Origin of the sequence: Streptomyces asiaticus (genome assembly GCF_018138715.1) — a bacterium.
Lineage (GTDB): Bacteria > Actinomycetota > Actinomycetes > Streptomycetales > Streptomycetaceae > Streptomyces > Streptomyces asiaticus.
On sequence record NZ_JAGSHX010000006.1, the window covers coordinates 8399899 to 8457569 of the forward strand.

A 57671-nucleotide genomic window follows, 5' to 3' on the forward strand; every position below is an offset into this window, starting at 1 on the left:
GTAGGCCTTGAGGCCCAGCCCCGAGAAGTCGTCGAGCAGCGGTCCCTTCGTCTCCACCCGATGCCGGATGATCTTCATGTCGTAGTCGGCGGGCAGGGTGATCCGGTACTGCATGGCGAGCATCGGTGAACTCCTGTCGGTGGGGCGTGTGTTCGCATGCGGTCGTTCTCGCCCCTTGATCGTACACACTAGTAGGTACAGAGCGGCCGGGCCGGTGCGCGTACTCCCCGGGAGGTAACGGAACTGTCGTCGGCCGTACGACGACCACGGCGCCGTAAGGGAGTGATCCTCGGGAGTGGCCACGTGAATGAGGGCCATGGAAACCCCACTCCCGAGGAGCGCGATCACCATGAACACCCTGGCGCACGGCTTCGCCGACGGCGATGGCCCCGGACCCTGGATTCTGCTCTTCCCGCTGATGTGGGCGCTGGTCGTCGGCGGCGCGGTCTTCGTGCTGCGGCGCGCCGGATGGCGCGGACGCGCCCCCTGGCGGCACGGTCCCGGCCCCGTGGACTTCGGCGAGCGATCGCCGATCGCGGTGCTGGGCCGTCGCTTCGCGGCCGGTGAGATCGACGAGGACGAGTACTGGCGCCGACTGTCCGTCCTGGACGAGCAGTTCGGCCGTCATGCGACGAAGGGCGGGGCCCTCTGACGGCGACGGCGGAGGCCGGGGCGGTACGGGCCGCCGGGCGTTATCCGGGCTGTCCCGCCTCGCTGGAGGCGGGACGCTCGCATGCTCAGCGGGCGGCTGCCGACCGGGCGGCCGCGGGGGCCCGCTCGCGCACCGCGGGCGCCGGAGCGGCGGCAACGGCCGGTGCCGGGGCCGGAGCGGCGGCGGCAACGGGGGCCGATGCCGCGGCGACGGGCTCGGGGGCGACGGGTGCGGGCGTTGCCGGTGCCGGTGCAACGGGCGCCGGGGCGACAGGCGCCGGAGCCGGGGTGGTGGCGGGCGCGGGTGCGGACGCGGGGCCGGCGAGGGGCGCCGGTGCCGGACGGGAGGCGTCCGTGCGAAGGGGCGGTGCGGTGCGGCCCGTTCCATGCGAGGCGAAGGGCGGCTTGGCGGTGGCGGTGGGCCGCGGCACGGCCAGCGTGAACCAGACGACCTTCCCGCTGCCGTCGTCCCGCGCGTGCATCCCCCAGCTCTGGCTGACGGCCGCGACCAACGCGAGCCCCCTGCCATGGGTGGCGAAGGGATCGCACACCTGAACGCGAGGCAGTCGCGGATCCTGGTCGCGGACCGAAACGGTCAGCCGGTCCAGCATGAGAGCGATCTCCACCGTGCACTGCTTGTCCGGCTCGGCGTGCCGATGGACATTGGTGAGCAGTTCGGTGACGCCGAGCGCCGCCGGGTCGATGAGCGGATCCAGATGCCAGTAGCGCAACTGCGCCGACACGATTCTGCGGACCTGTCCGATCCGCGACGGCAGGGCCTGGAGCTCCACCGTGCAATGCCTGCTAGGACGACTGATCACGGCTGCGACTCCCTGAAGACGTGGGGCTAGCCTGATTCAGATGCGGGCGACGAACACGTTCAGCAGTGGTGGCTGCTGGGCGCGACCGGTGGGACGGTTCTCAGCGTCACCGCTTGTTGACCCTCAGTGATACTGATACTCGTCCAGGGTCGGTCCCACCGCGCGCATGCGCAACTCGGCCGCCTCACCTCTTCGAGGCATGCCTCCGGGCGGACCGGACGGCGTCGAGGAAGCGGCTGGCGGCGCCCGAGCCGGACTTGGCCGAGGCCGACTTGGCGTCCTGCGAGCCGAGGGTGAGGCGGTAACGGGTGCCGTTCACGGTGGCCATGGCCTGGTCCCCGTCCACGAACCAGGGCTTGCTCGCACGCACCGACTGCACGGGCGCGCTGTCGATCTCGCTGCCGTAGCTGGTCAGCAACTGGAGCCGGCCGTCCTTGATCATGACCTGTCCGGCGCGGGTGACCGAGCGCAGGAATCGCTCGATCCGCACTCCTCTGGCGTTGAACTCCGTATCGGCCATCACACAACCGCCTCCCCGATGGCTCCGACTGGCACTGTGCCGCCGCCTCTCATTTTCCCTGTTGCGCAGTGTGCCCGTGACCGGCCCCGGACACCAGGGCGCACTGGGGGACAATGAGGATCGAAACGGCATGAGTATGCCACCTGGGCTGGGCGTGGGGCACAAGCAGGAGGAGTGGGCGTTGGACGGCACGGCGCACGGGAGTACCGAGACGATCGACGTGGATCGCAGCGACCACGGCTACCGCGAGTGGCTGAAGGAAGCCGTCCGTAAGGTGCAGGCCGACGCCCAGCGGTCCGCGGACACCCACCTGCTGAGCTTCCCGCTGCCCGAGCGCTGGGGGATCGACCTCTACCTCAAGGACGAGTCCACCCACCCCACGGGAAGCCTCAAGCACCGCCTGGCACGCTCGCTGTTCCTCTATGGGCTGTGCAACGGCTGGATCCGGCCGGGCAAACCCGTGATCGAGGCGTCCAGTGGCTCGACCGCCGTATCCGAGGCGTACTTCGCCAAGCTGATCGGGGTGCCCTTCATCGCGGTGATGCCCCGCACGACCAGCCGGGAGAAGTGCCGCCTGATCGAATTCCATGGCGGCCAGTGCCATTTCGTGGACGACCCGCGGACGATGTACGAGGAGTCCGCAACCCTCGCGGCGGAATCCGGGGGCCACTACATGGACCAGTTCACCTACGCCGAGCGGGCCACGGACTGGCGCGGCAACAACAACATCGCCGAGTCGATCTATCAGCAGCTGCGTCTGGAGCGCTATCCCGAACCGGCGTGGGTCGTGGCCACGGCGGGCACCGGTGGCACGTCGGCGACCCTCGCCCGCTATGTCCACTACATGCAGTACGACACCCGGGTGTGCGTCGCCGACCCGGAGAACTCCTGCTTCTTCGACGGCTGGGTGCACCATGACGCCCACGCCTCCAGCGACCACGGCTCACGCATCGAGGGCATCGGCCGCCCCCGGATGGAGCCCAGCTTCGTACCGGGCGCGATCGACCGGATGATGAAGGTCCCGGACGCGGCGAGCGTCGCCGCCGTGCGCGCCCTGGAGCGGGCCATCGGCCGTAAGGCGGGCGGCTCCACCGGGACGGGGCTGTGGAGCGCGCTGCGGATCGTCGCGGAGATGGTGGCCGCGGGGCGGACCGGGAGCGTGGTGACGCTGCTGTGCGATCCGGGGGAGCGGTATTTGGACAAGTACTACTCGGACGCGTGGCTCGAGGAGCAGGGGCTGGACATCGAGCCGTATGTGAAGACGCTCGACATCTTCCTCACCACGGGTAACTGGACGGACTGACCTCCGCCCTTACGGCCACCGCCACGCCCTTACGTCCACCGCCACGCGCGTACGGTCGCCGTCATGCCCTTACGGTCGCCGCCTCGCCCTTACGGCCGTCGTCAGGCCGCCGCCACCATCCGGTCCAGGTTCCGCACCGCCTGGTGGAACGCGCGCCGCAGACCCGGCCGCATCGCCCGTACGGCACCGCGCAGCACCGCCGTGCCGTCCACCGCGAAGACATAGCGCACCACGGTACCGCCGTCCGACGGCCGCAGTGTCCACTCCTCCAGCAGGGCCCGCAGCCCCGGTACGTTGGTCTCGTCGACGCGGTAGGCGTAGCGCTCGTGCGGATCCGCCGCCATGACCGTCTCGCGGAAGCGGGTGCCGCCCATGAGGCGGATCTCCCTGCCCTTGCCGCCGTCCGTGGAGCGGGCGTCCTTCACCTGCCGGAACCACCGCGGCCAGCCCTCGACGTCGGTGAACGCCTCGAACACCGCCTCCGGAGCGGCCGAGACCTTGGCGACGAAGACGAGCCGCACCGGGGCGGTCTCGGCGTACTCCAGTCCGACGGAACGCAACCGGTGTGTCATGGACACACGATAACTGTCGGGGTGTCAGATGTCTGCGGTGCGGACCGGCTCGCCCGCCACCACCAGCTCCGGCAGATACTCGGAGATCTCCGCCCGCGCCTCCTCCGGCAGCCCCGGGTCCGTGACCAGCGCGTCCACCTGGTCCAGCGAGGCGAAGGAACTCAGCCCCACCGTGCCCCACTTGGTGTGGTCCGCGACCACCACCACCCGGCGCGCGGCCCTGACGAAGTGGCGGTTGGTCTCCGCCTCCGCGAGATTCGGCGTCGACAGACCCGCCTCCACCGATATGCCGTGCACCCCGAGGAAGAGCACATCGAAGTGGAGCGAGCGCACCGCCGCGTCCGCGACCGGCCCCACCAGCGTGTCCGACGGCGTCCGCACCCCGCCGGTGAGCACGACGGTGGCCGCGCCCGGGCGCGGGCCCACCCCGCCGAGCGCCGCCGACCGCTGGGCGTTGTAGAACACATCGGCCACCCGGACCGAGTTCGTGACCACGGTCAGATCCGGCACCTCCAGCAGCTGCTGGGCCAGTGCGAAGGCCGTGGTGCCCCCGGCCAGGGCGATCGCGGTGCCCGGCGTGGCCATCGCGGCCGCCGCCTTGGCGATGTCCTCCTTGGCGCTCAGCTCGAGGCCCGACTTGGCCTCGAACCCGGGCTCGTACGTGCTCGCCTCGGCCACCGGCACGGCCCCGCCGTGCACCTTCTCCACGACGCCCAGCCTGGCCAGCGCGTCGAGATCGCGACGAACCGTCATGTCCGAGACATTGAGCTTGCGCGTCAGCTCGTTCACCCGGACCCCGCCGCGCCGCCTGACCTCATCGAGAATCAGGGCACGCCGCTGCTCCGCGAGCAGGTTCTGGTTGTCGCTCACCCTGCCACGTCTCCCTCCGGTCGGCCCTCGTCGCCCGCGCGTTCATCTTCGCATGAGGCGAAGACAGCGGAGTGCCGGTGCACCCAGGGTTACGATTTCGGCACGCCCGCCGTGTCAGGGTCGGGGAAGGTGGCCGATGGGCACAATCCTGGAGCCAGAACGACCGCACCACACCGGATCGGGGGACACGGTGCCATCGACCATGCGTACGGACACACCGGCCGACGCGTCGGAACACGCGAAAACAGCCCGCAAGGGCGGGGCGCCACCACCCGATCTGGAACTCCTCGTGCACGGAGTGGGCGGCACCACCCCCGCGGAGATGCTGGGCGATCCGCGCACCGGCCTGGTCACCGGCGACGAGACCGCGGCGGTCTACCGCAGGGCGGACGACATCGACGCCGAGCAGCGCCCGCCGGAGGACCGCGAGGGCCCGGACCGTGACGGCCCGATCCGCGAGGCGTACGTCTGGTGCAACCTCACCTCGGGCAACAGCTCCCGGGCCCTGTGGCTGCTCTTACTGCCGTTCATGGTCGCCAACCTCGCCCACTGGATGCGGCCCCCGGCCGACCGGCGCGAGCGGACCGTGCGCACCTACGGCCTGCTCGTCCGGCTCGTGGCGCTCACCCTGACCGTGCTGCTGATCGCCGGGGCCTGCGAGGTGGCCCTGGACCTGGTCGCCTGGCAGTGCGCCGGTTCGGCCGACTGCGCCGGGGGGAAGTCCTGGCTCGGCTTCCTGTCCCCGGAGAACCACGGCTGGTGGAGCCAGCCCGGCCGCAGGCTCGCGCTCGCCGCGGTGCTGCCCGGCGCGCTCACCGGACTGCTGTGGTACCTGTCCAACCGCACCTGGAGCGCGTACGAGGCCTCCCCGCCGCTGGAGCGCCCCGTCGACGAGTCCGCGCCCGAGGCGGGCAACCGCCCCGCGCTGTGCCTGCCCGGCTTCTGGTACGGCCGCAGGATCGTCGCCCGGCTGCGCGCCGCGCACACCGCTGCGGGCTTCCTCACCATCGCGGCGGGCCTGATCCTGCCCACCACCACCTATGACCGCGAGCCGGGCGGCGGCGGGCTTCAGGACACCGCGGGCTGGGCGCTGCTGACGCTGCTCTGCGCGGGCGCGGTCACGGTGGTGGCCGTGGTGTGCCACCGCGGCCGCAGCGAGTCCAAGGTCGACGGGGAGCTGGACCGCCTCACCATCACCGCGCTGCCCGGCGCCGCCCTCGCGGTGCTGGCGCTCTCCGTCCTGTACGCCGGCTGGTCCCGCCCCGGCTGGGCCTCCACCGACCAGCTGCCGGGCAACAAGGCGTTCTGCGCCATCGCCATCGGGGAGGGCGCGCTGATCGTGACCATGGCGGTGTGCGCCCTGGTCCTGCACCGGGCGGCGCCCGGCCGCACCCCGCTGTACGGGCTCGCCGGGCCCGCCGTCGCCGTGCTCGCCTGCGGGCTCGGGGCGGTGCTCGCGGGCGGTGTCGCCCAGCGCTTCGCCGACTGGCTGGACGGCGGCGGCACCCCGGGTGAGGGGCCCGGGATAGCGCCTCCGGTGCTGCTGACCTGGCTGGCCACCGCCATCCCCGCCCTGCTGCTGGTCCTGGTCGTCCTGTTGGTGATCTTCACCGTAAGGGTGTGGCGGGTGCGCAACCGGCTGCTGCCGACCATCATGGACGGCTATCCGGGGGAGCGGCCCGACGCCGTACGCACCCGGCGGATCGCGGCCACGATCGCCCGCGCGGGCCTCACCGACTCCGCCCCCTGGATCGTCGGCCCGGTCGCGCTGCTGACCCTGCTGTTCGGCGCCCTGGCCGTCACCGCGGCCTGGGTCACCGACGAGGTGCCGGGGCGGGCCGCCGACGGCGCGCCCGGGGCCGTGGACGCCGCCGCCCAGACGGCGCAGGCGCTGGGCTCCTGGCTGATGGGGCTGGCCTTCCTGATGCTGGTCACATTTGCCCGTCGCGCCTACCGCAGCCCCTCGGCCCGCCGCACCATCGGCATCCTGTGGGACGTGGGCACCTTCTGGCCGCGCGCCGCCCACCCCTTCGCGCCGCCGTGCTACGCCGAGCGGGCGGTGCCCGACCTGACCTGGCGGATGGAGACCTGGACCCGCCGGCACGGCGGCCGGCTGGTCATCTCCGGCCACTCCCAGGGCAGTGTGCTGGCCGCCGCGGCGGTCTGGCAGGTGGACCACCGCACCCGCGGCCAGGTCGCGCTGCTCACCTACGGCTCACCGCTGGAGCGGCTCTACGGGCGCTGGTTCCCCGCCTACTTCGGGCCCACCCAGCTGCTCTCGCTCCACGGTGAGGTGCGCTGCTGGCGCAATCTGTGGCGCTACACCGACCCGATCGGCGGCCCCATCAAGCTGCCCGACGGCAGCGGGCCCGAGGTCGACTGCGACGCGTTCAAGGACCCGCTGGCCTACGGCCGTACGACCGAACACCCGCTGCCCGCGCCGATCCTGGGACACGGCGACTACCAGGCCGACCCCGCCTTCGACCGGGAGCGGGCCGGGCTGCTGGCCCGGCTCCCGGAGCAGACGCCGCCACCCGCGGAGGAGGCCGCCGGTCAGATGAGCTCCGGCAGGTCCTCGGGATAGAGCAGTGTGAGGTCGTCCGTGGTCGGGTCGCTCAGCTGGGCGACCCGGCCCGCGTGCCGCTCCACCATCGCCTCGAAGGTCTGCCGTGCGGTGCGGCCGTTCCCGAACGCCGGGCCCTTGGGAAGCGCCGTGAAGTACTTCAGCAGCCCCTCCGACGCCCCCTCGCCGATCCGGTACTCATGCTCCTCGGCCTGCTGCTCCACGATCCGCAGCAGCTCCTCCGGGCTGTAGTCGCCGAAGGTGATGGTGCGCGAGAAACGGGAGGCCACACCGGGGTTGACGGACAGGAAGCGCTCCATCTCCGCCGTGTACCCCGCGACGATGACCACCACCGAGTCCCGGTGGTCCTCCATCAGCTTGACCAGGGTGTCTATGGCCTCCCGGCCGAAGTCCCGGCCGGAGTCCTCCGGGGAGAGGGCGTACGCCTCGTCGATGAACAGCACCCCGCCGCGCGCCCGGTCGAACGCCTCCTGGGTGCGGATGGCCGTGGAGCCGATGTGCTCACCGACCAGGTCCACCCGGGAGACCTCCACCAGATGGCCGCGCTCCAGCACCCCGAGGGAGGCCAGGATCTCCCCGTAGAGCCGGGCGACCGTCGTCTTACCGGTGCCGGGGGAGCCGGTGAAGACCAGATGGCGGCGGACGGAGGCGGCCTTGAGCCCGGCCTCCTGACGCCGCCGGCCCACCTCGATCATGTCGGTGAGGGCCCGCACCTCGCGCTTGACGCTCTCCAGCCCGACCAGCGCGTCCAGTTCGCCCAGCACCGCCGTGGACGGGCGGACGGCGACCGGGGGCTCGGCGGCGGGCGCGGAGGTCTGGGCGGCTCGCTGCGCCGGGACGCCGCCCAGCAGCCCGCCCGTCGAGGCGGTCTCCACGGCGGGGGCGGTGATCTGGGGCTGGCCGGGCGCGCCCGGGGAGCCCAGCGCCGTGGTGGCGCTCTCGTCGCTGGTGCAGTCCTCGACGACCGGCCCCGCCTCGGAGAACTCGTAGCCCCCGCGCGCACACCGCTCCGTACGGCACCGGGTCAGGGTGGTGCGGCAGCCGTCGATGATGTGGAAGCCATACCCCCCGCTGCCGGTCACCCGGCAGCCGGTGAAGGTGCCCCGGCCCTCGGCGGAGACATAGAACCCGGCCTCCGTCGGCCCGGAGACCGTGGTGCGCTCGACCGTCGGATCGGCGCCCTTGGTGACGATCACTCCGGTGGCGGCACCGTCTATGGTGCAGTTGGCGAGCGTGCCGCCGCTGCCGTGGTCACGGAACCACGCCCCGGTGGCCGCCTCCCGGATGCGGCAGTCGTCCAGCTGGACGATGGCCCCGTCGCTGACCGAGACCGCGGTGGAGCGCACCTGGGACAGATCGCTGTCGACCACATCGACCCGCGACCCCCGGTCCAGGACGAACAGGGCGTCCGGCACCTCGCGCACCCGGCACGAGTCGAGCACCGCGGTCGCCCCGTCGCTCACCCACACCGCCGGATAGTCGCCGGTGCTCTCGTGCAGCTCGCACTGGTTGGCGTCCACCCGGGTGCCCGGATCCCACACCGACAGGCCGTTGCGCCCGAACCGGCGCACCGTGGAGCGGGTCAGCGTCAGCACCGAACGCGACCTCAGGTCGATCGCGTTCTCCGGGATGTCATGGATCTCGCAGTCGGCGAGCGTGAGCACCGCGTCCGTGTCCAGGTTGACCCCGTCCCCCGTCGTACGGTGCACCCGGCAGTCGGTCAGAATCCCGGTCGCGCGCCCGGAGACCTGCACCCCGGCGCCCCGGATCTCGTACACCTCACAGCCGACGGCCTCCAGCGACGAGCCCTCGCCGGTCAGCGAGAACCCCGCCCCGGAGGCGTGGTGCACCCGGCAGCGGTCCAGGCGCGGACGGGCGCCGCCGCGCACCGCCACCCCGGACTGCCCGGCGGCCACCACCTCGCACTCCTCGAACACCCCGCCCGCGCCGTCCAGCACGCTGAGCCCGACGCCCGCGGGGTTGTCCACGGTGCAGCGCCGCACGGTCGGGCGGGCGCCGCCGCGCACCTCGATGCCGACCGCCGAGCGCGTGGCGACCCGTACGTCCGTCAGCTCCGGGGTGCCGTCCTCGATCAGCAGCGCGGGGGCGGCCGAGTCCTGGCCCTCGACATGCAGATCCTGGACCACGGCGGAGGCCCGTACCGTCAGGGCGACTCCGTCCACCGGTGCGATCCGCACCGAACCGCGCGCCGAGCCCTCGGGCCCGCGCAGGGTGACGGCCCGGCCCACCACCAGATTCTCGCGGTAGGTGCCGGGCGAGATGGAGAGCACATCACCGTCCCCGGCGGCCTCCAGGGCCGCCGTGAGGGAGGCGTACTCTCCGGTGCGGCGCCGCCACCGCGACGTTCCGCTGTGCGTCACCTGGACGACCGAGCCCTGTGCCATGGTGCTGCTGTGCCCCCACCTCGTGCGTTGCCGGTGTGCGCGCCTGACCGCCGCTGCTGACTGCCGCTGCGCATATGGAATGCCCCACCGTAGCGTGCGCGAGGCGCCATGAGTTGACGTGGCTGTGGAGCACGGGGGGAGTTGTGTGTTCGTATGACAACTCCCGGCCGGGCGTTGCCCGCTCGCACGGGTCAGCTGTCGGCGTCCGCCCGTCCCCAGTCTTGACCGGCCCGCTCCCAGGCGATGCCCCACTGTGTGTAGCGCCGGCGCATGAGCCGCCATACGACCAGCCGCCGGGCGCCGTCCACCAGGACCGCCGTCACCCCGGCCGCGCCGATTCCGGCCAGCACGGCGTGGGTGGTGGCCGTCGCGGTGTCCAGCGGGCGGCCCACCGGGCGACCGTGGTCATCGGTCCAGATCCGGAACCGCTCACCGGGATCAGCGCCGGGATGAGCGCCCAGCGTGCCCTCGTGGCTGCTGCCGTCCGGCCCCGTCCAGTGGGCGAGGACGCGGCGATGGGCGTCTCTCGCGGAAGCGGTCTCGGGGTCGGAGTCGATGGGTGGATGCGGCAGCACCTTGACCACGGTGGCCGAGAGCGGATGACGCTCGGCGCGCTGCTTCTGCGCGGCCTTCACCAGCGCCCCGTGTGCCAGGGACCCCGACGTCCAGCCGACGGCGGGGGCGACGAGCAGGATGAGCACCGCGGCGATCAGCGCCGCACACGCCTCCATCACGTCCGTCTTACGGCGCAGCGGGTTGCGCCGCCAGCGCCACAGCCCCCAGATCATTCGCATGGATCACATACCCCCTTCCCCATTCGTGAGTACCGCATGGCGGGCCGGATATGCGCGTTATTCGGTGGAGAGAGAGCAATATCACGGGGCCACCCCTTTCGCCGCTCCGGCGGGCCGTCGGCGGTGCAGGGGGACACACCAGACCAGCCGGGTGCCGCCCGCCTCGGGCGCCTCGATGTCCAAAGTGCCGCCCAGGAGTTCGGCCCGGGACCGCATATTGATCAGTCCTCCGATGGGGGCGGCGCCCCCCGTGCCCACCCCGTTGTCCGTGACCTCCAGGGTGACGTCGGCGCCGACGGTCAGCCGAACCTCCACCCGCTGGGCATGGGCGTGCCGCACGGTGTTGCTGAGCGCCTCGGCCAGCACCGCCAGCACATGGTCGCCGGTCTCGTCCGGCACATCGGTGTCCACCGGGCCGTCCATCAGCAGCGACGGCGCGAAGCCCAGGGTGTCCGAGGCCGAGCGGACCGCCTTGACCAACCGGCGCCGCAGCGTGGCGGGTTCGCCGCCGTCGTCCCCGACCGTACGCAGCGCGAAGATCGTGGAACGGATGATCTTGATGGTCTCGTCCAGGTCGTCGACGGCCCGCCCCACCCGCTCGGCCGCCTCCGGGCGCTCGATCAGCCGGCCCGCGCTCTGGAGGGTGAGCCCGGTCGCGAAGAGCCGCTGAATGGCCAGATCGTGAAGGTCCCGGGCGATCCGGTCCCGGTCCTGGAGCAGCGCCATGTGCTCGGACTCGGCGCGGTGCCGGGCCAGTTCCAGAGCCAGGGCCGCCTGCGCCGCGAACCCCGAGAGCAGCTCCACCTCGTGGTCGTCGAACGGCTGCCGCCCGGCCAGCCGGCACAGCCGCAGCGCACCGGAGGCCCGCTCGCCCGCGACCAGCGGTACGGCCACCACCGGGCCGAACTCGCTCTCCGGAGCCGGTAGCGGCCAGGACCGGGCCCGCGAGTCCACCCGTACGTCCGAGGCGACCGCGGGGCGCCCGGTGCGGGCCGCGAGCCCGGCCAGCGAGCCGTCGGACGGCACCACGAGCCCGCCGATGAGCTCGGCGTCATGCCCCTCGGCCACCTCGACCATCAGCGAGTCCGTGCCGGTGGCCGGCAGCAGGATCGCCGCCGAGTCGGCCAGGGCCACCTGGAGGGCGAGCCGGGCGATCAGACTCAGCACCTCGCCCGCCGAGGTGCCCGCCAGCAGCGTACGGGTGATGACGCCGAGCGCTTCCAGCCACTGCTCACGGCGCCGGCTCTCGTGGTACAGCCGGGCATTGTCGATGGCCACCCCGGCGGCGACCGACAAGGTGGTCAGCACCGCCTCGTCATCGGCGTCGAACTGGGCCCCGCCGCGCTTCTCGGTCAGATAGAGGTTCCCGAAGACCTCGTCACGGACCCGGATCGGCACGCCCAGGAACGAGCGCATCGGGGGATGGTGCTCGGGGAAGCCGTAGCTGGCCGGATGCTCGGACAGATCGGTGAGCCGCAGCGGCTGGGGGTGGCGGATCAGCTCGCCGAGCAGCCCATGGCCACTGGGCAACGGGCCGATGCGGTGCGCCTGTTCCTCGGACATGCCCACCGGCAGGAACTGCGAGAGCCGATGCCGGTCGACCACGCCCAGCGCGCCGTACTCCGCGTCGGCCAGCACCACCGCGGACTCCACGATCCGGCGCAGCACCTGCTCCAGGTCCAGCTCGCGGCCCACGCTGAGCACGGCCTCCAGGAGGCTGTGCATCCGGTCCTGGGTGGACCGGGCCGCGTCCAGCCGCGCCTGGAGCTCGTCGAGGAGTTGGTCGAGCCGGAGCTGGGGGAGGGCCGGATGGCGTCCCTGATCCGCGCTGCCCGACACCTGGCCTCCATCCCCCCATGACCCTCTCACCAGCAGGGTAGCCGGGGCGGGGGCCGGTGGTGGCGGGGATGGAAGGAACTCGGCCAGGGTCGGGGGGCCGCTGGGCGACGGGCGCCTAGGAAACCGGCACCACGGCGACCGGGCACTTGGCGTGATGCAGCACGGCGTGGTTGACAAGCCCCAGTTGCATGCCGAAGTGCCCCTGCCGCCGCCGGGCCCCCACCACCAGCAGATCCGCGTGTGCGGAGGCGTCCAGCAGCGCCTTGCGCGCCGAGCCCTCGACCGGGCGGTGGGCCACCGGCACCGGCGGCAGCCCGGCCGCCGTGGCGCCGCCCAGCGCCTCGTCCAGGAGCTCGGCGGCGCGCCGCTCGTGCGCATCACGCGCGCTCTGCGCCTCGCGTGTCCCTTGCGTCGCACGTCCCCCCTGCGCCTCACTCGCCCCCCGCTCCTCGTGCGCACCGTGGCCCCCGCGCCCGACGTGGTTCCCGGGCCCGCCGTGGTTCCCGGGCCTCGCGTGGTCCTCGGGGCCCGCACAGCGCCAGGCGTGCACGGCCTCCAGCTCGACGCCGCGCAGCCGCGCCTCGCGGAGGGCGAACGCCACGGCGGCGGAGGGCGGCGCGGGCTCCTGCTCGCCCGGGCGCTCGCGCTCGGCGATCCCCACCACCACCCGGTTCATCCCGCCGCGCACGTTCTCCGGGCGGCCGCGCACCACGACCACCGGGCACTGGGCGCGAGCCGCGATGCCCAGCCCGACCGAGCCGAGCAGCAGCGAGGCGAACTCGCCGCGGCCGCGCGAGCCGACCACCAGCGCCTCGGCGCTCTTCCCGGCGCGCAGCAGGGCGGTGACCGCGTCGTCCGCCGCCAGATCGGTCATCACCTTCAGGGTCGGCACCCGCCGCCCGGCCCGCTCGGCCGCGGCGGCCAGCACCGCCTCGCTGTGCAGCCGCTCGGCGGGGCGGTCGGCGGTCGTTCCGGGGATGTAGCCCTCGTACCGCTCCCACAGCGAGGCGTGGACGACGCGCAGCGGCAGCCCGCGGCGCCCGGCCATCTCGGCCGCCCAGTCCAGTGCGTCCGAGGCGGCGTCCGAACCGTCGACCCCGACGACCACGGGAAGCTCCACCGTGCCCACCGCCTCTCCTGCCGGCACCTGGAAATGTCCCTTCCCATTGTCCCGCCGAAGCGGTCGCCGAGGGAGTCCGGCGGCTCACTCAGCGCAGCCGCATGGCCAGTGTCACCACGGCGCCCACCGCCCCCGCGCTGATCACCAGCCGGTCGGTGACCAGCTGGGTCAGCCACAGGCCGCGGCCGCTGGTCGCGCCGTCCAGCCCCGGCAGGATCCGCGGGATGACGTCCTCGGAGAAGCCGGGGCCGGAGTCGCTGATCCGGCACTCCAGCTCGTCGCCGATCCGCCGCAGCAGCAGGGATCCGGTGCCGCCCGCGTGCTCGATGGCGTTGTTGGCGATCTCGTCCACGGCCAGCACGAAGTCCCCGCGGCGGGTCTCGCTGAGCCCGGCCCAGGCCGCGCACTCCTCGACCTGCACCCGCAGCCGGGGCAGCTCATCGGCGGTGAAATGACGGTGGAGCAGGTGTTCTCCGGCTCGATCGGCGGACCGACGACGAGGGTCGGCTAGCACCAGTGCCTCCCGTTTGGTGACGAGTACGAGCGACAACACAGGGTCGGTGAAGCAGCCGAGGGTACGGGGAGCGGCCTCTCATTGGTCACGACGACCACGAATGACATGTCATATCGGAAACGTGACCGAAAATGGGTAAGGGTGAAGCGATACCCGATCGACGGTGTATCGCTTCGGATCGGCTGTCTCTCGTATCCACAGCTCGCCCGCTCAGAGACCGCCGAGGGGCGAGGGGGGAGAGGAGACGGCAGAGTGAGGTCATGATGGGACTGCTGAGCGCGCTGAAGACCGAACACCGTGAGCGGCTGATGGCGCTCGCCCACGATGTGTCCTTCCCCTCGGGCGGCCGCATCTTCGAGGAAGGCCGTAAGGCCGACCGTTTCTGGATCATCCGCACCGGCGCGGTCACCCTCGATCTGCATGTCCCGGGGCGGCGGGCCGCGGTGATCGAGACCCTCGGCCCCGGAGAGCTCATCGGCTGGTCCTGGCTCTTCCCGCCGGACACCTGGCACCTGGGCGCGGAGGCGCTCAGCCCGGTGCGCGCACACGAGTTCAACGCCGAGGCGGTGCGCCGGCTGTGCGACGAGGACCCGGAACTCGGCTACGCCCTCGCGTTGGCCTGCGCTCAGGTGATCGGACGCCGGCTCCAGAGCGCCCGCACCCGGCTGCTGGATCTGTACGGGCCCTACGCGGGTGGAATCTCGCCATGACCGGGCCCTCGCCATGACCGGGCCGGAGGGTGCGGCGGGCGGCCCGGGGGCCGAATGGCCCCTTACGCTTCCCCGCGCCAGAACGTGAAGCTGGGCAGCCGGATCGCGACCGGCGACCCGCGCGCCATGGAGGAGAGGCCGTGCCCCAGACAGTCGACCCCGACGGCCCCATCGGGGTCTTTCTGCTCGACGACCACGAGGTGGTGCGGCGCGGACTGCGTGATCTGCTCGACGCCGAATCCGATCTGAAGGTGGTCGGCGAGGCGGCCAACGCCCGCGAGGCCATCGCCCGCGCCCCCGCCGTACGGCCACACGTCGCGGTGCTCGACGTACGGCTCGGCTCCTCGGGCGAGGGCGGGGACCACGAAGGGATCGAGGTCTGCCGGGAGTTGCGGGCCCGGCTCCCCGACCTCGCCTGTCTGATGCTGACGTCCTTCGACGACGACGAGGCGCTGTTCGACGCCATCATGGCCGGGGCCGCGGGCTATGTGCTCAAGCAGATCAACGGGTCCGACCTGGTGTCGGCGGTGCGCACGGTGGCCGAAGGCCGCTCCATGCTCGACCCCGGCGCCACCTCCCGGGTGATGGCCCGGCTGCGCGGCCCCGCGCCCAGCGGGCCCGTGGAACTGGAGAAGCTGTCCCCGCGGGAGCGGGAGATCCTCCAGCTCATCGGCGACGGACTGACCAACAGGCAGATCGCCGAGCGGCTGTTCCTGGCCGAGAAGACCGTCAAGAACCGCATCTCCTCGATCCTGTCCAAGCTGGGCGTGGGGCGGCGCATCCAGGCCGCGGTGATCGCCGAGCGGATCAAGGAGCGCGAAGCGGGTCAGTGAGCCCGTGGGCGATGCCCGGTGCGGGTATCCGGTCCGGATGACGCCCTTACGGTCGCCGCCATGGACGGTGGTGGCCGCCACGATAGCGGTGGCCGCCATCCACGGCGGCCGCGTGTGTTTCGCGTGGAGCGCGAGACCGGTCCCCTACCGGCCCCGCGCCCCACGCCGAGCGGGGCGGGACCGGTCGACATGCTCATCACCGCAGTGGAGTGAGAGCCCGGCCCACCCCGGTGGCGGAGTTGGCTCGCGGAACTGTTCGGTCCAGCATCGCGGTGCGCCCCGTCGCCGGGTAGGGGCCGAACGGCCCTCATATATCGGGCGCGGACGGCCCTCACAACAAATCAGGGGCCGGACGGGGACACCCCATCCGGCCCGGACCTTCCCGCGACCGGGCACAGCCCGGTCGCATCACCTCCCGACGTGTGTCAGTAGCCGCCTCCCGGCTGCGGCGCCCGGCCGCCCGGGTACTGCTGACGGCCGTAAGGGTCGTCATACGGAGAGGGGGCGGGTGCCGCCGGGCGAGGCGCGACCGGACGCGTCATGGCCGGGCGCATCGCCTCGTACCCCATCGGCGAGGCCGGCGCGGGGCGCTGCATCTGCGGCTGCTGGGCGCCCGGGTAGCCCCGCGGTCCCGTCGGCTGCGGCGGGATGTAGGGCGAGTGCGCCTGCTGTAGGCCGGTGGGCTGCGGCGCCTGCTGCTGGTACCCCTGGTGCATGGGCTGCGGGGAGGGGGCGGCCGGCAGCGCGGGGAGCGCCGAGGGCAGCGCCGGAAGATGACTTCCGGTGTCATAGGCCGACGGCACCCTGATGGGCGCGATCTGCGGTGTCCCCCGCTCGGCGACAAGACTGTCGTAGATGGGGGTGTCCGGGAAGGACGGCGAGGAGTAGTAGCCGCCACCGTAAGTGCTGCGGGGGGAGGTCATAGACCATAAGTTAAGCCCACCATGTGCTGATTGGGGAGTCCGGTAGGAGGGTTGTTTTCAGTGTTCGGAGTGGCCGTGGATCCCCAATACGAGCGAACCCGGGAAAATCGGTCGTCAGGGTACGTTGAGATCGTGTAAAGAGCGCGTTTTCAGCGGGTAGCCACCCGTCGTCCGTGCTGTGCGACGGCCGAGCGGCCCGATCCGAGTGAACAGAAAGGCAGGGGGACGGAAATGGCGATGCGCAAGGGCGGTAACACGCCAGTACCGGCTGACGCCGTGCGGATCGAGCTGGGCTGGCGCGCCGGACCGGGGGCGCCAGACGTGGATGCCTCGGCGCTGTTGCTGGTGTCCGGAAAGGTCAGGTCCGACGGGGACTTCGTGTTCTACAACCAGGCGGCGCACTCCTCCGGCGCGGTGCGCCACGAGGGGAAGCGGACCGCGGGTGACACGGTGACCGACACCCTTTCGGTGGACCTCGCCCGGGTCGAGCCCGCCGTCGACACCGTGGTCCTCGCGGCCTCGGCCGATGGCGGAACGTTCAGCCAGGTCCCCGGTCTGCACATCCGGGTGCTGAACGCGGCGGGCGGCGCGGAGATCGCCCGCTTCGACAGCGAGGACGCCACCGTCGAGACCGCCTTCGTCCTCGGCGAGCTGTACCGCAGGCAGGGCGCCTGGAAGTTCCGCGCGGTGGGACAGGGCTACCAGAGCGGTCTCGCGGGGCTCGCCACGGACTTCGGCATCTCGGTCGACGAGCCGCAGCAGACGCCGGCTCAGCCCGCCGCCCCGGCTCCGGCCCCCGCCGCCCCGCCGAACGCCGGGCAGAACCCGTACGCGGCCCAGAACCCGTACGCCGCCCCGGCGCCGCCCGCCGCCCCCGCGCCGCCGTCCGGCCCGCCCGCCGGGGCGTACCCGCCCCCGACGCCCACCGCCGTCTCCACGCCCCTGCCGCCGCCCCCGCCCACCGCACCGGCCACCCCGGCCCCCGCGCCCGCCGCGGCGCCGGTGAGCCTCAGCAAGGTCACCCTGACGAAGGAGGCCCCCTCGGTCTCGCTGACCAAGCAGGGCGGCACCTCCGGCACCATGCGGATCAACCTCAACTGGCAGGTGCACAAGCAGTTCTCGGGGTGGGCCTCCAAGCTGGGCCGGGCCATGGCCATGCACAGCGACCTCGATCTCGACCTGGGGGCGCTGTTCGAACTCGCCGACGGCAGCAAGGGCGTGGTCCAGGCGCTCGGCAACTCCTTCGGCTCCCTGCACCAGCCGCCCTTCATCCACCTGGACGCCGACGACCGGACCGGTGCCCGGGCGACCGGTGAGAACCTCACCATCAACCTGGACCAGCAGAAGCTGTTCCGCCGGATCCTGGTCTTCGTGACCATCTACGAGGGCGCCCGCAGCTTCGCCAACCTCCACGCCACGGTCACCCTGCAACCGCAGTTCGGCGCCCCGATCGACTTCTCGCTCGACGAGTGCACCGTCCCGTCCCCGGTCTGCGCCCTCGCGCTCATCACCAACACCGGCGGCGAGCTCGTCGTGCAGCGCGAGGCCCGCTATCTGGTGCCGCAGCGCGGCACCAGCCCGCAGCGCACCCTCGACCACGCCTACGGCTGGGGCATGAACTGGACCCCCGGCCGCAAGTGAAACCCCGGTGCACGGGGCGTGGCCGTCAGGGTGCGGCGCTGGGGCGGGCGTACGTGCGCCCCTTCCAGGCCGCGCCCTGTCCGAGGTGGTGCCGCACCGCCGAGTCCACGGTCATCAGCAGATAGAGAAGGGCCGTCAGGGGCAGCAGCGGCGCCAGCCACAGCGTCTGCCGGTAGTAGCGCAGCATCGGGATGTAGCTGCCCGCCATCAGCGCCCAGGCGGCGGCGCCCAGGGTCAGCGGCGCGGGACGCCCCGTCAGCACCCCGGCGACCACGGCCGCGGGCGGCACGAGATACACCACCGCCAGTCCCGCGACCGTCAGCAGCAACAGCAGCGGGTTGTGGCGCAGCTGGGTGTACGCGCTGCGCGAGACCATCCGCCACAGCTCGCCCAGCCGTGGATACGGCCGCACGCTGTCGACCCGGTCGGCCAGCCCCAGCCAGATCCGTCCGCCGGACCGTTTCACCGTGCGGGCCAGCGCCACGTCGTCGATGACCGCCTGCCGGATCGCCTCCGGGACCCCGGCCCGCTCGGCCGCCTCCCGGCGCAGCAGCACACAGCCGCCCGCGGCCGCCGCGGTGCGCCCCCGGGACCGGTTGACCCACCGAAAGGGGTACAGCTGTGCGAAGAAGTAGACAAAGGCGGGCACGATCAGCCGCTCCCAGTAGGTCACCACCCGCAGCCGCGCCATCTGGGAGACCAGATCCAGTCCGTTCGTCTCGGCCGCGCGCACCAACTCCCGCAGGGAGTCCGGCTCATGGGCGATGTCCGCGTCCGTCAGCAGCAGGTAGTCCACGCCTCCGTCGTCCTTACGGTCCGCGTCCCGGCCGTCCGCGTCCTTACGGTCCGCACCGTCCGCGTCCCCACGGTCCGCGGCGAGGCGGGTCGTGGCGAGCGCCATGCCGTGCCGCACCGCCCACAGCTTGCCGGTCCAGCCGGGGCCCGGCTCGCCGGGGGAGTCGACGGTCAGCGGCAGTCCGCCGTGCTCGTCGGCCAGTTCACGGGCCAGCTTTCCGGTGCCGTCCGAGCTGCCGTCGTCGATCAGGAAGATCTCCGCCGGCCCCGGATAGTCCTGGGCGAGCAGCGAGGGCAGGCTGGCCGGGAGCACCGCGGACTCGTCCCGGGCGGGCACCACGACGGCCACCGAGGGCCATATCGCGGGCTCCGGCGGCCCGAACCCGTCCGGCTCCGGCGGTCCCGAGCCGTCCGGATCCGTCCGGGGCAGCGTTACGTCCGTACGCCAGAAGAAGCCCTGGCCCAGCAGAAGCCACAGCCATGCGGCCAACGACCCGGCGGCGATCCACATCAGCGCGCTCACCCGCCGAAGTCTGCCCGAAGGTGTGCCCGGCCGACGGGCGCACGGGACCGATCCATTAAAGTGACCGGGTGAAGATCGCGCTTATGGACTCCGGAATCGGGTTGTTGCCCACCGCCGCCGCGATGCGCCGACTGCGACCGGACGTCGATCTCGTCCTCTCCTCCGACCCCGCCACCATGCCGTGGGGCCCGCGCACCCCCGAGGGCGTCACCGGGCTGGCCCTGGGCTGCGCCCGGGCCGCCGCCGCGCACCGCCCCGCCGCGCTGATCGTCGCCTGCAACACCGCATCCGTCCACGCCCTGCCCGCGCTGCGCGCCGAGCTGGAGCCCGGGCTGCCGGTCATCGGCACCGTGCCCGCCATCAAGCCCGCGGCGGCCGGGGGAGGGCCGATCGCGATCTGGGCCACCCCGGCCACCACGGGCAGCCCGTACCAGCGCGGACTGATCCGTGACTTCGCGGGCGGCGTCGAGGTGACCGAGGTGCCGTGCCCGGGGCTCGCCGACGCGGTACAGCACGCCGACAACGAGGGGATCGACGCCGCGGTGGCCGCCGCGGCGGCCCGCACCCCGCGCGATGTCACGACCGTCGTCCTGGGCTGCACCCATTACGAACTCGTCGCCGACCGCATCCGGACGGCCGTGCAGCAGCCGGACGCGCCGCCGATCGTCCTCCACGGCTCGGCCGGAGCCGTCGCCGCCCAGGCCCTGCGCCGGATCGGCGCCGACCCGTTCCCGCCGGACGGCCCGGTCACCCCGGGCGGTCTGACCGTCATCCTCAGCGGACGCGAGGCCGCCCTGCCGGAGGTCGCCCTGGCCTATGCCGAAGGCGTGCAGCTGGCCCCCGTCGCCCCGACGCGCGCTTGACCGCGACGCCTCGTGCGGTGAGCTGACCGAAACGCTCCTCACCAGCGGATTCCTCCGCCCCGCTGCCGTGGTGCCAGAAGGTGAGTACGCTGCCAACCATGAGGCACCACGACCACGGAGAGCCGAGCGCCCACGGGCAGCCGCCCGCGGTCTGGATCGGACGGGCCCACAATCGCGCGCAGTGGCTGCTGGCCGTGGCGGGCGCCGCGTGCCTGGCACTCGGTGTCGACCTCGCCGTCGACTCGCCCTGGGGCTCGGGCATCGCCCCGCTCCTGATGGCCGTCATCGGCTGTGTCGCCGCCGGGCTGCTGATGCTCTTCGGCACCCTCGCCTTCGTCCATGTGGCGGTGCGGGTCGACGACGAGGTGCTGGAGATCCGCTGCGGCCATATGGGGCTCCCACGCCGCCGCATCCCGCTCAGCGACGTGGTCCACGCCGATGTGGCCCGTAAGGTCACCCCGTGTCAGTGGGGCGGCTGGGGCTACCGCTGGCGCCCCGAGAAGGGCACCGCCGTGGTGGTGCGCCGGGGCGAGGGCGTGGTGGTCCGCCTCGGGGACGGCCGCGTCTTCACGGTCACGGTGGACGACGCCGAGGCGGCGGTCCGGGTCATCCGCGACCGGCTGCGGCTGATCGCGGCCCGCACCTCCCAGGTCTAGCCGATCCCCGTTCCCCTCTTTCGGGGGATGCGTTCCCTTTCGGGGCTTCGCCTCGCATCCCCTTTCCGGGGGCGCGTAGGCGTGTTTCAGGGGCGCGTACGCACGGGCTGTGCCGGATCTCATGGCACCGCTCCCTGGTCGTCGTCCAGGCGACGGGCGGTCGCCAGCCCGGCGAGGAGGCCCGCTCCGGCGGTGATCTGGGAGAAGCTGAGGGCGTTGCCCAGACAGGACTCGACGGCCAGGGCCGTGAGGGTCGCGGCCGCCGTGAGGACCACGGGAGTGGGGCGCGGTGAGCGCCACAGGGCGTGGAGCATCCAGCCGAAGGCCGCGCCCAGCAGGGCCACCCCCGGCAGCCCCTGACCGGCCGCCTGCTGGAGCGGCGCCGAATGCGGCTTGGCCTCCGGGCCCAGTGGCTGGGCCACCGAGGGGCTCAGCTCGCCGAAGCGGTCCGGGCCCGCACCGCGCAGCTGATCCGTCTCCTCGATACGGGCGGCGTCCTGCCACAGCCGGATCCGGTGCTCGGTGAGATGGGCGCGCAGGGCGGGCGGCAGTCCGCCCGGGACCGAGCCCTTGGCCACCGCCCAGGTGCCGCCGACCGCGACCGCCGCGATCAGCGCGCACGCGATGAGCGCCGGCAGCCGCCGTCGTGGCCGGGCGGCGATGAGCGAGCACACCAGGACGGCACCGCACGCCACCGAACCGACCGTCGAGCCGCCCACCACGGCCGTCAGCGTGATCGCCGCGGCCGGCAGCCACAGCGCCGGGCGGAGGACCCGCGGGGCGGCCCAGGCCGCGCAACAGAGCGCGCCCGTGGCCAGGGTGAGCTGGGCCGCGCCCGGCCCCTCATGGCCGCTGAGCCCGTACGGCGAGGTGCAGGCCAGGCCGAACCCCGCGAGCCCGGCGGCCGCCGCCCCGGCGACCGGCAGCAGCGATCCGGCGATCCGGCCGCAGGCGTACCCGGCGGCCACCGCCAGCACCGCCAGCAGGACTCCCTCGGGGCGGGCCGGCCGCCCCATGGCCGCGATCAGCGCCCAGACGGCGCAACCGGCGAGGATCAGAACCCCCGCGACATCGGACGCACCGGCGCAGCCGGCGGCCGGTCTGCCGTGGTCCTGCACGACCGGCTCCACCACTGATGACGTCATCCCGCCGACCCCCCGTCGTGACGGGCACCGCGCCGACGACCTTACGGCCGTCGCGCGAGCCATGACACCCGAAACCGTAGCGCTTGTCGTAAGGAATGTGTATATGGTGCACAGAAACGATGAGTCGGTCGTGAAACGCCCGCCGTGGAGGGCGCCGTGCGGCCGCCGCGCGCGCCCCCATTTGCGCCCGATACCCTCGGCCCATGCCGACCCCCGACTTCATCCGTGACCTCAGGGCCTCCATCGGTCATGAACTGCTCTATCTGCCGGGCGTGAGCGCCGTGGTCATCGACGACCAGGACCGGGTGCTGCTGGGCCGCCGGGCCGACAACGGCCGCTGGACCATCATCTGCGGCATCCCCGAACCCGGTGAGCAGCCGGCCACGGCGGTGGTACGCGAGGTCGCGGAGGAGACCGCGGTGCGCTGCGTCCCCGAACGCATCGTGCTCGTACGGACCCTGGCACCGGTGACCTACCCCAATGACGACAAGTGCCAGTTCGTGGACATCTGCTTCCGCTGCCGCGCGGTCGGCGGCGAGGCGCGGGTGAACGACGACGAGTCGCTGGACGTCGGCTGGTTCCCACTCGACGCGCTGCCCGAGATGGAGGACTTCTCCCTGTCCCGGATCAAGCAGGCGCTCGACGACGGCCCGACGTGGTTCGAGCCCATCGTCGGGGAGTGAAGTATGTGCCGCCCCCACATCGGTCCGGGCCAGACGGCTGCCTAATGTGCCCCTCATGAGCGCGTCCACCACACCAGGCCCGGACTCACGGCTGTCCGGCGGCCTCGATCTCTCCGGCCGTACCGCACTCGTCACGGGCGCCGCCGGGGGCATCGGCCGGGCCTGCACGCTGCGGCTGGCCACCGCCGGGGCTCGGGTGCGGGCCGTCGACCTGGACGCCGGGGGCCTGACCGACCTCGTCGCCGCGGCCTCCGGACTGCCCGGCCCGGTCGAGGCCCACCCCCTGGACCTCACCGACCTCGACGCCGCCGAGCGGGCCGCCGCAGGCACCGACATCCTGGTCAACAACGCCGGGCTCCAGCTCGTCCGGCCCATCGAGGACTTTCCGCCCGAGGTCTTCTCCCGGGTGCTCACCGTGATGCTCGAGGCCCCCTTCCGGCTGGTGCGCGGCGCGCTGCCGCACATGTACGCCCAGGGCTGGGGCCGGATCGTGAACATCTCCTCGGTGCACGGGCTGCGCGCCTCCCCGTACAAGTCGGCCTATGTGGCCGCCAAACACGGTCTGGAGGGGCTCTCCAAGGTCGCCGCCCTGGAGGGCGCGGAGCACGGGGTGACATCCAACTGCGTCAACCCCGGCTATGTGCGCACCCCGCTCGTCGAGCGGCAGATCGCCGACCAGGCCGAGGCCCACGGGATCTCACCGGAGCGGGTGGTCTCCGAGGTGATGCTTGCCGACGCGGCGGTCAAGCGGCTGGTCGAGCCCGAGGAGGTCGCCGAGGCCGTCGTGTACCTCTGCGGTCCGTACACGTCCTTCATCACCGGGGCCTCGCTGAGCATGGACGGCGGATGGACCGCCCACTGAGCGGCCCATCGGAGCGGCCACCGGCCTTTGAGGGCCGATTGGCTCAGCCACTGGACCAGGAAGGCGGATTGGCCGAGCCACCGGCGGACGGTGGCCGATTGGCTGAGCCGCCTCCGGACGGTGGCCCATCGGCTCAGCCACCGGCGGACGATGGCCCATTGGCTGAGCCAGCTCCGGACGGTGGCCAATTGGCTCAGCCACCGGACCGCCTGCTGCCCGGCCGCCCCGTCGACAAGGCCCCGGGCCGCCTTACGGCTGGCGCCGCCGCGCCCGGCGGGAGTATGCCTGTGACCATGCCCGACGACCGGCCGGAGAACCCCTACCTGGAACTGCTCGCACGCGGCGCGCCCGCCGAGGCGTACGAGCGTCCGGTGCTGCGCGCCCGCGCCGACAAGGCCCCGGCCGACCGGCTGGCGGCCCTGGAGGCCGCCAAGCTGCTCGCCCTGCGGGTACGCGGTGAGCTGGAGGGGCGACGGCGCCGCGAGGCCGAGCTGTCCGCGCTCTTCGAGACCGCGCACGACCTGGCGGGGCTGCGCGACCTGGACGCGGTGCTCCAGGCCATCGTGCAGCGCGCCCGCTCCCTGCTGGGCACCGAGGTGGCCTATCTGACGCTCAACGACCCGACGGCCGGTGACACCTATATGAGGGTCACCGACGGTTCGGTCTCGGCCCGCTTCCAGCAGCTGCGGCTCGGCATGGGGGAGGGGCTCGGCGGTCTGGTGGCCCAGACCGCCCGCCCCTACGTCACCGAGAGCTACTTCCATGATCCTCGGTTCCAGCACACCCACACCATCGACGCGGGCGTCAGGGACGAGGGACTCGTGGCCATCCTCGGGGTGCCGCTGCTGCTCGGCAGCGGTGTCATCGGCGTGCTGTTCGCGGCCGACCGCCGGGCCCGGGTGTTCGAACGCGCGCAGATCGCGCTGGTCGGCTCGTTCGCCGCGCACGCGGCCGTGGCCATCGACACCGCCCATCTGCTCGCCGAGACCCGTACGGCGCTCGCCGAGCTGGAGGCCGCCAACGAGATCATCCGGGATCGCAGCCGGGTCATCGAGCGCGCCTCCGACGTCCACGACCGGCTCACCGAGCTGGTGCTGCGCGGCGGCGGGGTGCACGACGTGGCCGACGCCGTGGCCGAGGTGCTGAGCGGCTCCGTGGAGTTCCTCGAGGCCGACGAGGCGCCCGCGGCGGCCGTCGACCGGTCCCGGGCCGACGGCCACGCGGTGCGCGACGGCGAGGAGGACTGGGTCGCCGCGGTCTCGGCGGGCGGCGAACTGCTCGGCGCGCTCGTGCTGCGCGGCCACCCCCGGCTCGACCCCGTGGACCAGCGCACCCTGGAGCGCGCCGCGATGGTCACCTCGCTGCTTCAGCTCGCCCGCCGCTCGGCGGGCGAGGCCGAACAGCGGGTGCGCGGTGAGCTCCTGGACGACCTCCTCGACGCCCCCGACCGGGAGCCCCGGCTGCTGCGGGAGCGCGCCGCGCGGCTCCAGGCGGACCTGGACACGCCCCATGTGGTGCTCGCGGCGGGCACCGAGGCCCCGGGCATGGGCACAGCCACCACCGGGCCCGGCAACGCACACGGCACCACGCACGGCACCACACACGGCCACGGCACCACCCACGGAGGCGGGCCCGGAAACACGTCCAGCACGTCCGGTGGCGCGCCCGCCGAGGATGCCGCGGGCCGTCGGCGGCTGTGGTCCGCCGCGTCCCATCTGGCGGCCACCCGGCACGGTCTGGCCGTCGCCCGCGACGGCGGCACCGTCCTGCTGCTGCCGCTCGCCGAAGGTGACACCGCCGACGCCCTCGCCCGCCGCACCGCCCGGCAGCTGGGCACCGCCGCGCACGCCGCGGTCACCGTGGGCGCCTCAGCACCCGTTCCCGCGCCCGCCGCGCGGCCCGGGGAGGTCGCCGCGGGCTACGCCGAGGCCCGGCGCTGTCTGGCCGCCCTGCGGGTGCTGGGCCGGGCCGGACAGGGCGCCGCCGCCGAGGACTTCGGCTTCCTCGGTCTGCTGCTGGCCGGGACCCGCGAGGGCGCCCCGGACGGCACCGGCGTCCAGGACTTCGTGGCCCGCACGGTGGGTGCCGTCATCGACTACGACGAGCGGCGCGGCACCGAACTGATCCGCACGCTCGACGCGTACTTCGCCGGCGGGATGAGCCCGGCCCGTACCAAGGACGCCCTCCACGTGCACGTCAACACGGTGGCACAGCGGCTGGAGCGGGTCGGACGGCTGCTCGGCCCCGACTGGCAGTCGCCCGCCCGCTCCCTGGAGATCCAGCTCGCCCTGCGGCTGCACCGCCTGACCTCGGCCATCGGCCACTGAGCCTCGGCCGTGGGCCACTGAGCCTCGGCCGTGGGCTACCGAGCCTCGTGGGCTACCGGGGCGAGGCCGAACGGGCCGTGCGCTTCGCCGCCTCCGCCTCCGCCTCCGTCGCCGACCCCGAGGAGGGAGCCGAGGTCGGTTCGACGGCGGCCAGATCGCGGTCCCGGGTCTCCTTGGCGACGCCCACGGCCACCAGGGTGAGCAGGGCCGCCGCGATCACATAGAGGGCGATCGGCGTGGCGCTGTTGTAGTCGGCCAGCAGCGCGGTGGCGATGAGCGGTGCGGGCGCACCGGCCGCGACGGACGAGAACTGCGCGCCGATCGACGCCCCCGAGTACCGCATCCGGGTCGCGAACATCTCGGAGAAGAAGGCCGCCTGGGGCGCGTACATCGCTCCGTGGAAGATCAGCCCGACCGTCACGGCGAGCACCAGGGCCGGGAAGCCCTTGGTGTCGATGAGGAGGAAGAACGGGAAGGCCCACGCGCCCACGCCCGCCGCGCCCAGGAGATACACCGGGCGGCGCCCGATCCGGTCCGACAGTGCGCCCCATGCCGGGATGACCGCGAAGTGCACGGCCGAGGCGATCAGTACGGCGTTGAGCGCGGTCTGCTTGCCGAGGCCCACATGGTCGGAGGTCGCGTAGACGAGGACGAAGGCGGTGATGACGTAGTAGCTGATGTTCTCGGCCATCCGCGCGCCCATGGCGATCAGCACATCCCGCCAGTGGTCGCGCAGGACCGCCACCAGCGGCATCTTCTCGGCGGCGTCCTCGTCCCCGCCCGCGGCCGCCTTACGGGCCTCGGCCCGGGCCAGCGCCGCCTTGAAGACCGGCGATTCATCGACAGAGAGACGAATCCACAAGCCGACCAGCACCAGCACCCCCGAGAGCAGGAACGGCACCCGCCATCCCCATGACTCGAAGGCGTCGTCGGAGAGCGTGGCCGTCAGCGCGGAGAGCACTCCGGTGGCCAGCAGCTGCCCCGCCGGGGCGCCGGTCTGCGGCCAGGACGCCCAGAACCCGCGCCGCCGCGCGTCCCCGTGCTCCGACACCAGCAGCACCGCCCCGCCCCACTCGCCGCCCAGCGCGAACCCCTGGAGCAGACGCAGCGCGGTGAGCAGTACGGGCGCCGCCGAGCCGACCGTGGCATGGGTGGGCAGCAGTCCGATGGCGCAGGTCGCGCCGCCCATCATCAGCAGACTCAGGATCAGCAGCTTCTTACGGCCGAGCCGGTCGCCGTAGTGGCCGAAGACCAGGGCGCCGACCGGCCGGGCGGCGAAGCCGACCGCGTAGGTCAGGAACGACAGCAGCGTGCCGACGAGCGGGTCGGAGTCCGGGAAGAAGAGCTTGTTGAAGACGAGCGCGGCGGCCGAGCCGTAGAGGAAGAAGTCGTACCACTCGATGGTGGTGCCGATCAGGCTCGCGGCGACGATACGGCGCAGTGAGCCGGGCGGGGTCGGGGGAGCGGAGGCCGGAGAATCCGGGGTAGGCATGGGTCACCACTTCCGAGCGAGGTGCGGGGACGGTTTTGTGTTGCCACACCGTAGAAATGCGCAGTTCAGCTCGGATATGTAGGCGGGCGACATACTTCACCCGGCCCCTGTGGTGACACGCCCTTCCTCGAACGTTCTGTGCCGGCCCGCCCCGGAGACCCTCTAGTCGGGGCGTCCCGTGCGCGGCCGCCGTACCTTGCCGAGCTGGAGCATGGCGGCGTTGAGCTCGTCAGGGGTGAGCGAGGGGGCCGGGAGCGGATGGGACCCCTCGGGGCGCAGCCCGTCGAGCAGGAGGGCCAGATAGCGGCGCCAGGCCAGTGGCGCGGCCACGGTCGAGCCGGGGACCGCGCGGCCGAGCGCGGCCAGCATGAACTGGAGGTCCTCCGCGGTGGCGTCCGCCCGGACCTTGCCCTGCTCCTGGGCGCGGCTCAGAAGGTCCTCGAGCGTCTTGTGGTTCTCCTTACGGAGTGCGTCGAGCGAGGGGACGCCCTGGATGCCGGTGGTCATCAGGTCGTTGGTGCCCCGGTCGGCGGCGAGCAGCCCGAAGATGCGCTCCAGGTAGGCTGTGAGCCCGGCCCAGGCGTCGGTCGCGGAGCGGGCCTCCTCGGCGGCCCGCAGAATGTCCCGAAGGGAATCGCCGAATACCGCCTCGATGAGTTCCGCCCGGCCGGCGAAGCGCCGGTAGAGGGTGGCGCTGCCGACTCCGGCCCGACGGGCGATGTCGTCGAGCGGGGCGTCCACACCCTGATCCGTGTAGATCTCCCGGGCGGCAGCTATCAGCATCTCGCGGTTGCGCCGTGCGTCTCGGCGCAACGGTGTCTCTTTCTCCACACGGCTGCCCATGGCCCGAACCCTAACACTAACCGGGGGAATCTCTCCGGTTAGGTGTTAAGATCATCGCCAGAGCGGGGAATGATCCCCGGTTCTGGCTTCGGGGGAAGCCGCCAACCGACTGAGGGGATCGCATGCCCCAGGATCTGTCCGCGCTCGGCGCGGATTTCGTCGCCAACCCGTATCCGGTCTACGCACGTCTGCGGGAGCGGGGCCCGGTCCACCGGGTGCGCACCGACGCCTCCGGTGAGTTCTGGCTCGTCGTCGGCCACGAGGAGGCCCGCGCCGCGCTGACCGATCCCCGGCTGAGCAATGACGTCCGTCACTCGGCCGCGTGGCAGGACGACGGCGGCAATGCCATCGGGCGGAACATGGTGCAGACCGACCCGCCGCACCACACCCGGCTGCGGGGGCTGGTGGCCCGCGCCTTCACCCCGGCCCGGATCGAGGCCCTGCGTCCCCGCGTCCGGCAGATCGCGGACGAACTGCTGGACGCGATGGCCCCGCTGGGCCGGGCCGATCTCGTCGAGGACTACGCGCTGCCGCTGCCCCTGGCCGTCATCTGCGAGCTGCTGGGCGTGCCGGAGACGGACCGCAAGGCGTTCCACGACTGGTACCTCGAGAGCACCGACCTGACCCGCCCGGAGGCCGCCGGTGCCGCCGCCCAGGCCCTGACGGGCTACTTCGCGGAGCTCATCGAGGCCAAGCGCCGCGGCCACGGCGAGGATCTGCTCAGCGCCCTGGTCCGCACCATGGACGGGGACGGCGACGCGCTCTCCGACGAGGAGATGCTCGGCATGACGTTCGTGCTGCTCGTCGCGGGCTACGAGACCTCCGCCAACCTGATCTCCAGCGGCATCCTCGCCCTGCTCCGCCACCCCGAGCAGCTGGCCGCGCTGCGCGCCGACTGGTCGCTGCTGGACGGCGCGATCGAGGAGATGCTGCGCTACGACGGCCCGGTGGAGAGCGCCGCGTTCCGCTTCACCAGGGAGCCGGTGGAGATCGCGGGCACGACCATTCCGGCCGGGGAGCCGGTGGGGGTCGTCCTGGCCGCGGGGTCGCGCGACCCCCGGCGCTTCGCCGAGCCGGACCGGTTCGACATCCGGCGCGCACCGCGCGGCCATCTCGCCTTCGGACATGGCGTCCACCACTGCCTGGGCGCCCCGCTGGCCCGGCTCGAAGGGGCCATCGCCTTCCGGGCCCTGCTGGAGCGCTGCCCCGATCTCGCCCTGGACGCCGATCCGGCCGAGCTCGCCTGGCGGCCCAGCCTGATGCTGCGCGGGCTGCGACGGCTGCCGATACGTTTCACCCCGGCTCCGGACGCCTGAGCCCCCGGCCAGGAGCACGCGACGAACTGTCCCGGCCGGGAACACTCGGCGAACGGCCCCGGGCAGGAGCACGCGACGAACCGTCCCGGCCAGGAGCACGCGACGAACCACCCCGGCCGGCCCGGCTCGGCGGACCGCGGTGGCCACCCACCGCGGTCCGCCGGGTCTGTGGGGCCCGGCGTTCAGCGTGGTTCCGGAATCATCCGCAGCGGACCGGCCGTGAGGCTCATCTGCGGCCTGGGCCGGATCTTCGTCCCCGGAATCGGGCGCATCCGCCAGCGGCCCGCGATCGCGGCCAGGGCGAGCGTCGCCTCCGTCATGCCGAAGACGTCGCCGATGCACTTCCGGCTGCCACCGCCGAACGGCAGATACGAGCCGCGCGTCACCTCCTTGGCCCGCTCGGGGAGCCAGCGGTCCGGGTCGAAGGAGTCCGGGCGGGGGAAGAGGGCCGGATCGCGGTGCAGCACATACGGGCTGATCAGCACGTCCGACGCCGGGGGCAGCCGCCGCCCGCCGAGCTCGGTGGTCTCGGTGGTGGTCCGGGTGAACAGCCACGCGGGCGGGAAGAGCCGCAGCGCCTCGCTGAACACCCGCTGGGTGTACGCGAGCCGGGGGACGTCGGCGTAGCGCGGGGCGCGCCCGCCCAGCACCTCGTCGACCTCGGCGTGCAGCGCGGCCTCGGCCAGGGGATTGCGGCCGAGCAGGAACCAGGCCCAGGTCAGCGCGGAGGCGGTGGTCTCGATCCCGGCCAGCAGCAGGGTCATGACCTGGTCGTGGATCTCCTGGTCCGACATCGTGCCGCCGGTCTCGTCGTCCTGTGCCGCGAAGAGCGCGGACAGCACATCGCCGCGGTCGCCGTCGTCCGACGCCTTGTAGTCGTCGATCATGCGGTCGATGAGCTGGTTGAGCCGGGCGAGCGCGTCGTCGAAGCGCCGGTTCGCCGCGAGCGGGAGCTTGGCCAGCAGCCCGGTGGGGTCGATCGCCTGCCGGTAGGCGCCCTCCACGACGATGGGCAGACAGTGCTGGATCTCGGCCACGGCATGCGGCGCCATATCGGTCGAGAAGAGCGCACGGGCGGTCACCCGCGCGGTGAGCGCGAGCATCTCGTGACTGACGTCGATGGGCCGGCGCGCCGTCCACGCCGTCGACTCGGCTTCGCACTCCCGCTCCATCACCTCGGCGTACTTGGCGATCCGGGCGGTGTGGAACGCCGGCTGCACCAGCCGGCGCTGCCGCCGGTGGTCCGCCCAGTCGGAGGTGATCAGACCGTTGCCCAGGATGGGCTTGGCCTTCTCCTTGACCGGCCCGCCGGTGTCGTAGACCCGCGCGTTCACCAGCACCTGCTGGATCAGCTCCGGATGACAGGGCAGATAGACGGGCCGGGGCCCCAGCCGGAGCTCGACCAGATCGCCGTGGGCGGGCAGGGAGGCCAGGAACTGAAGCGGTTTGCGGGCCATGAGCAGAGCATGGCCGACCAGCGGAAGCCCGCCGGGGGCGACGGCGTGCCGCCAGTGGCGCGTCGCCGGTTGCTGCGCGGTCCTCATGCGGAAGCTGTCCTTCACTCGCGAGGTGGGGTACGGAAGGTGCGGGGCGTCCGGTCCGGGGCGGACCCCGGACCGGACGCCGTCAGCGCGGCTCGCACACCATGGGCAGCGGGCCGGGTTCGAGCGTCGCCTTCGGCTCGGGGCGCAACGTCGTCCCGGGCACCGGGCGGAGACGCCACCGGCTCGCGATCGTCGCCACGATGAGCGCGGTCTCGGTCAGCGCCAGGACGTCCCCGATGCACTTGTGGCTGCCCGCGCCGAACGGGAGCAGCGCCCCGCGCTCCACCTCCTTGGCGCGGTCGCCGAGCCAGCGCTCGGGGTCGAACCGCTCCGGGTCCGGGAACAGTTCGGGGTTGTGGTGCAGCGCCTGGGCGCTGTAGAGGATCATCGTGCCCGCCGGGACGGTCCGGCCGCCGAGCTCGGTCTCGGCCGCCGTGACCCGCATCGCCATCCAGGACGGCGGATACAGCCGCAGCGACTCGGTGATGACCCCGCGGGTGTACTCCAGGGACGGCAGGTCCTCGAAGGTGGGACTGCGGCCCTCCAGGACCTCGTCGATCTCGGCGTGCACCCGCTTCTCCACCTCCGGGTGGGCGCCCAGGAGATGGAAGACGAAGGCGAGGGTCGAGGCGGTGGTCTCGCTCCCGGCCACCAGGAAGGTGACCACCTGGTCGAGGACCTCGCCGTCGTCGAGGCCCTTACCGGTCTCGGGGTGTTCGGCGCGCAGCAGCGTGGAGAGCAGATCGCCGTGGTCGGCGCCGGAGCGCCGGCGCTCGCGGATCATCTCGTCCACGATCTGCCGCAGCCGGGCATTGGCCCGGTCATAGCGCCGGTTGCCCGGGGTGGGGAGCTTCTCCATGATCCCCAAAGGCGCCATCGTGCGCTTGTAGATGCCGTCCGAGACGATGCGCAGACAGTGGCGCGCCTCGTCGATCGTCGCCTCGTCGATCCCGGTGGAGAACAGCGTCCGCGCCGCCACCCGCATCAGCAGGGCGTGCATGGTGTCGCTGATGTCCAGGGTGCGCCCCGGCTCCCAGGAGCCGATCGCGGCGCGGGTGTCATCGGCGACCGCGGCGGTGTAGGCGGCGATCTTCGGGGTGTGGAACGCGGGCTGGATCATCCGCCGCTGGTAGCGGTGGTCCTCGCCCCGGGAGACCGAGAGGCTGTTCCCGAGCAGCTGCCGCGCCTTGTCGAAGACCCCGCCCTTGTCGAACACCCGGGGATTGAGCAGCACCTGACGGACCAGCTCGGGATGGCAGGCCAGATAGGCGCGGCTGGGCCCCAGTCTGACCTCCACCAGATCGCCGTGGGCGGGCAGGGAGGCCAGGAACTGGAGCGGACGGCGCCAGAGCGCCAGGGTGTGCCCCAGCAGCGGCACCGAGCCGGGCGCGGTGCCGGTGGTCCAGGGGCGCTCCGGCGGTGCGGAGCTCTTCGCGGGAGTCACGGGTCCCCGTTCCCTCACTGGATGCGAGAGTTGACGTCGTTGACGGCCGTCTTGTAGCGCTTGTTGCTGGTGGTCCAGACGAAGTTGCCGTAGATCAGATCGAGGAAGACGTCCTGCGTCAGCTGGTCGAACGCCTTGATGCACTCGATGTCCTCGATCATGTCATCGAGCCGGGCCTGGAAGAACTCCTTGAACGCCGTCTCATCGCTCACATCGCAGAGCCGGAAACAGTTGGTGATCTGGCCCAGGGAGACCTCGCGGTCATAGGAGTAGAAGTCGTTGACGATGGTGAGTCCGCGGGTGGTCATGCGAGCGGCCAGGCTCGTCTTGGCGTGTTCGGTGAACTCCGGATGCCGGTAGATCGGATACGACATCTTCATCCAGAAGTCGACGCCGATGTCGGTGACCCGGAAACGGAAATACTGCTCCGGGGACGTGGTGCACAGCGCCGCCTTGATGGGCGAGTCGCGGAACATATGGTCACTGGTGACGAAGGCGCGTGCCGCCTCGTACGCGACCTCCGCGTCCTCGGGGCCGTAGTACTTCTCGCAGATCTTGCGCAGCTGGGGCAGGAAGAGGCCGAAGTCGTGGAGTGCGGGATCCATGTCGTCCCACACGAAGGTCACGCAGTTCAGGACGCAGACGGCCTTGAACGCCTCCATGTCCTTGATATGACGGGGGCTCTGGGACCACAGCACCACCCCCACATAGGAGATCCAGCGCTCATCGGAAACCGATTTGCCGAGCGGGGCCACCGCCGCGTTGCAGTCGTCGATGACCTCGCGCAGTTCGGCGTCGGTCAATTCGACCTTGGTGGGCCGGGTGACGACATGGCGGTCGAACATCTCCTGGAAGCGGCGGGTGCACTCCTCCAGGTACGGGCGGACGCTGTTCCGGCTGATGTCCTGGGCCCCGGCCGTGGAAAGTCCTGTCGTCATGAGTTCCTCACAGTGGCCATGCGGGCGATCTGCTTCAGCGCGTTGACCGCGTCCGCGGTGAATGGGGCGTCGTCGAGGGCCCGCAGGGCCTGTGCCCGGCGGTCGTCGATCATCTGCTCGACGGCATCCCGGGCGGTGGTGGCGGCGAAGATCTCCTGAATGGTCGCGGCGTCCCGCTCGTCAAGCAGCGGATTGCCGATGAGGCTGCGCAGCCGCGCCGCCTGGGCGCTGTCCGAGCCGCGCAGGGCGAGCGCGATCAGGGTGGTGTTCTTCCCGGCCCGCAGATCGTCCAGCTGGGACTTGCCGGTGGACTCCGGATCGCCGTACACGCCCAGCAGATCGTCGCGGAGCTGGAACGCCTCGCCGAGCGGCAGGGCGTAGGCGGTGAACGCCTCCATGGCCTCCGGGCCGGCGCCCGCGATGGCGGCTCCGACGTGCAGCGGACGCTCGATGGTGTACTTGGCGGTCTTGTACCGGTTGACCGTGAGGGTGGCCTCGACGTCGTCCGTCAGCTCCCCGGTGGCCTGCAGATCGAGGTACTGGCCCAGCATCACCTCGGTGCGCATCTCCGACAGCAGCGGCAGCACGGCGTCGAACTGGACGGGCGTCAGACCGGCGGCGTGCAGGAGCTCGTCCGACCAGGTGAGGGCGAGGTCGCCGAGCAGCACCGCCCCGCTGACCCCGAACCGCTCGATCTGCTCGGGCCTGCGGTCGGTGGCACACAGCGCGGCCAGGGTGCGATGGATGGTCGGCCGGCCGCGACGGGTGTCGCTGTCGTCCATGACGTCGTCGTGGATCAGCGCGAACGCATGGAACATCTCCAGGCAGGCGGCCACCCGGAACACCGGGGCGGTGTCCTCGCCACCGCCGACGGCCTGCCAGCCGGTGACACACAACAGCGGTCGTATGCGTTTTCCGCCGGACAGGAAATCCTTGAGCAGCCCGGAGAGATACGGCAGATGGTGTTGCGGGGTGGTGTGGGCCTTGGCCGTCAGGAAATCTTCGAGTACGACGTCCACCGACTCACGGACGGTATCCGCATCCAAGCGGCCGGGGCTGAGCGTGGGTGTGGTCATGCGACTGACTCCTCCACGTCGAAATGTCGAAATCCGTTGATTAAGGAGAAGAAAACAGGCACGCGGAAACCCTTGCTTTGTATGGAAAAAGATGGATTGCCGTCCGTGCCCTGTACGGCACCATGAAGGCAGGCGCGAGACACGACCGCCGCCCATGGTCGATATGTCGAACGCCCGTGACAGGCGCGAAGATCAGACGGTCAGGGAATCGTGCGGTCGGCGCGGAGTAGTCATTTCCGCGCGTGGAATCCGGGCCGGGCCGCAAAGGGGCCACGGCCGGTGCGACACCCGCGTGGACATCATCGGTTCGATGGATGCCAGGTGCGCGCGGGCACACTCATTTACGCCCATTTATTCCCCCTGAGTGCCGCCGGTCCCCCCACTCGGACATGAGCAGTCTAGACGCAAGATCGACGGATTCGGAAGCCCGTTCTGGTATCGCGCCTATCACTTGACGGCCGAAGGGGGCGGGGTGCTGTCGCCGTGCCCCGAGCGGTCCGAAACCGGGCAACTCGCCCCGTACGCGCGGAGTATCAGGGGAATAAGCGGCGGCGCAATATGGGCCCGGAGTGTTCGTTGAAGGCTGAACAGGAACCAGGCTGAACAGGAACCAGGCTGAACAGGAACCGGGCGGAAGGGGACCCGGACGGAAGGGGGCCCCGCCGTCACCGGCGGGGCCCCGTCCCATAGCGTGCGGCGGTATCAGACCTTGCGGTAGTCGTACGCCTCCGAGGCCGCCTGGAGCACCGCCTCCACATCCGCCCCGGTGGAGGCGGTGACGAGCGCCGCGACCGCGCCCTCCACGAGCGGCGCGTCCACCAATCGGGTGCCGTCGGGCAGTTCGTCGCCCTCGGCCAGCAGCGCCTTGACGGACAGGACCGCGCTGCCCAGGTCCACCAGGACCGCCACTCCGGCGCCCCGGTCGACCGCCTGGGCCGCCTCCGCTATCAGCTCCGGGCTGGTGCCGAAGCCGCCGTCCGCGGTGCCGCCCGCGGCGCGGACCGGTGCCGTGCCGCCGCCGGACAGCGCCTTCGCCAGCTCGGCGACGGAGTCCGCCACCGCCGCGCTGTGCGACACCAGGACTATGCCGACCTTCCCGCTCTCGTCGGTCATCGGGCCGCCTCCGCCAGTGCGCCGACGATCAGCGCCGACGAGGTGGCGCCCGGGTCCTGGTGGCCCACGCTGCGCTCACCCAGATAGCTGGCCCTGCCCTTGCGGGCCAGCATCGGCACGGTGGCCAGCGCCCCCTTCTCGGCGGCCTCGCCCGCGGCCGCGAACGACCCGGTGCCCCCGCCCAGCGCCTCGACGGCGGGGAGCAGCGCGTCCAGCATCGTCTTGTCGCCGGCCGCGGCGCCGCCGAGCTGCGCCACCGCGTCCACCCCGGCCCGCAGCGCGTCCGCCAGCTGCTGCGGGGTGATCTGCTCGGCGTCGCCGAGCGCCTTGCCGGCGCGCCGCAGCAGCGTCCCGTACAGCGGTCCTGAGGCGCCGCCCACCTTGGAGATCAGCTGGCGCCCGGCCAGGATGAGGGCGGCCCCGGGGGAGCCCGGGGGCTCCTTCTCCAGCGCCTCGGTCACGGCGGCGAAGCCGCGCTGCATATTGGTGCCGTGGTCGGCGTCGCCGATCGCGGAGTCCAGGTCGGTGAGACGGGCCGCCTCACGGCCCACGGACGTGGCCGCGGCGGTGAGCCATCGGAGGAAGAAAGGGGTGTCGAGCACGTCGTCGACGGCGGGTTCACTGCTGGACACAGACGCCTCCTCGGGGTGTAGCCAACGGCGACAGCGTACGTATCGGGGGCCGGCCGGCCTCAGGCGCCCCAGCGCAGCCCGGCGGTCCGCACGGGCGCGTCCCACAGCCGCAGGAGGTCCTCGTCGACCTGGCACAGCGTGATCGAGGCGCCCGCCATGTCGAGTGATGTGACGTAGTTGCCGACGAGCGTACGCGCCACCGCCACCCGGCGCTCGCCGAGCGCCCGGTGCACCTCGGCGGCGAAGCCGTACAGCTCCAGCTGCGGGGTCGCCCCCATGCCGTTGACGAGCAGCAGCACCGGGCTGTCCGGGCGCAGGTCCTCGACCACCACCTCCACCGCGTAGTCGGCGATCTCGCGGGAGGTCATCATCGCCCGCCGCTCACGCCCCGGCTCGCCGTGGATGCCCACGCCCAACTCCAGCTCCCCGGCGGGCAGATCGAAGGTGGGGCCGCCCTTGGCCGGGGTGGAGCAGGCGCTGAGCGCGACGCCGAAGCTCCGCGAGAGCTCGTTCACCCGCCGGGCGATCGACTCCACCCGCTCCAGCGGCGCGCCCTCGTCGGCCGCCGCGCCCGCGATCTTCTCCACGAACAGGGTGGCGCCGGTGCCGCGCCGGCCCGCCGTGTAGAGGCTGTCGGTGACCGCCGCGTCGTCGTTGACCAGGACCTTGGCGACCTGGATGCCCTCGTCCTCGGCGAGCTCGGCGGCCATGTCGAAGTTGAGTACGTCACCCGTGTAGTTCTTGACGATGAACAGCACGCCCTTGCCGCTGTCCACCGCGGCCGCCGCGCGCACCATCTGATCCGGCACGGGGGAGGTGAACACCTCGCCGGGGCAGGCGGCGTCGAGCATGCCGGGACCCACGAAACCGCCGTGCAGCGGTTCGTGCCCCGAGCCGCCGCCGGAGACCAGTCCCACCTTGTCCTCGACCGGCGCGTCCCGCCGGACGATCACCCGGTTGTCGACGTCGACGATCAGCTCGGGGTGGCAGGCGGCCAGTCCGCGCAGCGCGTCGGGGACCACGGTCTCGGGGACGTTGATGAGCATTTTCATAGGTGTGTCCGTCCTCCGCCGGATGGGGGTGTGCACCGCTGCAACAGCGTACGGATCCGCCGCGTCCCTGGCACCCCTTGGACACTGAGCCGAACGGCCCAATAGGACGAAAAAGGTACATAGTCATCATATGGTGCGCGCATGGAGAATACTGCCGCACCGGCGGCCGCCGTCCTGCCCCCGCGCCCCCAGCCCCGCCCGCCGCAGCGGTACCGTCGTCCGGCCCCCTGGCTCGGCCTGGTCGCCATCGGATACGCCGTGGTCCAGCTCACCATGGTGATCCCGCACACCGGCCACGCGCTGGGCTGGGACGAGTCCGTGTATGTCTCCCAGGTCGATCCGCGCACCCCGCCCGCGTACTTCAGCGCACCCCGCTCGCGCGGCGTCAGTCTCCTGGTCGCGCCCCTCGTCTCCGCCACCGACTCCATTCCGGCGCTGCGGATCCTGCTGATGCTGCTGTCCGCGGGCGCGCTCTACGGCGCCTTCCGGGTCTGGACCCGGCTGCTGCCCGCGCCCCAGGTGGCCCTGGCCGCGCTGCTGTTCTCCGGGCTGTGGATCACCCAGATCAGCGGGCCGGCGGTGATGCCCAACCTCTGGGTGGCGATCGGCGCCGTCGCCGCCGTCGGCTGGTTCCTCCGGGTCCCGGACGAACCGAACGCCCGCTGGTGGCTGGCCGCCGTCCTCGCGGGCGTCACCCTGGTGCGCACCCCCGACGGGGGATGGCTCGCCCTGCCGCTGCTGATCGGCGCGATCGGGGTGCGCACCTGGCGACCCGCCCTGCTTCCGCTGATCGGCGGAGCGCTGCTCGGCGCCGCCCAGTGGATCGGGGAGGCGTACGACCGCTTCGGCGGCATCGGGGAGCGGCTGAACGTCTCCAGTGACGTCGAGGGCGGCATGGGCCTCCACTTCAGCGTCGGCGCCGCGCTGCGCAGCCTCAACGGACCCCAGCTGTGCCGCCCCTGCGAGGTGCCGCTGCGCCACCCGGAGCTGACCGTGTGGTGGCTGGCGCTTCCCGTGCTGACCCTCCTCGCGGTGCACACCGCCCTGCGCGACCGGCAGGAGTCGCGCCGGGTGCGGGTGGGTCTCGGCCGCCCGGCCGTCCGGCCCCCCGCCGTACCGCTCACCGTGCTGCCCATCGCCTGCGCGGCCACCCTCGCCCTGCCGTATCTGCTGCTCATCGGCTACTCCGCACCGCGCTTCCTGATGCCCTCGTACGCGCTGCTCGCGCTGCCGATCGCCGGGCTGGTGTTCCGCTCCGTGCGGGCCGCGCGGTCGCCGCAGCACCTGGCGGTCGCCCTCGGGGTGATCATCACGCTCCATCTGGCGAGCCAGTTCGTCATCCTCAACCACACCGTCAGGCAGTCCGACGCCACCACCGGCCGCTATCGCACCGCCGCGAAGGGGCTCCAGGGGCTCGGGCTGCGGCCGCCCTGCCTGGTGACCGGCGACCGCGCCCTGCCCGTCGCGTACCACGCGGGCTGCTCCTCCGCCCAGACCAGCGGGAACAACCGGTCCATCACCCTGCCCTCGCTGCTGCGCCGCGCCGCCCGGGAGCCGACCGCGCTGCTGCTGCGGCGCGGCCGGGCCCGGCCACCGGCCTACGCCCGCACCTGGGTCGCCTATCCGCTGCCGGGCACCGAGTGGAACGCGTATCTGCCCCCGGACCAGGCGCGGGAGTGGGAAGCCCGGAAATCCCGACAGGAGACGTCCGGAAACGGTCCGAGCATGGGCGCCATGACGATGTCCTACCCGACCACCAGCTGGGCCGGATTCGCGGCGGCCGAGCCCGCCTTCGCCGACTACGCCCAGGACCGCTTCCGGCGCTACCGCCACCATGTGCTGGCCACCCTGCGCCAGGACGGCTCCCCGCGCGTGACCCCGCTCGAAGTGAACTTCCTCTCCGGCGAGTTGTGGCTGGGCATGATGCCGGAGTCGCGCAAGGCGCTGGACCTGCGCCGTGACCCCCGGTTCTCGGTGCAGGCCAACCCCGGCCCCGGTGAGGACCTGACCGAGGGCGACGTCCGGGTGAGCGGCCGGGCGGTCGAGGTGACCGACCCCGGGACGCTCGCCCGTTTCGCCGAGGAGGTCCACCCGCCCGAGCCCTTCCACCTCTTCCGGGCCGAGGTGACCGAGGTGGTGCACACCGCCCTGGAGGACGGGCGGATGGTGCTGCGCACCTGGCGCCCGGGCCGGCCGGTACGGGCCGTACGGCCGGGCGGCGACGACACCCCGCCCCGGGTGGAGGGCTGAGACCTGAGGCCGTGGACCGGTCCGACCGGCCCGGTCCACGGCCCTTCCGTATTGTTGGAACACGTTCTACCGTGCCCCTCGATCCCAGGACGCTCCCAGCCGGCCGTCATGGCGCACGCGAGACTCCAGGAGGGGCCGTGGACCTCGAATACACCCCTGATCAGCGGCGGTTGCGCGATGAACTGCGCGCGTACTTCGCCGAACTGGTCCCCGATGACGCCTATGCACGCTACGCCGACTCCACCGGGCAGAAGCGGTTCTACCGCGAGACCATCCGCCGGCTCGGCACCGACGGCTGGCTGGGGGTGGGCTGGCCCGAGGAGTACGGCGGGCGCGGGCTCGGCCCGGTCGAGCAGTTCATCTTCTTCGACGAGGCGGCCCAGGCCGGGGTGCCGCTGCCGCTGATGGCGCTCAACACCGTCGGGCCCACCATCATGCGGTTCGGCACCGAGGAGCAGAAGGCGTACTTCCTGCCCAAGGTCCTCTCCGGCGAGATCGACTTCGCGATCGGCTACAGCGAGCCCGACGCCGGTACCGACCTCGCCTCCCTCAAGACCCGCGCGGTGCGCGACGGCGACGATTACATCGTCAACGGCCAGAAGACCTGGACCACCAACGGCGACACCGCCGACTGGGTGTGGCTCGCGGTCCGCACCGACCCCGACGCCAAACCCCACAAGGGCATCAGCATCCTGCTGGTCCCGACCGACGACCCCGGCTACTCCGCCACCCTCATCAAGACCCTCGCCTCGCACGACACCACCGCCAGCTACTACGAGAACATCCGTGTCCCGGCCACCCGCCGCGTCGGCGCCGAGAACGAGGGCTGGCGCATGATCACCACCCAGCTCAACTACGAGCGGGTCACCCTCGCCGCCCACGGCACCATGGCCATCCGCGCCCTGCGCGGCGTCCGCCAGTGGGCCGCCGACACCAAGCTCCCCGACGGCCGCCGGGTGATCGACCTGGGCTGGGTGCGCGGCCGGCTGGCCCGCACCCACGCCCGGCTGGACGCCATGAAGCTGCTCAACTGGCAGATGGTGGAGGCCCTCGAGCGGGAGGCCCTCACCCCGCAGGACGCCTCCGCCGTCAAGGTGTACGGCTCCGAGGCGCGCCGCGACGCCTACGCCTGGCTGATGGAGATCGTCGGCGCCGCCGGCCCGCTCAAGGAGGGCTCGGCGGGCGAGGTCCTCCACGGCGAGCTGGAGCGCGGCTACCGCAGCAGCGTCGTCTTCACCTTCGGCGGCGGCAACAACGAGGTCCAGCGGGAGATCATCTCCTGGATCGGGCTGGGGATGCCACGGGTGCGCCGCTGAGCCGCCGTCCGGCGGCGCTTCCCGTGAGGGTCCCGGTCAGCCGCGAGGGTCCCGGTCAGCCGCCGACGTACGCCGCGAGGTGCTCACCGGTGAGGGTGGACCGGGCGGCCACGAGGTCGGCCGGGGTGCCCTCGAAGACGACCCGGCCACCGTCGTGACCGGCGCCGGGGCCGAGGTCGACGATCCAGTCGGCGTGCGCCATGACGGCCTGGTGGTGCTCGATGACGATGACCGACTTGCCGGAGTCCACGAGCCGGTCCAGAAGAGCGAGCAGCTGTTCGACATCGGCGAGGTGCAGCCCGGTGGTCGGCTCGTCGAGGACGTAGACCCCGCCCTTGTCGGCCATGTGGACCGCCAGCTTGAGCCGCTGCCGCTCGCCACCGGACAGCGTGGTGAGCGGCTGGCCCAGGGTGAGGTAGCCGAGTCCGACGTCCGTCATCCGCTGAAGGATCTTGTGGGCCGCCGGGGTGCGCGCCTCGCCGCTGCCGAAGAACTCCTCGGCCTCGGTCACCGGCATCGCCAGCACCTCGCTGATGTCACGGCCGCCGAGGTGGTACTCCAGCACCGAGGCGCTGAACCGCCTGCCCTCGCAGTCCTCGCAGGGGGTGGCCACGCTCTGCATGATCGCCAGGTCGGTGTAGATGACACCGGCGCCGTTGCAGGTGGGGCAGGCGCCCTCGGAGTTGGCGCTGAACAGCGCCGGCTTGACGCCGTTGGCCTTCGCGAACGCCTTGCGGATCGGATCCAGCAGCCCGGTGTACGTGGCCGGGTTGCTCCGGCGCGAGCCGCGGATCGGGGTCTGGTCCACCGAGACCACACCCTCCGGGGCCGGGATGGAGCCGTGGACGAGCGAGCTCTTGCCGGAGCCCGCGACGCCGGTGACGACGCAGAGCACCCCCAGCGGGATGTCGACGTCGACGTCCCGCAGGTTGTTGGCGCTCGCGCCGCGGATCTCCAGCTGCCCGGTGGCCTTGCGGACCGTCTCCTTGAGCGTGGCCCGGTCGTCGAGATGGCGGCCGGTCACGCCGTCGCTCGCCCGCAGCCCCTCGACGGTGCCCTCGAAGCACACGGTGCCGCCCGCCGTGCCGGCGCCGGGGCCGAGGTCCACGACATGGTCGGCGATGGCGATCGTCTCCGGCTTGTGCTCCACCACGAGCACCGTGTTGCCCTTGTCCCGCAGCCGCAGCAGCAGGTTGTTCATCCGCTGGATGTCGTGCGGGTGCAGACCGATGGTGGGCTCGTCGAAGACGTAGGTGACATCGGTGAGCGAGGAGCCGAGGTGCCGGATCATCTTGGTGCGCTGGGCCTCGCCCCCGGAGAGCGTGCCCGAGGCCCGGTCGAGTGAGAGATAGCCGAGGCCGATCTCCACGAACGAGTCCAGGGTGTGCTGGAGCTTGGCGAGCAGCGGCGCCACCGACGGCTCCTCGAGTCCGCGGACCCAGCCGGCCAGGTCGCGGATCTCCATCGCGCACGCGTCGGCGATGCTGATCTTGCCGATCTTGGAGGAGCGGGCCTGTTCGCTGAGCCGGGTGCCGTCGCACTCGGGACACTCGGCGAAGGTGACCGCCCGGTCCACGAAGGCCCGGATGTGCGGCTGCATCGACTCCCGGTCCTTGGACAGGAAGGTCTTCTGGAGCTTCGGGATCAGACCCTCGTAGGTGAGGTTGACCCCGTTGATCTTGACCTTGGTCGGCTCGCGGTAGAGGAAGTCGTGCCGCTCCTTCTTGGTGTACTCGCGGATCGGCTTGCCCTTGTCGAAGAAGCCCGACTCGGAGATGACCCGCACCACCCAGCCGTCCCCGGTGTAGGTGGGGATGGTGAACGGGTCCTCGGAGAGCGACTTGGAGTCGTCGTACAGCTGGGTGAGGTCGATGTCGGAGACCGCGCCCCGGCCCTCGCAGTGGGTGCACATGCCGCCGGTGCGGCTGAAGCTCACCTTCTCGGTCTTCGTCTTCTCGGCCCCGCGGTCGACCGTGAAGCCACCCGTCGCCGAGACCGACGCCACGTTGAAGGAGTACGCGGCGGGCGGGCCGATGTGCGGGCTGCCCAGCCGGCTGAAGAGGATGCGCAGCATCGCGTTGGCGTCGGTGGCGGTGCCCACGGTGGACCGGGGGTCGGAGCCCATCCGCTGCTGATCGACGGTGATGGCGGTGGTCAGCCCGTCGAGCACATCGACCTCGGGGCGCGCCAGGTTCGGCATGAAGCCCTGGAGGAAGGCGCTGTAGGTCTCGTTGATCAGACGCTGCGACTCGGCGGCGATGGTGTCGAACACCAGCGAGCTCTTGCCCGAGCCCGAGACGCCGGTGAACACCGTCAGCCGTCTCTTCGGGATCTCGATGCTGACGTCCTTGAGATTGTTCTCGCGCGCGCCGTGCACCCGGATCAGATCGTGACTGTCGGCGGCGTGCGGTTCAGGCGACCGCGTGTCCTTGTCCGTGGCCCTGCTCATGGTGTCTCCATCTGTTTCGGGCGGGGGCCGCCCGCGCGGCCCCCGCCGGTGTCGCCCGAATCGACCTGACCGGCTTCGAACAATACGTCCGGTTCGCAGGTCACAGCTGTTCCCGCGGTACGGCTCAGGGCAGCTCGTTGATGCGGATCATGTTGCCCGCGGGGTCGCGGCCGGTGCCGCAGACGCTAGCCACGCCCCCGTGACCGGGGCTTCTCCATTCCTGACCGGTTCCCCTCTCGACCGTTTGCTGTGGGAAACTGAGCCGGTGAAACGGCAGGATCTCGATGACCTCGTCCGGCTGCGGCGGGCCCGCGACCGGATGGACCGCGACTACGCCGAGCCGCTCGACGTCCCGGCGCTGGCGCGGGGCGCCCTGATGTCGCCGGGCCACTTCTCCCGCAGCTTCCGCGCCGCCTTCGGCGAGACCCCGTACAGCTATCTGATGACCCGCCGCATCGAGCGGGCCAAGGCGCTGCTGCGGCGTGGCGACCTCACGGTGACCGAGGTCTGTATCGCGGTCGGCTGTACCTCGCTGGGGTCGTTCAGCTCGCGCTTCACACAGCTGGTCGGCGAGAGCCCGAGCAGCTACCGGGCCCGCGGCCATGACGACGGCGCCGCCATCCCGGCGTGCATGGCCAAGATCCACACGCGACCGGTCAGAAACGGAGAAGCGAGCCCCGCCGCGCGGCCGTAGCGTGAGCGGCATGGACATCACCCTTTCCACATGCTTCATCGCCGTCGACGACCACGACAAGGCGATCCCCTTCTACCGCGATGTGCTCGGCCTCGAGGTGCGCAATGACGTCGGGTTCGAGGGGATGCGCTGGGTGACGGTCGGGTCGCCCTCGCAGCCGGACGTGAGCATCGTCCTGGAGCCGCCCCTCGCCGACCCGAACGCCTCACCGGCCGACAGACAGACCATGGCGGAGCTGCTGGCCAAGGGCCTGCTGCGCGGGGTCCTCTTCGCGACGGACGACTGTGACGCCACCTTCGAGCGCATCAGCGCCGCGGGCGGTGAGGTGCTCCAGGAGCCCATGGACCAGCCCTACGGCGTCCGCGACTGCGCCTTCCGCGACCCCGCGGGCAATCTGCTGCGCTTCACCCAGCCGCTCAAGAAGTGAGCCCCGGGCGGCCCCGCCCCGGGGCCGGTTGACGCCTAGGCTGGCCGTCGGGAGGTGGTGGCCATGGCGGCGGCCATACGGCGGGGCGGATCGGACGGCGACCCGGGGCTCTACGGCCCCCGGTCGGTCACCTGGCAGATGCACGGCGACCCGGTGATGTGGATCGCGGGGGTGCGCGCCCTGTACCTCCAGGCGCTGCATCCGCTCGCGGTGCGCGGCGTCACCCAGAACTCCGACTTCCGCAAGGACGCCTGGGGACGGCTGCTGCGCACCGCGCGGTTTGTCGCCACCATCACCTACGGCACCACCGAGGCGGCCGAGCGGGCGGGCGCCAAGGTCCGGGGCATTCACCGCAGGCTCTCCCTGACCGATCCGGTCACCGGGGTCCGGCACGGTGTCGACGAGCCCGAGCTGCTGCTGTGGGTGCACTGCGCCGAGATCGACTCCTACCTCCAGGTGATGCGGCGCTCCGGCTATCCGCTCACCGACGCCCAGGCGGACGCCTATGTCGCCGAGAACGTGGTGTCCGCCCGGCTGGTCGGCCTCGACCCCGCCGACGTACCGGCCGATACGGCGGCGCTCGCCGCGTACTTCGCGACGGTGCGCCCCGAACTCGCCGCCACCCCGGAGGCCCGCGAGGTGGACGCCTTTCTGCGGCGGCCCCCGGTCCATGCCCTGCTCGTCCCGGCGCGCGAGGTGATCTGGGGGCGCTTCGCCTCGCTCGCCTACGGGACCCTGCCCCCGTACGCCCACGCGCTGTACGGGCGCCCCGCGCCCCCGCCACGGGTGGTCACCCGCAGGCTGCGGGCGATGGGCACGGCGCTGCGCTGCATCCCGCCCACCGCCCGCTGGCGGCTGCCGCCGAAGCACATCATGCGGGCGGTCGAACGGCTCGGCCCGGGCAGCCGCCCCTCGCCCTACAAACTGCGCAGAAACGCGGCCATACTGGACAGCGGGGATGCGACGGGGGCACGGCCGTTCGCGGCCGGTCTCCACGGGGGCGGCGGGAGCTGACTTCCGCCAAGGCAGGGGGAGCATGGCGGACATCAAGCGGATCCAGGGCCGGTACCGGCTGCTGGACCGGATCGGGCGCGGGGGGATGGGCGAGGTGTGGCGGGCGCGGGACGAGTCGCTCGGCCGCCGCGTCGCCGTCAAATGCCTCAAACCGCTGGGGTCGCGGCACGACCCCTCGTTCACCGGTGTGGTGCGCGAGCGCTTCCGCCGGGAGGCGCGGGTGGCCGCCGCGTTGCAGCACCGCGGGGTCACGGTGGTGCATGACTTCGGCGAGCACGAGGGCGGACTCTACCTGGTCATGGAGCTGCTGGAGGGCCGTGACCTCGGCCGGCTGCTGGGCGAGAACGCGCGCCGGCCGCTGCCGGTCCCCGAGGTGCTGGACATCGCCGAGCAGGTGGCCGAGGCCCTCGCCTACACCCATGGCCAGGGCGTGGTGCACCGCGATCTCAAGCCGGCCAACATCATGCGGCTCACCGACGGCACCGTGAAGCTCTGCGACTTCGGCATCGCCCGCCTCGGCGACGACGTCGGCTTCACCTCCCGGCTCACCGGCACCGGCGTCGCCATGGGCACTCCGCACTACATGTCGCCCGAGCAGATCGCGGGCGACCCGGTCGACCACCGCAGCGATCTGTACTCACTGGGCTGTGTGCTCTACGAACTGGCCACCGGGGCGCCGCCGTTCGCCCTCGACGACGCCTGGGCGATCCTCGTCGGCCACCACCACACCGCGCCCGCCCCGCCGCGCCGCCACCGGCCCGAGCTCCCCGAGCGGTTCGAGCGCGCCGTCCTCGACCTGCTGGCCAAGGCCCCGGAGGACCGTCCGCGCGACGCAGCCGAGTTCGCCGGGCGGATCGCCCCGGGGCGGGTGTCCCGGCGGCCACTGCCGTTCCCCGAGCCGCGCGGCACGCTCCCGGCCGCGGGACCGCCTGCTCCGCGCCTTCTGACCGCCGGGCCGCCGGCTCCCCGCCTCCCGGCCTGGGCCCGCCGGATGACCACCGGGTCCAAGGCGCACACCGCCGGTGTGGGGCTGCTGTCGGCCGGTGTGGGGCTGCTGTCGGCGACCCCGCCCGATGCGACGGCCGCGCTCACCGGCGCCTGGACCGGGGGCCGCGGCACGGCCGACCCCGACCCGCAAGGGGAGCGGGCCCGGCTGGCCGAGCGGCACCGCGCCGGGCTGGGTCTGGGGCGGACGGGCCGCTGGGCGGAGGCCGTGGAAACCCACCGCGCGGTGGCCGCCGAGCGCGAGCGCGCGCTGGGCGCCGACCACCCCGACACCCTCGCCAGCCGCTACGAGATCGCCTTCGCCCTCGGGATCCTGGGCCGCCCGGGCGACGCGCTGCGCGAGTACGAGCGGGTCGCGGCGGGCCGCCGGCGCGTCCTGGGCCCCGACCATCCCGACACCCTCGCCGCCCGCCAGGAGACCGCGTTCGCCCTGGGCCGCCTCGGCCGCTTCACCGAGGCCCAGGACGTCTACACCGCGGTGCTCGCCGCCCGTGAGCGGACCGTGGGCGCCGACCACCCCGACACCCTGCGCTGCCGCCACAACCTCGCCTTCAACCTGGGCTGTCTGGGGCGCCGGGCGGAGGCGTACCGGATGGCGGAGCGGGTGGCCGCGGCCCGCGCCCGGGTGCTGGGCCCCGACCACCCCGACACGCTGGTCACCCGCTACGAGGTGGCCTGCGCCCTCGGTCGCCTGGACCGCTGGGGCGAGGCCCTGGGCATCTTCCGCGAGGTGGCCGCCGCCCGCGCCCGCACCCTCGGCCCCCACCACCCGGACACCCTCGCGGCCCGCTACGAGATCGGCGCCGGTCTGGGGCGGCTGGGCCGGGGCGAGGAGGCCCTCGCGGTCTACCGCGCCCTGGTCGAGGACCGCACCCGCGCCCAGGGCCCCGCCGATCCGGAGACCCTGCGCGCCCGGCACGGCCTCGGCGTCGGCCTGGGGCGGCTGGGCCGCTGGGAGGAGGCGCTCACCGAGGCGCGGGAGGTCTGCGCCCTGCGCGAGCGCGCTCTGGGCCCGGACCACCCCGACACCCTGGTCAGCCGTCGCGAGGTGGCCGTCGCCCTGGGCTGGCTCGGCCGCTGGTCCGAAGCGCTGGCCGGCTACCGCCGGGTGACCCGGGCCCGCGTGCGCGTCCTCGGTCCCGACCATCCCGACACGCTGGTCAGCCGCGGCGACGAGGCGCACTGCCTGGAGCGGCTGGGCCGCCGCGAAGAGCCGGCCGAAGCGGCTGAAACGACCGAGGCGGCTGAAACGGCCGAGACGGCCGAGACAGCTGAGGCGGCCGAGGCGGCGGGGCGTCGGGCGCGGCAGGGGTGACCTCCGATGGCGGAGGCCGCGGCCGGGGGGACCCCTGGCGGCCTGGCCCCGGCGATCACCGCGTGCTAACCAGAGGGCATGTCTCACAGCGATGCGTACGACGTCGTCATCGTCGGCGGTGGTCACAACGGTCTGGTCGCCGCCGCGTACCTCGCCCGCGCCGGGCGGAGCGTGCTGGTGCTCGAGCGCCTCGGCCACACCGGTGGCGCGGCCGTGTCCACGCGGCCTTATCCCGGGGTGGACGCACGGCTGTCCCGCTACTCCTACCTGGTCAGCCTGTTGCCGCGGCGGATCGTCGACGACCTCGGACTGCGCTTCGCGGTGCGCAAGCGCGCGGTGTCCTCGTACACGCCCGACGTCCGGGGCGGGCGCCCCACCGGGCTGCTGGTGGACACCGCCGCCACCGGCCGGACGCGCGCCGCGTTCGAGCGGCTGACCGGGTCGGAGCGGGAGTACGAGTCCTGGGAGCGGTTCTACGGCATGACCCGGCGCGTCGCCGAGCGGGTCTTCCCCACGCTGACCGAGCCGCTGCCCACCCGGGAGGAGCTGCGGGCGCGGATCGGGGACGACACGGCGTGGCAGGCACTGTTCGAGCGGCCGCTGGGGGAGGCGATCGAGGCCGCGTTCGACGACGACCTCGTCCGGGGCGTGGTCCTCACCGACGCGCTCATCGGCACCTTCGCCCGGGCCCACGACCCGTCGCTGCGTCAGAACCGCTGCTTCCTCTACCACGTGATCGGCGGCGGCACCGGCGACTGGGACGTCCCCGTCGGCGGCATGGGCGCGCTCACCGACGCCCTCGCCGACGCCGCCCGCGCGGCGGGGGCGCGCATCGCGACCGGGCGCGAGGTCACGTCGATCGCCACCGACGGCACCTCGGCCGAGGTGCGGTACGAGGGCGAGGCGGGGGAGGGCACCGCGGCCGCCCGGTACGTACTCGTCGGGGCGGCGCCGCGCGAGCTGGCCCGGCTGCTGGGCGAGGAGCCGCCCGCCCCGCCCGCCGAAGGGGCGCAGCTCAAGGTGAACATGCTGCTGCGCAGGCTGCCCGCGCTGCGCGACCGCGAGGTGGACCCGCGCGAGGCGTTCTCCGGGACGTTCCACATCGCCGAGGGATACGGCGCGCTGGAGGAGGCGTACCGCCAGGCGGCCGCGGGGGAGCTGCCGCACCGGCCGCCGTCGGAGATCTACTGCCACTCGCTGACCGACCCGTCGATCCTCGGCCCGGAGCTCGCCCGAGAGGGCTACCAGACCCTGACCCTGTTCGGACTGCACACCCCCGCCCGGCTGTTCACCGAGGACAACGACGCGGCGCGCACCGCGCTGCTGCGTGCCACCCTCGCGGAGCTGGATGGCCATCTCGCCGAGCCGATCACCGACTGTCTGGCAAGGGACGCCGACGGGCGGCCGTGCATCGAGGCCAAGACCCCGCTGGACCTGGACGCCGATCTGCGGCTGCCCGGCGGCAACATCTTCCACCGGGACCTGTCCTTCCCGTACGCCCAGGAGGGCACCGGCCGCTGGGGCGTGGAGACGCGCCACGCCAATGTGCTGCTGTGCGGCGCGGGCGCGGTGCGCGGCGGCGGGGTGAGTGGAATCCCCGGGCACAACGCGGCCATGGCGGTACTGGAGAAGTGACCCCCAGGACCCCTCCGCACGGCCCGGGACCCCTTCGCATGCCCCGGGGCGCGGTTTTCTTGCTCCGAATCTGACGTAGCGTCAGAAAAACTCTTCCTTCGTCCGGCCCCCTGCGGCATCCTGCCGCTCATGCAGACGGAGCTGAGCACAAGGCTGGGTGTCGAGCACGCCGTCTTCGGTTTCACGCCGTTCCCCGCCGTGGCCGCGGCGATCAGCCGGGCCGGCGGCTTCGGTGTGCTCGGCGCGGTCCGCTACGGCGCGGGCGAGGAGCTGGCCCGCGACCTCGACTGGATGGAGGCGCACACCGACGGCAGACCGTACGGCCTGGACGTCGTGATGCCCGCGAAGAAGGTGGAGGGGGTCACCGAGGCCGATATCGAGGCGATGATCCCCGAGGGTCACCGCGCCTTCGTCCGGGAGACCCTCGCCAAGCACGGCGTCCCCGAGCTCGCCGAGGGCGAGGCGTCCGGCTGGCGCATCACCGGCTGGCTCGAGCAGGTGGCCCGCAGCCAGCTCGACGTGGCCTTCGACTACCCCGTGAAACTCCTGGCCAACGCCCTGGGCTCGCCCCCGGCCGATGTCGTGGCCCGCGCCCATGACCACGGCATCCTCGTGGCCGCCCTCGCGGGCAGCGCCCGCCACGCCCTCCACCACAAGGAGGCGGGGCTGGATGTCATCGTCGCCCAGGGCTATGAGGCGGGCGGCCACACCGGTGAGATCGCCTCCATGGTGCTCACCCCCGAGGTGGTGCGGGCCGTGGACCCGCTGCCGGTGCTCGCCGCGGGCGGTATCGGCAGTGGCGAGCAGATCGCCGCCGGGTTGGCGCTCGGCGCCCAGGGCGTCTGGATCGGCTCCCTCTGGCTCACCACCGAGGAGGCCGAACTCCATTCGGCGGCCCTCATCCGCAAGCTGCTGGCGGCCGGATCGGGGGACACCGTGCGCTCCCGCGCCCTCACCGGCAAACCCGCCCGCCAGCTGCGAACCGAGTGGACCGACGCCTGGGAGGACCCGGACGGCCCGGGCCCGCTGCCCATGCCGCTCCAGGGGCTGCTGGTGGCCGAGGCCGTCTCGCGCATCCAGAAGTACGAGGTGGAACCGCTGCTCGGCACCCCGGTCGGCCAGATCGTCGGCCGGATGGACTCCGTCCGCCCGGTGCAAGCGGTCTTCGACGATCTCACCCGCGGCTTCGAGCGCGCCATCGACCGCGTCAACCGCATCGCCGGACGCGCCTGACGCGCCCGCACCCCACGCCACCGCCCATCCGCGCACTCCCGTTCGACATTCCCCCGACCCCGCCGTCAGAAGGAGGACCGGACCGCCATGTCCCCTACACCCAACGGCTTCTGGGCCCAGGCCGCGCTCGAGCCCGACCGCACCGTGCTCATCGCCCCGGACGGCGAGGAGTGGACCGCCGGGCGGCTGCACGGCGCGTGCAACCGGCTCGTCGCCGGGCTGCGCGCCGCCGGGCTGCGCCGCGGCGACGCCCTGGCGGTCGTCCTGCCCAACGGGGTGGAGTTCTTCGTCGCCGCGCTCGCCGCCACCCAGGCCGGGTTCTATCTGGTGCCGGTCAACCACCATCTGGTCGGCCCCGAGATCGCCTGGATCGTCTCCGACTCCGGTGCCAAGGTGCTGATCGCCCATGAGCGCTACGGCGGGCAGGCGGCCGCGGCCGCCGACGAGGCGGGGCTGCCCGCGACCCACCGCTACGCCGTCGGCGCCATCGACGGCTTCCGCCCGTACGCCGAGCTCCTCGAGGGGCAGCCGGAGGAGCCGCCCGCCGAGCGCGAGCTGGGCTGGGTGATGAACTACACCTCCGGCACCACGGGCCGGCCGCGCGGAATCCGCCGTGCGCTGACCGGAAAGCTCCCCGAGGACAGCCACCTCGGCGGCTTCCTGCGGTTCTTCGGCATCACCCCGCGCGCCGAGGAGCCCGACCACGTCCATCTGGTGTGCTCACCGCTCTACCACACCGCCGTCCTCCAGTTCGCGAGCTCCTCGCTGCACATCGGCCATCCCCTGGTGCTCATGGACAAGTGGACGCCCCAGGAGATGCTGCGCCTGATCGACACCTACCGCTGTACGCACACCCATATGGTGCCGACCCAGTTCCACCGGCTGCTCGCCCTCCCCGACGAGGTCAAGCGGTCCTACGACGTCTCGTCGATGCGCCACGCCATCCACGGCGCCGCGCCCTGCCCCGACCACGTGAAGCGCGGGATGATCGACTGGTGGGGCGGCTGTGTCGAGGAGTACTACGCGGCCAGCGAGGGCGGTGGCGCCTTCGCCACCGCCGAGGACTGGCTGAAGAAGCCGGGGACCGTCGGCCGCCCCTGGCCCATCAGCGAGATCGCCATCTTCGACGACGAGGGCACCCGGCTCGCCGCCGGTGAACTCGGCACCGTCTACATGAAGATGAGCACCGGGGGCTTCGCCTACCACAAGGACAAGTCCAAGACCGAGAAGAACCGCATCGGCGACTTCTTCACCGTCGGCGACCTCGGCCTCCTGGACGAGGACGGCTATCTCTACCTCCGCGACCGCAAGATCGACCTGATCATCTCCGGCGGGGTCAACATCTACCCCGCCGAGATCGAGGCCGCGCTGCTCACCCATCCGGCCGTGGCCGACGCCGCCGCCTTCGGAATCCCCCACGAGGACTGGGGCGAGCAGGTCATCGCGGTCGTGGAGCCCGCCGAGGGGCATGCGCCGGGGCCCGAGCTGGCCGAGGAGATCCTCGCCCACTGCACCACCCGGCTCGCGGGCTACAAATGCCCCAAGTCGGTGGAGTTCATCGCCGAGATGCCGCGCGACCCCAACGGCAAGCTCTACAAGCGGCGGCTGCGCGCGCCGTACTGGGAGGGTGCGGTCGACGCTGGTCAGACCCCACATTGAGCGTGAGGTTGTCAACTTAATGTCGGTCGCGCTATATAACTAGTCATAGGGCATCGCACGCAGCGCGATATGAAAAGGAGTGATCTGTGATGCTCATGCGCACCGACGCCTTCCGGGAGCTCGACCGGCTGTCCCAGCAGCTGCTCGGCACCGCCGTACGACCGACCGCCATGCCGATGGACGCCTACCGCGCGGACGGCGAGTTCGTCGTCCACTTCGATCTCCCGGGCATCGATCCGGACACCATCGACCTCGATGTCGAGCGCAATGTGCTGACCGTCCGCGCCGAGCGGCGCTCCCCGGCCCCCGAGGGCGCCGAGATGATCGCCTCGGAGCGCCCCTCCGGCCTCCACACCCGTCAGCTCATCCTCGGGGACACCCTCGACACCGAGCGGATCGACGCCTCGTACGACGCAGGAGTCCTCACCCTGCGCCTGCCGGTCTCGGAGAAGGCCAAGCCGCGCAAGATCAAGGTCAGTGACGGGGCGGGCACCCCCCGTCAGCTGACCGCCTGACGCACCTCCCCCCACCCCTTCACGAGAAAGGCGCCCTCACACCCATGTTCCAGCAGCGTCGCCCGGGGCGGCAGCAGCCCGGTATGACGTACGACGAGCTGATCGAGGCGGTGCGGTACGACGGCCTCTACCCCACCCGGGAAAGGGCCGAGGAGGTCACCCGCACCGTGCTGGCCGCCCTGGGACGTCAGCTCACCGGTGAGGAGCGGGTCGCCCTCGCCGCGGCACTGCCCCGGAGGGCGGCGCGGGTGCTCGCCGCCGAGATCCCAGGCCCCGAGCGGCTGACGGGCTGGGGATTCGTCAAGGACATCGCCGCGCGCACCCCCGAATCGACCCCGGCGACCGCCCGTTGGGACGCCGGATCGGTGCTGGGGATCATCGGGCGAGTGGCGGGCCCGGAGCTGGTGCGCCGCATCCTCGGCCAGCTCCCCGAGGGCTACGCCCTGCTGTTCGGCCAGGCCGAGCTGGCCCGGCCGACGCAGCCTGCCTGATCCGGTCGGCGCTCCCGGGGCCGGTTCCGCTTCCCGCGGGACCGGCCCCGTGGCGCGCTCGCGGTGCGGCGCCCTATCGTTCCAGAGCCCGCCGGACGCCACCGGGGCCGCCCGGACGACGCCGAGGTGCCGCCCGGACGGCGCCTCAGGTCACCCGGGAGGTCACCCGGGCCGTCCGGACGACGACGCGGGGCCGCCCGTACCGCCGAGAGAGGAACCTCGCCCATGCGACCGCATCCGTCCCCGCGTCATGCGCTGATCGCCGTGCTGGCCGCCGCCGTGCTGGCCACCGGGGCCACCACCGCCGTCGCCGCGCCGGCCGGCTCCGCCCGTGTCCAGCACGGCACCCTCCGGCCGCTGGTCGACCTGTCCGCGCAGCGGGTGCTGGTGGCCGACGAGGTCGCCGCCGCGAAGTGGGGCACGGACAGCCCGATCGACGACCCGGCGCGGGAGCGGGAGGTGCTGGAGACGGTGGCGCGGCAGGCCGAGGAACTGGGTGCCGACCCGGTGGCCACATCGCGGATCTTCCGTGACCAGATCGAGGCCAGCAAGGTCGTCCAGCGCGGCCTGTACAGCCGCTGGGACGCCGACCCCGCACAGGCGCCCACCGAACGCCCCGACCTCGGCCGGGTCCGGCTGGAGATCAACCGGATCAACGGCGAACTCGTGCGCGCCATCGCGGACTCGGCGGCCGTACGCGAGTCCCCCTCCTGCGTGGGACACCTCACGGCCGGGGCAGCCGCCGTGGTCCACGGGCGGCGTCTGGACCCGCTGCACACCGTGGCGCTGGGCCGCTCGCTGCCGTCGGTGTGCGAGCGCGGAGCGCCGTAGGGCGGTGGTCAGGGCACGGGGCGGTCGTTGAGGACGCGCTGGAAGAGCAGATGGTCCCGCCAGGCGCCGGCGATGTGCAGATAGTCCGGCGCCATGCCGATCCGGGTGAATCCGCAGCCCAGCAGGACGCGTTGGGACGGGACGTTCTCCACCAGCGTGCTGGCCTCGATCCGGTGCAGCCCGAGCCGCTCATCGGCCGTCCGGCAGACGGACCGGACGGCCCGGGTGGCCAGTCCGCGGCCGATGTGCCCGGCGTCGATCCAGTACTCGAGGTGGGCGTTGCGCCAGGGCCCGAGGACGATGTTCGACAGGGCGACCGTGCCCAGGATCCGCTCGCCGTCGGCCAGCACCCAGGGCACCCTCCGGCCGGACTCCCACTGTTCCAGCTGGTCCCGCAGCCGGGCGGCCTGGCCGTCGGTGGTGAAGAAGCTCTCGTCCCGCGGTGGGCTGGTGGGGCGCAGATGCTCGAGGTTGCGCGTGAACGCGTCCGCGAGCGCCTCGGCGTCGTCCGCGGCGGCGATCCGCAACGTGATCCCGTCGGCGAGAGGTACAGGAGGGGGAACGATCACCCGGTCAGCCTACGGGGGTGTCCGGCGGTACGCGTACGCCTGCGGCGGGCTGTTCCCCTCCCCGCCCCTTCCCGTCACTGGGGCTCCGCCCCAGACCCCGGGATCCGGGGGCATGGCCCGCCGGACACTCCCTGGCCGGCGCGGCGGTTCAGCCACCGTGCTTGGCGTCCTGGTCCGCTCCCTCCGCCACCGCCCGCGCCCAGCGGTAGTCCGCCTTGCCGCTGGGGGAGCGCTGGATGCGGTCGGTGAAGACGACCGTCCGCGGGATCTTGTAGCCCGCGAGCCGCTCGCGGCAGTGGTCGCGGACCGCGTCGGCGGTGAGCCCGGACGCCTCCGTGCGGGGCTGGACGACGGCCGCGACACGATGGCCCCAGCGGGTGTCCGGAACGCCCGCCACGAGCGCGTCGTACACATCCGGATGGGCCTTCAGGGCCTGCTCGACCTCCTCCGGATAGACCTTCTCGCCCCCGGTGTTGATGCACTGGGAACCGCGCCCGAGGACGGTGATCACACCGTCCTCGTCGACGGTCGCCATGTCGCCGAGCAGTACCCAGCGCTCCCCGTCCGCCTCGAAGAACGTCTCGGCGGTCTTCTTCGGGTCGTTGTAGTAGCCGAGCGGCACATGGCCGCGCTGGGCGATCCGGCCGGGCTCACCGGGTGCCACCGGGGCGAGGGTCGCCGGATCCACCACCGTCGTCCGGGCGTTGGCGCGCAGCCGGAAGCCCTTCTCGGGTCCGGAGTCGGCGGTGGCGGTGCCGTTGAACCCGGACTCCGAGGAGCCGAAGTTGTTCAGCAGCAGGGTGTGCGGGGAGAGCTCGGCGAACTGGGCGCGTACGGTCTCCGAGAGGATCGCGCCCGAGCTGCTGACGCTGAGCAGCGAGGAGAGGTCGGTGCCCTTGAGGGGGCCGGTCAGGGCGTCCACCAGGGGCCGCAGCATCGCGTCGCCGACCAGCGAGGCCGCGGTGACCTTCTCCTTCTCGATGGTCCTCAGCACCGCCTCCGGCATGAACTTCCGGTGCAGTACCACCTTCTGGCCGAAGTTGAACGCGATGAAGGCCGTAAGGGTGGAGGTTCCGTGCATCAGTGGCGGGGTGGGGAAGAAGACCAGTCCCTCGCCGCCCGCGGCCACCCGCTCGGCCAGCTCCTCCGGGCGCTCGACGGGCTGGCCGGTCGGGGCGCCGCCGCCAAGACCGGAGAAGAAGAGGTCCTCCTGCCGCCAGACCACGCCCTTGGGCATCCCGGTGGTGCCGCCCGTGTAGATGATGAAGCGGTCGTCGGCGGACCGGGCCGGGAAGCCGCGCTCGGGCGACCCGGACGCCTCGGCGTCGGCGAACGCCACCGACGGGCCGGGGCCGTCCCCGGTGCCGACCCGCACCAGATGGCGCAAGGTGCCGGTGTGGGGCAGCGCGGCGGCCACCCGCTCGCCGAACTCGGCGTCGTAGACCAGCGCGGCCAGCTCCGCGTCGCGGTAGAGATAGACCAACTCGTCTTCCACGTAGCGGTAGTTGACGTTCACCGGCACCGCGCGGATCTTCAGACAGGCCAGGGCGGTCTGGAGGTACTCCACGCCGTTGCACAGATGCAGTCCGACATGCTCGCCCGGGGCGATACCGCTGTCCATCAGATGGTGGCCGAGCCGGTTGGCGGCCGCGTCCAGCTGGGCGTAGCTGAGCCGCCGTTCGGCCCCGGTGCCCGGGTGGTCGAGGTACACCAGCGCCTCTCTGCCGGGCACGGCGTCGACGATCGACTCGAACAGGTCGGCAAGGTTGTACTCCACGACTCCTCCTGACCCCTCGATACCCCTCGATCCGGCGGCTCGGCGCTCATTAGAGCCGCGCCGGGATGAGGTGGGAAGGGTTGCGGAACAAGAAATCTGACTGAGCATCAGATTTCTCTTGAAGTCGGTCCCCGGCTGCTGCAACCTGTTCTAGGTCTCGAGACGGGAGGACGTCGTGACAAGCGGGACCGAACACCTCATCGCCGAGCGCGTCGGCGCGACCCTGGTGCTCACCTTGAACCGGCCCGAGGCCAGGAACGCGCTCTCGCTGCCGATGCTGGTCGGGCTGTACGACGGCTGGACCGAGGCCGACGAGGACGACGCCGTGCGCTCCGTGGTGCTCACCGGCGCCGGCGGGGCCTTCTGCGCGGGAATGGACCTCAAGGCGCTCGCGGGCGGCGGCCGGATGGACGGGCAGCATGTCCGCGACCGCCTCGCGGCCGACCCCGATCTGCACTGGAAGGCGATGCTCCGCCACCATCGGCCGCGCAAACCGGTGATCGCCGCCGTGGAGGGCTCCTGTGTCGCGGGCGGCACCGAGATCCTCCAGGGCACCGACATCCGTATCGCGGGCCGCGGCGCCACCTTCGGGCTCTTCGAGGTCCGGCGCGGTCTTTTCCCCATCGGCGGCTCCACCGTACGGCTGGCCCGCCAACTGCCCCGTACCCACGCCCTGGAGATGCTGCTCACCGGGCGCCCCTACCCGGCCGAGGAGGCGGCGCGGATCGGGCTGATCGGCCATGTCGTCCCGGACGGCACGGCGCTGGAGAAGGCCCTGGAGATCGCCGAACTGATCAACGCCAACGGCCCGCTGGCCGTCGAGGCGGTCAAGGCGTCCGTCTACGAGACCGCCGAGATGACCGAGACCGACGGCCTGAAGTCCGAACTCGAGCGCGGCTGGCCCATCTTCGACACCGCCGACGCCAAGGAGGGCTCGAAAGCCTTCGCGGAGAAACGGCCGCCGGTCTACCGCCGGGCGTGACCCCCACCCCTCAGGCCCGCCGCACCCACCCCGCGGCCGCGCGGAAGGAGACGCACCCCCATGACCCCGGCCCCCTCACCCGAGGTGCTCCAGGCGCCTCTGGTC

50 protein-coding genes and 1 pseudogene (2 of these 51 only partly in view) are annotated in these 57671 nt (G+C 72.5%); 26 read left to right on the top strand and 25 right to left on the bottom strand.

Translation table 11 applies throughout. The annotated features are described in order from the left end of the window. Window positions 1-123, bottom strand: partial view of a DUF4865 family protein gene (locus KHP12_RS43755; RefSeq protein ID WP_211834523.1) — the 5' portion only. It extends 462 nt beyond the left edge of the window; only the first 123 of its 585 coding nucleotides appear in the window; it begins with the start codon at window positions 121-123; its stop codon lies off the left edge, out of view. A gap of 226 nt (window positions 124-349) precedes the next feature. Between KHP12_RS43755 and KHP12_RS43760 the strand changes: the two genes are divergently transcribed. Further along, entirely contained in the window at window positions 350-652 is a 303-nt protein-coding gene (locus KHP12_RS43760) for an SHOCT domain-containing protein (protein WP_037962025.1), read from the top strand. Between the two features lie 364 nt (window positions 653-1016). On the opposite strand, the pseudogene KHP12_RS51895 reads toward KHP12_RS43760, so the two are convergent. Both KHP12_RS51895 and KHP12_RS43770 read right to left on the bottom strand, forming a co-directional pair. Then, a pseudogene (locus KHP12_RS51895) lies at window positions 1017-1472 on the bottom strand (ATP-binding protein); the annotation flags it as partial. Between the two features lie 184 nt (window positions 1473-1656). Further along, a complete protein-coding gene (locus tag KHP12_RS43770; protein ID WP_086879966.1) occupies window positions 1657-1992 on the bottom strand; it encodes a hypothetical protein in 336 nt (111 codons plus the stop codon). Between the two features lie 136 nt (window positions 1993-2128). Between KHP12_RS43770 and KHP12_RS43775 the strand changes: the two genes are divergently transcribed. Further along, entirely contained in the window at window positions 2129-3295 is a 1167-nt protein-coding gene (locus KHP12_RS43775; RefSeq protein ID WP_244202540.1) for a PLP-dependent cysteine synthase family protein, read from the top strand. Window positions 3296-3396: 101 nt separating this feature from the next. On the opposite strand, the gene KHP12_RS43780 is transcribed toward KHP12_RS43775, so the two are convergent. Both KHP12_RS43780 and KHP12_RS43785 read right to left on the bottom strand, forming a co-directional pair. Continuing rightward, complete coding sequence (locus KHP12_RS43780; protein WP_086879967.1) at window positions 3397-3867, bottom strand: SRPBCC family protein; 471 nt, start codon at window positions 3865-3867, stop codon at window positions 3397-3399. 24 nt (window positions 3868-3891) lie between these two features. After that, window positions 3892-4737: a DeoR/GlpR family DNA-binding transcription regulator gene (locus KHP12_RS43785; protein ID WP_020873486.1), complete on the bottom strand. Its 846-nt coding sequence runs from the start codon at window positions 4735-4737 to the stop codon at window positions 3892-3894. Between the two features lie 202 nt (window positions 4738-4939). Here KHP12_RS43785 and KHP12_RS43790 point away from each other — a divergent pair, with 202 nt between their 5' ends. Next, window positions 4940-7321 carry a hypothetical protein gene (locus KHP12_RS43790; RefSeq protein ID WP_244202539.1) on the top strand — a complete coding sequence of 794 codons (2382 nt, stop codon included), beginning with the start codon at window positions 4940-4942 and terminating at the stop codon, window positions 7319-7321. Here the strand turns inward: KHP12_RS43790 and KHP12_RS43795 are convergent. The 5 genes from KHP12_RS43795 to KHP12_RS43815 form a co-directional block, all read right to left on the bottom strand. Further along, window positions 7291-9726: a right-handed parallel beta-helix repeat-containing protein gene (locus KHP12_RS43795; protein WP_086879968.1), complete on the bottom strand. Its 2436-nt coding sequence runs from the start codon at window positions 9724-9726 to the stop codon at window positions 7291-7293. The genes KHP12_RS43790 and KHP12_RS43795 overlap by 31 nt on opposite strands. 191 nt (window positions 9727-9917) lie before the next feature. Continuing rightward, window positions 9918-10520 carry an Rv1733c family protein gene (locus tag KHP12_RS43800; protein WP_086879969.1) on the bottom strand — a complete coding sequence of 201 codons (603 nt, stop codon included), beginning with the start codon at window positions 10518-10520 and terminating at the stop codon, window positions 9918-9920. An 81-nt stretch (window positions 10521-10601) separates the two neighbouring features. Next, the gene (locus KHP12_RS43805; RefSeq protein ID WP_086879970.1) at window positions 10602-12359 is read right to left on the bottom strand and encodes a GAF domain-containing sensor histidine kinase; all 1758 of its coding nucleotides are present in this window, start codon (window positions 12357-12359) and stop codon (window positions 10602-10604) included. Between the two features lie 115 nt (window positions 12360-12474). Beyond that, window positions 12475-13488 carry a universal stress protein gene (locus KHP12_RS43810; protein WP_210610352.1) on the bottom strand — a complete coding sequence of 338 codons (1014 nt, stop codon included), beginning with the start codon at window positions 13486-13488 and terminating at the stop codon, window positions 12475-12477. Window positions 13489-13567: 79 nt separating this feature from the next. Next, window positions 13568-13993 carry an ATP-binding protein gene (locus tag KHP12_RS43815; protein WP_051573807.1) on the bottom strand — a complete coding sequence of 142 codons (426 nt, stop codon included), beginning with the start codon at window positions 13991-13993 and terminating at the stop codon, window positions 13568-13570. Between the two features lie 260 nt (window positions 13994-14253). On the opposite strand from KHP12_RS43815, the gene KHP12_RS43820 reads away from it, so the two are divergent. After that, window positions 14254-14703: a Crp/Fnr family transcriptional regulator gene (locus KHP12_RS43820; protein WP_020873493.1), complete on the top strand. Its 450-nt coding sequence runs from the start codon at window positions 14254-14256 to the stop codon at window positions 14701-14703. A 140-nt stretch (window positions 14704-14843) separates the two neighbouring features. Continuing rightward, window positions 14844-15536, top strand: coding sequence for a response regulator (locus KHP12_RS43825; protein ID WP_086886286.1), 693 nt, complete (start codon window positions 14844-14846; stop codon window positions 15534-15536). 425 nt (window positions 15537-15961) lie between these two features. On the opposite strand, the gene KHP12_RS43830 is transcribed toward KHP12_RS43825, so the two are convergent. Continuing rightward, a complete protein-coding gene (locus tag KHP12_RS43830; RefSeq protein WP_086886285.1) occupies window positions 15962-16459 on the bottom strand; it encodes a DUF6643 family protein in 498 nt (165 codons plus the stop codon). Window positions 16460-16696: 237 nt separating this feature from the next. On the opposite strand from KHP12_RS43830, the gene KHP12_RS43835 reads away from it, so the two are divergent. Continuing rightward, complete coding sequence (locus KHP12_RS43835) at window positions 16697-18100, top strand: TerD family protein (protein WP_210610350.1); 1404 nt, start codon at window positions 16697-16699, stop codon at window positions 18098-18100. Between the two features lie 25 nt (window positions 18101-18125). Here the strand turns inward: KHP12_RS43835 and KHP12_RS43840 are convergent, their stop codons facing one another. Beyond that, a complete protein-coding gene (locus tag KHP12_RS43840; RefSeq protein WP_208652891.1) occupies window positions 18126-19406 on the bottom strand; it encodes a glycosyltransferase in 1281 nt (426 codons plus the stop codon). Window positions 19407-19486: 80 nt separating this feature from the next. On the opposite strand from KHP12_RS43840, the gene KHP12_RS43845 reads away from it, so the two are divergent. Both KHP12_RS43845 and KHP12_RS43850 read left to right on the top strand, forming a co-directional pair. Continuing rightward, window positions 19487-20281 carry a glutamate racemase gene (locus KHP12_RS43845; protein WP_086880532.1) on the top strand — a complete coding sequence of 265 codons (795 nt, stop codon included), beginning with the start codon at window positions 19487-19489 and terminating at the stop codon, window positions 20279-20281. A 98-nt stretch (window positions 20282-20379) separates the two neighbouring features. After that, window positions 20380-20937, top strand: a complete 558-nt coding sequence (locus KHP12_RS43850; protein WP_037962047.1) for a hypothetical protein — start codon at window positions 20380-20382, stop codon at window positions 20935-20937. A 119-nt stretch (window positions 20938-21056) separates the two neighbouring features. On the opposite strand, the gene KHP12_RS43855 is transcribed toward KHP12_RS43850, so the two are convergent. After that, window positions 21057-22082, bottom strand: coding sequence for an O-antigen ligase family protein (locus tag KHP12_RS43855; protein ID WP_244202613.1), 1026 nt, complete (start codon window positions 22080-22082; stop codon window positions 21057-21059). A 203-nt stretch (window positions 22083-22285) separates the two neighbouring features. On the opposite strand from KHP12_RS43855, the gene KHP12_RS43860 reads away from it, so the two are divergent. The 3 genes from KHP12_RS43860 (at window position 22286) to KHP12_RS43870 (ending at window position 25954) form a co-directional block, all read left to right on the top strand. Further along, a complete protein-coding gene (locus KHP12_RS43860) occupies window positions 22286-22765 on the top strand; it encodes an NUDIX hydrolase (protein WP_086880531.1) in 480 nt (159 codons plus the stop codon). Window positions 22766-22820: 55 nt separating this feature from the next. Beyond that, window positions 22821-23627 carry a 3-hydroxybutyrate dehydrogenase gene (locus KHP12_RS43865; RefSeq protein ID WP_086880530.1) on the top strand — a complete coding sequence of 269 codons (807 nt, stop codon included), beginning with the start codon at window positions 22821-22823 and terminating at the stop codon, window positions 23625-23627. A 281-nt stretch (window positions 23628-23908) separates the two neighbouring features. After that, window positions 23909-25954, top strand: a complete 2046-nt coding sequence (locus KHP12_RS43870; RefSeq protein ID WP_086880529.1) for a helix-turn-helix domain-containing protein — start codon at window positions 23909-23911, stop codon at window positions 25952-25954. A gap of 52 nt (window positions 25955-26006) precedes the next feature. Here KHP12_RS43870 and KHP12_RS43875 read toward each other — a convergent pair whose 3' ends face one another. Then, complete coding sequence (locus tag KHP12_RS43875) at window positions 26007-27446, bottom strand: MFS transporter (RefSeq protein ID WP_086880528.1); 1440 nt, start codon at window positions 27444-27446, stop codon at window positions 26007-26009. Window positions 27447-27608: 162 nt separating this feature from the next. Next, entirely contained in the window at window positions 27609-28289 is a 681-nt protein-coding gene (locus tag KHP12_RS43880; protein ID WP_086880527.1) for a TetR/AcrR family transcriptional regulator, read from the bottom strand. Between the two features lie 122 nt (window positions 28290-28411). Between KHP12_RS43880 and KHP12_RS43885 the strand changes: the two genes are divergently transcribed. Continuing rightward, window positions 28412-29605: a cytochrome P450 family protein gene (locus KHP12_RS43885; RefSeq protein WP_086880526.1), complete on the top strand. Its 1194-nt coding sequence runs from the start codon at window positions 28412-28414 to the stop codon at window positions 29603-29605. Window positions 29606-29787: 182 nt separating this feature from the next. Here KHP12_RS43885 and KHP12_RS43890 read toward each other — a convergent pair whose 3' ends face one another. The 7 genes from KHP12_RS43890 to dhaK form a co-directional block, all read right to left on the bottom strand. After that, the gene (locus KHP12_RS43890; RefSeq protein ID WP_086880525.1) at window positions 29788-31149 is read right to left on the bottom strand and encodes a cytochrome P450; all 1362 of its coding nucleotides are present in this window, start codon (window positions 31147-31149) and stop codon (window positions 29788-29790) included. Between the two features lie 82 nt (window positions 31150-31231). Further along, entirely contained in the window at window positions 31232-32593 is a 1362-nt protein-coding gene (locus KHP12_RS43895) for a cytochrome P450 (RefSeq protein ID WP_051573588.1), read from the bottom strand. A 14-nt stretch (window positions 32594-32607) separates the two neighbouring features. Further along, window positions 32608-33531, bottom strand: a complete 924-nt coding sequence (locus tag KHP12_RS43900; protein ID WP_086880524.1) for a terpene synthase family protein — start codon at window positions 33529-33531, stop codon at window positions 32608-32610. Next, window positions 33528-34607, bottom strand: a complete 1080-nt coding sequence (locus KHP12_RS43905; RefSeq protein ID WP_086880523.1) for a polyprenyl synthetase family protein — start codon at window positions 34605-34607, stop codon at window positions 33528-33530. Before KHP12_RS43905 ends, KHP12_RS43900 begins: the two co-directional genes overlap by 4 nt. 702 nt (window positions 34608-35309) lie before the next feature. Beyond that, a complete protein-coding gene (gene dhaM / locus KHP12_RS43910) occupies window positions 35310-35720 on the bottom strand; it encodes a dihydroxyacetone kinase phosphoryl donor subunit DhaM (RefSeq protein ID WP_020873511.1) in 411 nt (136 codons plus the stop codon). Further along, window positions 35717-36352 carry a dihydroxyacetone kinase subunit DhaL gene (dhaL, locus tag KHP12_RS43915; RefSeq protein ID WP_086880522.1) on the bottom strand — a complete coding sequence of 212 codons (636 nt, stop codon included), beginning with the start codon at window positions 36350-36352 and terminating at the stop codon, window positions 35717-35719. Before dhaL ends, dhaM begins: the two co-directional genes overlap by 4 nt. A 59-nt stretch (window positions 36353-36411) precedes the next feature. After that, window positions 36412-37404, bottom strand: a complete 993-nt coding sequence (dhaK, locus tag KHP12_RS43920) for a dihydroxyacetone kinase subunit DhaK (protein WP_086880521.1) — start codon at window positions 37402-37404, stop codon at window positions 36412-36414. 141 nt (window positions 37405-37545) lie between these two features. On the opposite strand from dhaK, the gene KHP12_RS43925 reads away from it, so the two are divergent. Both KHP12_RS43925 and KHP12_RS43930 read left to right on the top strand, forming a co-directional pair. Further along, window positions 37546-39654 (top strand): pyridoxamine 5'-phosphate oxidase family protein, encoded by a 2109-nt coding sequence (locus KHP12_RS43925; protein WP_211834525.1) that lies wholly within the window; start codon window positions 37546-37548, stop codon window positions 39652-39654. A gap of 137 nt (window positions 39655-39791) precedes the next feature. Next, window positions 39792-40970, top strand: a complete 1179-nt coding sequence (locus tag KHP12_RS43930) for an acyl-CoA dehydrogenase family protein (protein WP_086882579.1) — start codon at window positions 39792-39794, stop codon at window positions 40968-40970. Window positions 40971-41025: 55 nt separating this feature from the next. Here KHP12_RS43930 and KHP12_RS43935 read toward each other — a convergent pair whose 3' ends face one another. Next, complete coding sequence (locus KHP12_RS43935) at window positions 41026-43419, bottom strand: ATP-binding cassette domain-containing protein (RefSeq protein WP_086882580.1); 2394 nt, start codon at window positions 43417-43419, stop codon at window positions 41026-41028. Window positions 43420-43684: 265 nt separating this feature from the next. On the opposite strand from KHP12_RS43935, the gene KHP12_RS43940 reads away from it, so the two are divergent. The 10 genes from KHP12_RS43940 to KHP12_RS43985 all read left to right on the top strand — a co-directional run bounded on the left by KHP12_RS43940 (window position 43685) and on the right by KHP12_RS43985 (window position 54238). Next, window positions 43685-44113: a helix-turn-helix transcriptional regulator gene (locus KHP12_RS43940; RefSeq protein WP_086882581.1), complete on the top strand. Its 429-nt coding sequence runs from the start codon at window positions 43685-43687 to the stop codon at window positions 44111-44113. 10 nt (window positions 44114-44123) lie between these two features. Next, window positions 44124-44540 carry a VOC family protein gene (locus tag KHP12_RS43945; protein WP_037958744.1) on the top strand — a complete coding sequence of 139 codons (417 nt, stop codon included), beginning with the start codon at window positions 44124-44126 and terminating at the stop codon, window positions 44538-44540. 63 nt (window positions 44541-44603) lie between these two features. After that, window positions 44604-45554, top strand: coding sequence for an oxygenase MpaB family protein (locus tag KHP12_RS43950; protein WP_086882582.1), 951 nt, complete (start codon window positions 44604-44606; stop codon window positions 45552-45554). 22 nt (window positions 45555-45576) lie between these two features. Further along, window positions 45577-47874 carry a serine/threonine-protein kinase gene (locus KHP12_RS43955; protein ID WP_086882583.1) on the top strand — a complete coding sequence of 766 codons (2298 nt, stop codon included), beginning with the start codon at window positions 45577-45579 and terminating at the stop codon, window positions 47872-47874. 78 nt (window positions 47875-47952) lie between these two features. Beyond that, on the top strand, window positions 47953-49509 hold the full coding sequence (locus KHP12_RS43960; RefSeq protein WP_211834526.1) for a phytoene desaturase family protein: 1557 nt from the start codon (window positions 47953-47955) through the stop codon (window positions 49507-49509). 129 nt (window positions 49510-49638) lie between these two features. Further along, window positions 49639-50742: an NAD(P)H-dependent flavin oxidoreductase gene (locus KHP12_RS43965; RefSeq protein ID WP_037958637.1), complete on the top strand. Its 1104-nt coding sequence runs from the start codon at window positions 49639-49641 to the stop codon at window positions 50740-50742. A gap of 87 nt (window positions 50743-50829) precedes the next feature. Continuing rightward, a complete protein-coding gene (locus KHP12_RS43970; protein ID WP_086882585.1) occupies window positions 50830-52401 on the top strand; it encodes an acyl-CoA synthetase in 1572 nt (523 codons plus the stop codon). 89 nt (window positions 52402-52490) lie between these two features. Continuing rightward, window positions 52491-52916, top strand: coding sequence for an Hsp20/alpha crystallin family protein (locus KHP12_RS43975; RefSeq protein ID WP_037958643.1), 426 nt, complete (start codon window positions 52491-52493; stop codon window positions 52914-52916). A 44-nt stretch (window positions 52917-52960) separates the two neighbouring features. Next, the gene (locus KHP12_RS43980; RefSeq protein WP_086882586.1) at window positions 52961-53407 is read left to right on the top strand and encodes a DUF2267 domain-containing protein; all 447 of its coding nucleotides are present in this window, start codon (window positions 52961-52963) and stop codon (window positions 53405-53407) included. Window positions 53408-53632: 225 nt separating this feature from the next. After that, window positions 53633-54238, top strand: coding sequence for a chorismate mutase (locus KHP12_RS43985; protein WP_086882587.1), 606 nt, complete (start codon window positions 53633-53635; stop codon window positions 54236-54238). 8 nt (window positions 54239-54246) lie between these two features. Here KHP12_RS43985 and KHP12_RS43990 read toward each other — a convergent pair whose 3' ends face one another. Then, entirely contained in the window at window positions 54247-54804 is a 558-nt protein-coding gene (locus tag KHP12_RS43990) for a GNAT family N-acetyltransferase (RefSeq protein WP_210610348.1), read from the bottom strand. 151 nt (window positions 54805-54955) lie between these two features. Continuing rightward, the gene (locus tag KHP12_RS43995) at window positions 54956-56584 is read right to left on the bottom strand and encodes an acyl-CoA synthetase (RefSeq protein ID WP_086886419.1); all 1629 of its coding nucleotides are present in this window, start codon (window positions 56582-56584) and stop codon (window positions 54956-54958) included. Window positions 56585-56759: 175 nt separating this feature from the next. Between KHP12_RS43995 and KHP12_RS44000 the strand changes: the two genes are divergently transcribed. Further along, window positions 56760-57566, top strand: a complete 807-nt coding sequence (locus KHP12_RS44000; protein ID WP_086886418.1) for a crotonase/enoyl-CoA hydratase family protein — start codon at window positions 56760-56762, stop codon at window positions 57564-57566. A gap of 60 nt (window positions 57567-57626) precedes the next feature. Next, a protein-coding gene (locus KHP12_RS44005; RefSeq protein ID WP_210609003.1) for a Zn-ribbon domain-containing OB-fold protein crosses the window boundary here: on the top strand, window positions 57627-57671 show its start. It continues 915 nt past the right edge of the window; only the first 45 of its 960 coding nucleotides appear in the window; it begins with the start codon at window positions 57627-57629; its stop codon lies off the right edge, out of view.

Coding starts and splice junctions, on each gene's coding strand:
- KHP12_RS43760 (WP_037962025.1), top strand. CDS start 350: ATGAACACCCTGGCGCACGGCTTCGCCGACGGCGATGGCCCCGGACCC.
- KHP12_RS43770 (WP_086879966.1), bottom strand. CDS start 1,992: ATGGCCGATACGGAGTTCAACGCCAGAGGAGTGCGGATCGAGCGATTC.
- KHP12_RS43775 (WP_244202540.1), top strand. CDS start 2,129: ATGCCACCTGGGCTGGGCGTGGGGCACAAGCAGGAGGAGTGGGCGTTG.
- KHP12_RS43780 (WP_086879967.1), bottom strand. CDS start 3,867: ATGACACACCGGTTGCGTTCCGTCGGACTGGAGTACGCCGAGACCGCC.
- KHP12_RS43790 (WP_244202539.1), top strand. CDS start 4,940: ATGCGTACGGACACACCGGCCGACGCGTCGGAACACGCGAAAACAGCC.
- KHP12_RS43795 (WP_086879968.1), bottom strand. CDS start 9,726: ATGGCACAGGGCTCGGTCGTCCAGGTGACGCACAGCGGAACGTCGCGG.
- KHP12_RS43800 (WP_086879969.1), bottom strand. CDS start 10,520: ATGCGAATGATCTGGGGGCTGTGGCGCTGGCGGCGCAACCCGCTGCGC.
- KHP12_RS43820 (WP_020873493.1), top strand. CDS start 14,254: ATGATGGGACTGCTGAGCGCGCTGAAGACCGAACACCGTGAGCGGCTG.
- KHP12_RS43830 (WP_086886285.1), bottom strand. CDS start 16,459: ATGACCTCCCCCCGCAGCACTTACGGTGGCGGCTACTACTCCTCGCCG.
- KHP12_RS43835 (WP_210610350.1), top strand. CDS start 16,697: ATGCGCAAGGGCGGTAACACGCCAGTACCGGCTGACGCCGTGCGGATC.
- KHP12_RS43840 (WP_208652891.1), bottom strand. CDS start 19,406: ATGTGGATCGCCGCCGGGTCGTTGGCCGCATGGCTGTGGCTTCTGCTG.
- KHP12_RS43850 (WP_037962047.1), top strand. CDS start 20,380: ATGAGGCACCACGACCACGGAGAGCCGAGCGCCCACGGGCAGCCGCCC.
- KHP12_RS43855 (WP_244202613.1), bottom strand. CDS start 22,082: ATGACGTCATCAGTGGTGGAGCCGGTCGTGCAGGACCACGGCAGACCG.
- KHP12_RS43860 (WP_086880531.1), top strand. CDS start 22,286: ATGCCGACCCCCGACTTCATCCGTGACCTCAGGGCCTCCATCGGTCAT.
- KHP12_RS43865 (WP_086880530.1), top strand. CDS start 22,821: ATGAGCGCGTCCACCACACCAGGCCCGGACTCACGGCTGTCCGGCGGC.
- KHP12_RS43870 (WP_086880529.1), top strand. CDS start 23,909: ATGCCTGTGACCATGCCCGACGACCGGCCGGAGAACCCCTACCTGGAA.
- KHP12_RS43875 (WP_086880528.1), bottom strand. CDS start 27,446: ATGCCTACCCCGGATTCTCCGGCCTCCGCTCCCCCGACCCCGCCCGGC.
- KHP12_RS43880 (WP_086880527.1), bottom strand. CDS start 28,289: ATGGGCAGCCGTGTGGAGAAAGAGACACCGTTGCGCCGAGACGCACGG.
- KHP12_RS43885 (WP_086880526.1), top strand. CDS start 28,412: ATGCCCCAGGATCTGTCCGCGCTCGGCGCGGATTTCGTCGCCAACCCG.
- KHP12_RS43890 (WP_086880525.1), bottom strand. CDS start 31,149: ATGAGGACCGCGCAGCAACCGGCGACGCGCCACTGGCGGCACGCCGTC.
- KHP12_RS43900 (WP_086880524.1), bottom strand. CDS start 33,531: ATGACGACAGGACTTTCCACGGCCGGGGCCCAGGACATCAGCCGGAAC.
- KHP12_RS43905 (WP_086880523.1), bottom strand. CDS start 34,607: ATGACCACACCCACGCTCAGCCCCGGCCGCTTGGATGCGGATACCGTC.
- dhaM (WP_020873511.1), bottom strand. CDS start 35,720: ATGACCGACGAGAGCGGGAAGGTCGGCATAGTCCTGGTGTCGCACAGC.
- dhaK (WP_086880521.1), bottom strand. CDS start 37,404: ATGAAAATGCTCATCAACGTCCCCGAGACCGTGGTCCCCGACGCGCTG.
- KHP12_RS43925 (WP_211834525.1), top strand. CDS start 37,546: ATGGAGAATACTGCCGCACCGGCGGCCGCCGTCCTGCCCCCGCGCCCC.
- KHP12_RS43935 (WP_086882580.1), bottom strand. CDS start 43,419: ATGAGCAGGGCCACGGACAAGGACACGCGGTCGCCTGAACCGCACGCC.
- KHP12_RS43945 (WP_037958744.1), top strand. CDS start 44,124: ATGGACATCACCCTTTCCACATGCTTCATCGCCGTCGACGACCACGAC.
- KHP12_RS43950 (WP_086882582.1), top strand. CDS start 44,604: ATGGCGGCGGCCATACGGCGGGGCGGATCGGACGGCGACCCGGGGCTC.
- KHP12_RS43955 (WP_086882583.1), top strand. CDS start 45,577: ATGGCGGACATCAAGCGGATCCAGGGCCGGTACCGGCTGCTGGACCGG.
- KHP12_RS43960 (WP_211834526.1), top strand. CDS start 47,953: ATGTCTCACAGCGATGCGTACGACGTCGTCATCGTCGGCGGTGGTCAC.
- KHP12_RS43965 (WP_037958637.1), top strand. CDS start 49,639: ATGCAGACGGAGCTGAGCACAAGGCTGGGTGTCGAGCACGCCGTCTTC.
- KHP12_RS43970 (WP_086882585.1), top strand. CDS start 50,830: ATGTCCCCTACACCCAACGGCTTCTGGGCCCAGGCCGCGCTCGAGCCC.
- KHP12_RS43975 (WP_037958643.1), top strand. CDS start 52,491: ATGCTCATGCGCACCGACGCCTTCCGGGAGCTCGACCGGCTGTCCCAG.
- KHP12_RS43980 (WP_086882586.1), top strand. CDS start 52,961: ATGTTCCAGCAGCGTCGCCCGGGGCGGCAGCAGCCCGGTATGACGTAC.
- KHP12_RS43985 (WP_086882587.1), top strand. CDS start 53,633: ATGCGACCGCATCCGTCCCCGCGTCATGCGCTGATCGCCGTGCTGGCC.